Source organism: Bradyrhizobium sp. UFLA01-814, assembly GCF_046718885.1.
Taxonomy (GTDB): domain Bacteria; phylum Pseudomonadota; class Alphaproteobacteria; order Rhizobiales; family Xanthobacteraceae; genus Bradyrhizobium; species Bradyrhizobium elkanii.
Genome location: NZ_JAQOSR010000052.1, coordinates 1 through 48,666 on the forward strand (window position 1 = coordinate 1; position 48,666 = coordinate 48,666).

41 protein-coding genes are annotated in these 48,666 nt (G+C 64.4%); 28 read left to right on the top strand and 13 right to left on the bottom strand.

What is annotated here, in order from left to right:
• Positions 1–71: 71 nt before the first annotated feature.
• Together PMN64_RS17720 and PMN64_RS17725 are read left to right on the top strand one after the other, a co-directional pair.
• A complete protein-coding gene (locus tag PMN64_RS17720) occupies positions 72–689 on the top strand; it encodes a LysE family translocator (protein WP_411781546.1) in 618 nt (205 codons plus the stop codon).
• 105 nt (positions 690–794) lie between these two features.
• Positions 795–2,624 carry an adenylate/guanylate cyclase domain-containing protein gene (locus PMN64_RS17725; RefSeq protein WP_411781547.1) on the top strand — a complete coding sequence of 610 codons (1,830 nt, stop codon included), beginning with the start codon at positions 795–797 and terminating at the stop codon, positions 2,622–2,624.
• Positions 2,625–2,688: 64 nt separating this feature from the next.
• Here the strand turns inward: PMN64_RS17725 and PMN64_RS17730 are convergent, their stop codons facing one another.
• The 3 genes from PMN64_RS17730 to PMN64_RS17740 are packed head-to-tail and all read right to left on the bottom strand — an operon-like array spanning position 2,689 to position 6,961.
• Positions 2,689–3,612 (bottom strand): FAD binding domain-containing protein, encoded by a 924-nt coding sequence (locus PMN64_RS17730; protein WP_411781548.1) that lies wholly within the window; start codon positions 3,610–3,612, stop codon positions 2,689–2,691.
• Positions 3,609–6,290 carry a molybdopterin-dependent oxidoreductase gene (locus tag PMN64_RS17735; protein WP_411781549.1) on the bottom strand — a complete coding sequence of 894 codons (2,682 nt, stop codon included), beginning with the start codon at positions 6,288–6,290 and terminating at the stop codon, positions 3,609–3,611. Before PMN64_RS17735 ends, PMN64_RS17730 begins: the two co-directional genes overlap by 4 nt.
• Positions 6,287–6,961 (bottom strand): TetR/AcrR family transcriptional regulator, encoded by a 675-nt coding sequence (locus PMN64_RS17740; RefSeq protein ID WP_411781550.1) that lies wholly within the window; start codon positions 6,959–6,961, stop codon positions 6,287–6,289. The genes PMN64_RS17735 and PMN64_RS17740 overlap by 4 nt, the downstream gene beginning before the upstream one ends.
• 193 nt (positions 6,962–7,154) lie before the next feature.
• On the opposite strand from PMN64_RS17740, the gene PMN64_RS17745 reads away from it, so the two are divergent.
• Together PMN64_RS17745 and PMN64_RS17750 are read left to right on the top strand one after the other, a co-directional pair.
• Entirely contained in the window at positions 7,155–7,400 is a 246-nt protein-coding gene (locus PMN64_RS17745) for a DUF6894 family protein (RefSeq protein WP_411781551.1), read from the top strand.
• A gap of 9 nt (positions 7,401–7,409) precedes the next feature.
• Entirely contained in the window at positions 7,410–7,589 is a 180-nt protein-coding gene (locus PMN64_RS17750) for a hypothetical protein (RefSeq protein WP_411781552.1), read from the top strand.
• 12 nt (positions 7,590–7,601) lie between these two features.
• Here the strand turns inward: PMN64_RS17750 and PMN64_RS17755 are convergent, their stop codons facing one another.
• The gene (locus PMN64_RS17755) at positions 7,602–8,534 is read right to left on the bottom strand and encodes a helix-turn-helix domain-containing protein (RefSeq protein WP_411781553.1); all 933 of its coding nucleotides are present in this window, start codon (positions 8,532–8,534) and stop codon (positions 7,602–7,604) included.
• Positions 8,535–8,902: 368 nt separating this feature from the next.
• Here PMN64_RS17755 and PMN64_RS17760 point away from each other — a divergent pair, with 368 nt between their 5' ends.
• From PMN64_RS17760 to PMN64_RS17785, 6 genes are all read left to right on the top strand, one after another.
• Positions 8,903–9,853 carry a helix-turn-helix transcriptional regulator gene (locus tag PMN64_RS17760; protein ID WP_411781579.1) on the top strand — a complete coding sequence of 317 codons (951 nt, stop codon included), beginning with the start codon at positions 8,903–8,905 and terminating at the stop codon, positions 9,851–9,853.
• A gap of 201 nt (positions 9,854–10,054) precedes the next feature.
• Positions 10,055–10,318: a hypothetical protein gene (locus PMN64_RS17765; protein ID WP_411781554.1), complete on the top strand. Its 264-nt coding sequence runs from the start codon at positions 10,055–10,057 to the stop codon at positions 10,316–10,318.
• 104 nt (positions 10,319–10,422) lie between these two features.
• The gene (locus PMN64_RS17770) at positions 10,423–11,628 is read left to right on the top strand and encodes an NAD(P)/FAD-dependent oxidoreductase (protein ID WP_411781555.1); all 1,206 of its coding nucleotides are present in this window, start codon (positions 10,423–10,425) and stop codon (positions 11,626–11,628) included.
• Positions 11,629–11,931: 303 nt separating this feature from the next.
• Positions 11,932–14,232 (top strand): TonB-dependent siderophore receptor, encoded by a 2,301-nt coding sequence (locus PMN64_RS17775; RefSeq protein WP_411781556.1) that lies wholly within the window; start codon positions 11,932–11,934, stop codon positions 14,230–14,232.
• 131 nt (positions 14,233–14,363) lie between these two features.
• Positions 14,364–15,506 carry a PepSY-associated TM helix domain-containing protein gene (locus PMN64_RS17780; protein ID WP_411781580.1) on the top strand — a complete coding sequence of 381 codons (1,143 nt, stop codon included), beginning with the start codon at positions 14,364–14,366 and terminating at the stop codon, positions 15,504–15,506.
• 7 nt (positions 15,507–15,513) lie between these two features.
• Positions 15,514–15,696, top strand: a complete 183-nt coding sequence (locus PMN64_RS17785; protein WP_028343408.1) for a hypothetical protein — start codon at positions 15,514–15,516, stop codon at positions 15,694–15,696.
• Between the two features lie 196 nt (positions 15,697–15,892).
• Here the strand turns inward: PMN64_RS17785 and PMN64_RS17790 are convergent, their stop codons facing one another.
• Together PMN64_RS17790 and PMN64_RS17795 are read right to left on the bottom strand one after the other, a co-directional pair.
• Positions 15,893–17,632 carry an adenylate/guanylate cyclase domain-containing protein gene (locus PMN64_RS17790; RefSeq protein ID WP_411781557.1) on the bottom strand — a complete coding sequence of 580 codons (1,740 nt, stop codon included), beginning with the start codon at positions 17,630–17,632 and terminating at the stop codon, positions 15,893–15,895.
• Between the two features lie 289 nt (positions 17,633–17,921).
• Positions 17,922–18,719, bottom strand: a complete 798-nt coding sequence (locus PMN64_RS17795) for an N-formylglutamate amidohydrolase (protein WP_411781558.1) — start codon at positions 18,717–18,719, stop codon at positions 17,922–17,924.
• A gap of 104 nt (positions 18,720–18,823) precedes the next feature.
• On the opposite strand from PMN64_RS17795, the gene PMN64_RS17800 reads away from it, so the two are divergent.
• The 3 genes from PMN64_RS17800 to PMN64_RS17810 all read left to right on the top strand — a co-directional run bounded on the left by PMN64_RS17800 (position 18,824) and on the right by PMN64_RS17810 (position 21,045).
• Positions 18,824–19,723: a transglutaminase family protein gene (locus PMN64_RS17800; protein ID WP_411781559.1), complete on the top strand. Its 900-nt coding sequence runs from the start codon at positions 18,824–18,826 to the stop codon at positions 19,721–19,723.
• A 2-nt stretch (positions 19,724–19,725) separates the two neighbouring features.
• On the top strand, positions 19,726–20,538 hold the full coding sequence (locus PMN64_RS17805) for a transglutaminase-like domain-containing protein (RefSeq protein ID WP_411781560.1): 813 nt from the start codon (positions 19,726–19,728) through the stop codon (positions 20,536–20,538).
• A gap of 108 nt (positions 20,539–20,646) precedes the next feature.
• Positions 20,647–21,045, top strand: coding sequence for a gamma-glutamylcyclotransferase (locus PMN64_RS17810; protein WP_411781581.1), 399 nt, complete (start codon positions 20,647–20,649; stop codon positions 21,043–21,045).
• A 5-nt stretch (positions 21,046–21,050) separates the two neighbouring features.
• On the opposite strand, the gene PMN64_RS17815 is transcribed toward PMN64_RS17810, so the two are convergent.
• Positions 21,051–21,605, bottom strand: coding sequence for a chlorite dismutase family protein (locus tag PMN64_RS17815; protein WP_411781561.1), 555 nt, complete (start codon positions 21,603–21,605; stop codon positions 21,051–21,053).
• A gap of 210 nt (positions 21,606–21,815) precedes the next feature.
• On the opposite strand from PMN64_RS17815, the gene dnaG reads away from it, so the two are divergent.
• The 3 genes from dnaG (at position 21,816) to PMN64_RS17830 (ending at position 26,856) form a co-directional block, all read left to right on the top strand.
• Positions 21,816–23,846, top strand: a complete 2,031-nt coding sequence (dnaG, locus tag PMN64_RS17820) for a DNA primase (protein ID WP_411781562.1) — start codon at positions 21,816–21,818, stop codon at positions 23,844–23,846.
• Positions 23,847–24,212: 366 nt separating this feature from the next.
• Positions 24,213–26,345, top strand: a complete 2,133-nt coding sequence (gene rpoD, locus PMN64_RS17825; protein ID WP_038386840.1) for an RNA polymerase sigma factor RpoD — start codon at positions 24,213–24,215, stop codon at positions 26,343–26,345.
• Between the two features lie 133 nt (positions 26,346–26,478).
• Entirely contained in the window at positions 26,479–26,856 is a 378-nt protein-coding gene (locus PMN64_RS17830) for a VOC family protein (RefSeq protein ID WP_411781563.1), read from the top strand.
• 332 nt (positions 26,857–27,188) lie between these two features.
• Here PMN64_RS17830 and PMN64_RS17835 read toward each other — a convergent pair whose 3' ends face one another.
• A complete protein-coding gene (locus PMN64_RS17835; RefSeq protein WP_411781564.1) occupies positions 27,189–27,425 on the bottom strand; it encodes a hypothetical protein in 237 nt (78 codons plus the stop codon).
• A gap of 170 nt (positions 27,426–27,595) precedes the next feature.
• Positions 27,596–30,400, bottom strand: coding sequence for a CHAT domain-containing protein (locus PMN64_RS17840; protein WP_411781565.1), 2,805 nt, complete (start codon positions 30,398–30,400; stop codon positions 27,596–27,598).
• A 506-nt stretch (positions 30,401–30,906) separates the two neighbouring features.
• On the opposite strand from PMN64_RS17840, the gene PMN64_RS17845 reads away from it, so the two are divergent.
• The 3 genes from PMN64_RS17845 (at position 30,907) to PMN64_RS17855 (ending at position 33,366) form a co-directional block, all read left to right on the top strand.
• Positions 30,907–31,317, top strand: a complete 411-nt coding sequence (locus PMN64_RS17845; protein ID WP_411781566.1) for an ester cyclase — start codon at positions 30,907–30,909, stop codon at positions 31,315–31,317.
• A 167-nt stretch (positions 31,318–31,484) separates the two neighbouring features.
• The gene (locus PMN64_RS17850; RefSeq protein ID WP_028343420.1) at positions 31,485–32,291 is read left to right on the top strand and encodes a lytic transglycosylase domain-containing protein; all 807 of its coding nucleotides are present in this window, start codon (positions 31,485–31,487) and stop codon (positions 32,289–32,291) included.
• Between the two features lie 226 nt (positions 32,292–32,517).
• Complete coding sequence (locus PMN64_RS17855) at positions 32,518–33,366, top strand: FRG domain-containing protein (RefSeq protein ID WP_411781567.1); 849 nt, start codon at positions 32,518–32,520, stop codon at positions 33,364–33,366.
• 433 nt (positions 33,367–33,799) lie between these two features.
• On the opposite strand, the gene PMN64_RS17860 is transcribed toward PMN64_RS17855, so the two are convergent.
• Positions 33,800–34,669: an SDR family NAD(P)-dependent oxidoreductase gene (locus tag PMN64_RS17860; RefSeq protein ID WP_411781568.1), complete on the bottom strand. Its 870-nt coding sequence runs from the start codon at positions 34,667–34,669 to the stop codon at positions 33,800–33,802.
• A 159-nt stretch (positions 34,670–34,828) separates the two neighbouring features.
• On the opposite strand from PMN64_RS17860, the gene PMN64_RS17865 reads away from it, so the two are divergent.
• From PMN64_RS17865 to PMN64_RS17875, 3 genes are all read left to right on the top strand, one after another.
• A complete protein-coding gene (locus PMN64_RS17865) occupies positions 34,829–35,233 on the top strand; it encodes a response regulator (RefSeq protein WP_304498844.1) in 405 nt (134 codons plus the stop codon).
• Positions 35,234–35,377: 144 nt separating this feature from the next.
• Positions 35,378–35,989 (top strand): LysE family translocator, encoded by a 612-nt coding sequence (locus PMN64_RS17870; RefSeq protein ID WP_411781569.1) that lies wholly within the window; start codon positions 35,378–35,380, stop codon positions 35,987–35,989.
• A 679-nt stretch (positions 35,990–36,668) separates the two neighbouring features.
• The gene (locus tag PMN64_RS17875; RefSeq protein ID WP_411781570.1) at positions 36,669–37,880 is read left to right on the top strand and encodes a GGDEF domain-containing protein; all 1,212 of its coding nucleotides are present in this window, start codon (positions 36,669–36,671) and stop codon (positions 37,878–37,880) included.
• A 46-nt stretch (positions 37,881–37,926) separates the two neighbouring features.
• On the opposite strand, the gene PMN64_RS17880 is transcribed toward PMN64_RS17875, so the two are convergent.
• Complete coding sequence (locus PMN64_RS17880) at positions 37,927–41,130, bottom strand: adenylate/guanylate cyclase domain-containing protein (RefSeq protein ID WP_411781571.1); 3,204 nt, start codon at positions 41,128–41,130, stop codon at positions 37,927–37,929.
• Between the two features lie 202 nt (positions 41,131–41,332).
• Here PMN64_RS17880 and PMN64_RS17885 point away from each other — a divergent pair, with 202 nt between their 5' ends.
• Positions 41,333–41,953 carry an N-acetylmuramoyl-L-alanine amidase gene (locus tag PMN64_RS17885; RefSeq protein ID WP_411781572.1) on the top strand — a complete coding sequence of 207 codons (621 nt, stop codon included), beginning with the start codon at positions 41,333–41,335 and terminating at the stop codon, positions 41,951–41,953.
• A gap of 132 nt (positions 41,954–42,085) precedes the next feature.
• Here PMN64_RS17885 and PMN64_RS17890 read toward each other — a convergent pair whose 3' ends face one another.
• On the bottom strand, positions 42,086–42,337 hold the full coding sequence (locus PMN64_RS17890; protein WP_411781573.1) for a DUF1127 domain-containing protein: 252 nt from the start codon (positions 42,335–42,337) through the stop codon (positions 42,086–42,088).
• 235 nt (positions 42,338–42,572) lie between these two features.
• Between PMN64_RS17890 and PMN64_RS17895 the strand changes: the two genes are divergently transcribed.
• The 5 genes from PMN64_RS17895 (at position 42,573) to PMN64_RS17915 (ending at position 48,050) form a co-directional block, all read left to right on the top strand.
• Positions 42,573–44,126, top strand: coding sequence for a winged helix-turn-helix domain-containing tetratricopeptide repeat protein (locus tag PMN64_RS17895; RefSeq protein ID WP_411781574.1), 1,554 nt, complete (start codon positions 42,573–42,575; stop codon positions 44,124–44,126).
• Positions 44,127–44,267: 141 nt separating this feature from the next.
• Positions 44,268–45,149 (top strand): L,D-transpeptidase, encoded by an 882-nt coding sequence (locus tag PMN64_RS17900; protein ID WP_411781575.1) that lies wholly within the window; start codon positions 44,268–44,270, stop codon positions 45,147–45,149.
• A gap of 714 nt (positions 45,150–45,863) precedes the next feature.
• Positions 45,864–46,034, top strand: a complete 171-nt coding sequence (locus tag PMN64_RS17905) for a hypothetical protein (protein ID WP_304498851.1) — start codon at positions 45,864–45,866, stop codon at positions 46,032–46,034.
• A 265-nt stretch (positions 46,035–46,299) separates the two neighbouring features.
• Positions 46,300–46,479, top strand: a complete 180-nt coding sequence (locus PMN64_RS17910; RefSeq protein ID WP_411781576.1) for a hypothetical protein — start codon at positions 46,300–46,302, stop codon at positions 46,477–46,479.
• A 1,148-nt stretch (positions 46,480–47,627) separates the two neighbouring features.
• The gene (locus tag PMN64_RS17915; protein ID WP_411781577.1) at positions 47,628–48,050 is read left to right on the top strand and encodes a GFA family protein; all 423 of its coding nucleotides are present in this window, start codon (positions 47,628–47,630) and stop codon (positions 48,048–48,050) included.
• A gap of 318 nt (positions 48,051–48,368) precedes the next feature.
• On the opposite strand, the gene PMN64_RS17920 is transcribed toward PMN64_RS17915, so the two are convergent.
• On the bottom strand, positions 48,369–48,666 hold a 298-nt coding region (locus tag PMN64_RS17920), incomplete at its 5' end, for a hypothetical protein (RefSeq protein WP_411781578.1).

Here is a 48,666-nt window from a genome sequence, read left to right on the forward strand (position 1 = left end):
GATGAGCAGGAGCCGCTTCCTCTTCGCCCGTCCTATGTGCATAATTCAGCTTCACCGTCAGTGAGCTCCCCATGTCCCTGCAAGCCTATTTCGCCTTCGTCGCCGCCTGCATCGCGCTGGCGCTGCTGCCCGGTCCGATCGTCACGATGGTGATCGCCAACGGGCTGCGCTACGGCACGCGCGCCGCGCTCACCAACGTGCTGGGCGCGCAGGTCGGACTTGCGATCGTGATCGGCACCGTCGCGGTCGGGCTGACGTCGCTGATGGCGACGATGGGCTACTGGTTCGACTGGGTGCGCTTTGCCGGTGCCGCCTATCTGGTCTGGCTCGGCTTCAAGCTGATCCGCTCGCCGGTCGAGGGCGTCAGCACCGACGACACGCCGCCGCCGCCGCGCGGCGGCTTCTTCCTGCAGGGCTTTCTGGTGCTGCTCTCGAATCCGAAGGTGCTGGTGTTCTTCGGCGCCTTCATCCCGCAGTTCATGGATATGGACAAGCCGCACGTCCCGCAGGTGGCGCTGCTCGGCCTTACCTTCATGGCGACCGCCGTGCTGACCGATGCCGCCTACGCCTTAGCGGCCGGCCGGGCCCGCAAGTTCTTCTCCAGGGAGCGGACCAAGTTGATGTCGCGCATATCAGGCGGCTTCATGATCGGCGGCGGCATCTGGCTGGCGCTGACCCGGGCGCGCTGAAGCCGCCGGGCGATAGGCTCAGAATCGTCGCCGACAAGGCCACGATTCCCGGCGTCGGCAAACTTCGCAGACGTTTGCTCTAGCCCGGAGGCCGTCGGCCATGCTTTGATCCGCGACGGAAGCTACCCCATCGTCTGGGAGCAGGCCTTGACTACCGTGAATCGGCGCCTGGCAGCGGTTCTGGCGGCGGATATCGCCGGCTACAGCCGGCTGATGGGAATCGACGAGGAAGGCACCTTGGCCAGGCTGAAATCGGTCAGGAGATTGTTGCTGGATCCGACGCTGGCTGCGCATCGCGGCCGCGTCGTCAAAACGACCGGCGACGGAATACTCGTTGAATTCGTTAGCGCCGTCGATGCGGTGCGCAGTGCGGTCGAAGTGCAGCGCCGAATGGCCGATCAGAATACTGCCGTGCCGCTGGAACAGCGTCTCGAATTCCGAATCGGAATCCACGTCGGCGACATCATTTTTGATGACAACGATATCTTTGGCGACGGCGTCAACATCGCAGCGCGGCTGGAGGGGATTGCCGAACCGGGTGGCGTTTGCATTTCCGACGACGTGCAACGGCAAGTTCGCGGCAAGGTCGATGCGACCTTCGAGGACATGGGGTCGCAGGTCTTGAAGAATATTGCTGAGCCAATTCGGACATGGAGGCTTCTCATCGGCGGCGCCTCGCCAGCGGCAGCGGCTAAGGTCGTGAACCATGCCTTCACCGCTCCGGCCTCCCCGCCCGCGCTTGCCGAGAAGGCCTCCATCGCGGTGCTGCCGTTCCAGAATATGAGCGGCGATCCGGAGCAGGAATACTTTGCCGACGGCGTCGTCGAGGACATCATCACGGCGCTATCGCGCTTCAGATCGTTGTTCGTGATCGCGCGCAATTCAAGCTTCACCTACAAGGGAAAGCCCGTCGACATCAAGCAGGTCGGGCGCGAACTCGGTGTGCGATACGTGCTCGAAGGTTCGGTGCGTAAGTCGAGCGGCCGCGTTCGGATCACCGCGCAACTGATCGAGGCCGGCAGCGGTGCGCATCTCTGGGCAGACAGGTTCGACGGTGAGCTGAAGGACGTGTTCGACCTGCAGGACCAGGTCACCGCAAATGTTGTCAGCGTTATAGCGCCAAAAATCCAGCAGAGCGAGATCGAACGAACCCGAACCAAGCCGACTGACCGTCTCGACAGCTACGATCTCTTTCTGAGGGGCATTGCGGCCTATGCAGACCGCTCCAAGTGGGGCGACGCCGAACTGGGCGAGTGGTTCAACAAGGCCTGCGCGCTTGATCCCAGCTATGCGGCCGCTCAGATCATGCTGGCCTATTCGTCACTGCTGAAGCAGACCACGCGCGGCACACCCCCCGGCGCGGAGGAGTTGGCAGAGGCGCTGCGGATCGCCGAACTCGCCTGCGCGCTGGCCAGCGACGATCCGTTCGTGCTGACGCGTGCGGCTCACATGTTTGCTTATCTCGGCCACGACTACGATCGCGCTGAGACGATGATCGAAGAGGCGATCTCGCTCAATTCGAACGATGCTGCGGCGTGGGGATATCGCGGCTGGATTTCGCTCATGTGCGTCCAGCCGGCACGCGCGATCGAGAGTTTTGAGCGTAGGCTGCAGCTCAGCCCGATCGATCCCGGGCGGGCGTCGATGTGGAACGGAATCAGCTTCGCGCATTTCATGCTCGGTCAGTATGAGCAGGGCCGCGCGGCCGCCGCCAAGGCGCTGGTGATCGGCGAAGACGCGCACACGCTCAGCGCGTTGATCATGAACGAAGTCGGCTCGGGGCGCCTCGACGAGGCGCGCGTCGTCGCCGGCCGCCTGCTCAAACTGCGGCCCGATTTCCGCGCTTCCTACGCGCGGCAGAATTTTCCGACCAGGAGCGTCGAATGGGGCGACCGCATGGTCGCCGTACTGTGTGAGGCCGGCATTCCGGCGTAGGAATTCCTGGATCTATGCATTCCAGACGCGACGTTGCCTCAAGGCCGCGAATGGGCGCTTGATCCTACGCCACGATCCGCTCGACGACGTCGCGCACCAGGCCCGTCAGCAGCTCGAGCTTGTATCCGGTCATCGGCAGCGGCCTGGCTCCCGAGGTCGCCAGTTCGGCGGCCTGCGCGATGGTCGCCGCGTTAATCTGCTTGCCCTGCAGCGCCGCTGCGGACGCGATAAGCCGCAGCGGGACCGGAGCGATGCCGCCGGCGGTGATGTGGACCTGCTGGAACGCGCCGCCTGAGATCACCGCCCGCACGCAGATCTCGACCAGCGGCCATTCCGCGTGCGTCCGGCTGATGGCGCGCTTGTACAGCGCGCTCTCGCCGGCCAGCGGGACGGGAAGCTCGATCCGCTCGATCCGTTCACCCGGTGCGAGCAGATTGTCCGCCGCGCCGTTGCTGCCGTCGCCGAGCAGGTCGGAGATCGACAAGCCGCTGCGCCGGTCGGTGGCGACCTTCGCATCATAGGCGAGCAGCGCCATCGCCATCGTCGACGGATGCGGCGCGACGCATGGGCCGAGATCGAATGCGACGTGATAGAGGTGATTGCCGGATCGCGCCGGACAGTCGGCGCCGCCCTTCTTGAGACAGGCGATCTGCGGATTGCGGAAATACCAGCAGCGCGAGCGCTGGGCGAGGTTGCCGCCGAGCGTCGCCATGTGCCGGATCTGCGGCGTGGCGAGGCCCTGCGCGGCGGCGGCGATGCCGGGGTAAGCCTCGGCGAGCCGCGGATCGGATGCGATCGCCGCGATCGTGGTCAGGGCGCCGATGCGGGCCGAGCCGTCCGCATTCCACGTAACACCGATCGTGTCGGGACTGGCGGCGAGATCGATGATCGCGCCGCACGACAGGCCGCTGCGGCGACGCTCCGACAGATCGGTGCCGGCGGCGCGGAATTCGGGCGCGGAGATGACGTCTGCAGTTGCGACACTCATGCGGCATCCCTCCCTTTCAGCGCGGCGACGATGCGATCGGGCCTGATCGGAATCTCGGTGAGGCGGACGCCGATCGCGTTGTGGATCGCGTTGGCGACAGCGGCCGAGGTCGGCACCGTCGACGCCTCGCCGATGCCGACGCTGTTGCCGAGCACATGGTCGAAGCCGGCTTCGTCGAAATGGACATCGATCTCCGGCGTGTCGGCGATCCCCGGGATGCGATAGTCCTCCATTCCCGCGGTCAGGACGTCGCCGCTGCTCGGATCAAGCTCGCGCGCCTCGTAGAGCGCGTAGCCGAGGCCCTGGATCACCGCGCCGCAGGCCTGGCTGCGCGCCAGCGCGGGCGCTGCGATCTTGCCGACCGCGATGCCGGTATGCACGTTGAGCACGCGGACATGGCCGAGCCAGGTGTCGACCTCCACCTCGATGACCTGCACCGAACTCGGCACGCCGGCGCCGACCGCGATGTTCGAGAAGCGGCGCATCATCCAGCCGAACACCATGCCCATCAGGCCGACTTCGCGCAGCGGCGAGCGGATGCCAGGCGCGGTGTTCTTGCCGTCCTCGCCGCGCGTCTCCACCACAGCGATGTCGGGCGAGCGTGCGATCAGCTCGCGCCAGGGCGCGTTCGAGCCGGGCGCCGGCTTTCGCGTGGCCTGTTCGAGCATCGCGGCCTTCAGCTTCCGCACTGCCTGCAGCGTCGGCGGCATCACCGAGGCGGTGACGCGGCTGCCGCCGGAGCCGGGGCCTTCGGGCAGCGACGAATCGCCGATCCGCACATCGATCTCGCCGGGTTCGAGATCGAACTCGCGCGCGATCGCGTCGGCAAGCACGCTGCGGGTGCCGGTGCCGATGTCCTGCGTCGCTGTGCTGGCGATGATGCGGCCGCCCTTGACCGCGACCTCGACCTTCACCTTGGGCTGCCAGAGATAGAGCCAGTAGCCGGTCGCGACCCCGATGCCGCGGCGATAGCGCCCGTTCTGCGCCGGTTTGCGGTTGCGCCAGATCTCGAGCCCGGATGCCCAATCGTAGAGTCGCTGCCGGTTGGGATCGGGATCCCACTTCTTGCGCAAGGCGATCGGATCGACGTTGAGCCGCAGCGCGGCCTCGTCGATCGATTGCTCCACGGCGAATGCCATCGGCGGACCGCCGGGGCCGCGGAAGGCGGCGCCGGGCGGCAGATTGCTGATGACGTCGAAATCCGAAAGATCCTTCGCCTCGGCCGGATAGATCAGCCGCGCCAGGCCCGCGATGGTCGAGTTGGTCGCGGCCCCGGTATCGGCATGCGCGGTGACCGAGAGCGCCTTCAGGCTGCCCTGGTCGGAGGGCAGCAGCGCGACCTTCAACTCCGCAGCCGGCCGATAGCCGGCGACCGAGAGTTCTTCCTGGCGATCATAGGCGACCCGCACCGGCGCTTTCGCCGCGCGGGCGAGCTCGATCGCGGCGATCGCCTCGGTGCCGAGGCTCGCCTTCGACCCGAAGCCGCCGCCGACGTGGTCGGCGATCACGCGGACCTTGTCGTGATCGAGCTTGTAGCGCTTGGCGATCTGCTCCTTCAGGTGAAACACCTGCTGGGTCGAGGCGTGCAGGGTCAGCCGGTCGCCGTCGAAGCGCGCCACTGCGGCGTGGGGCTCGAGACAAGCATGCTGCTGCGTGGCGGTGCGGAAGGTGGCTTCGACGAGTAGCTTGTTGCTGGCCTGGCGCGCCTCGTCCACCCAGTTGCGGGCCTTCTTGGCGCGGGTCGAGAACACCGCGGTCGGCCCGCGGATGTTCTGCTTCCAGGGCGCCGGCCCGCCGGCCGCTTCCGAGACGTTGCCGGCCCGCTTGCGGCTCGCCTTGTCGAACACCACGGGCGCATCATCCTTGCGTCCGGCGTCGAGCCCGACCACGGCGGGCAGGCGCTCGCTGGTCAGCTTGATCGCGGCCAGCGCGGCCAGCGCCGTCTTGCGGTCCGGAGCTGCAACCGCCGCAATCGGCTCGCCGACATAGCGCACGACACGGTCGTCGCCGAGCAGCGACACCGCACTAACGCCGGGGACCGCGCGCGCCGGCGCGAGATCGAGCGTGGTGATCCGCGCATGCGCCTCGCGCGAGCGCAGGATCAGGCCTTCGAGCTGGCCGTCATGATGGATGTCGACGGTGTATTTCGCCGCGCCCGTCACCTTGTCGCGCGCCTCGATGCGGGGCGCCGTGACATGATCGCCGTCGAAGCGGCCGGCGCAGGCGTCCGCCACCGCACGGAAAATCCCGTCATAGGCGCCGCAGCGGCAGAGATGGCCCGACAGCGCCGCGCCGATCTCCTCGCGCGACGGCACCGCCGTTCCCCTGGTGGCGCGCCAGCGGTCGCAGAATGCGGTCGCTTCCACGATGAAGCCGGGGGTGCAGAAGCCGCATTGCAACGCGTCATGCGCCATGAACGCCTTCTGCACCGGATGCAGCCCGGACGCGGCGATGGCTTCCACCGTTGTCACCGATTTGCCGGCGGCGGCGTGCGCCGGCATCAGGCAGCTTGCGACCGGCGCGCCGTCGACCAGCACGGTGCAGGCGCCGCAAACGCCGGCGCCGCAGACGAGCTTGGTGCCGGTGAGCTTGAGCTGGTCGCGCACGATGTCGATCAAGAGCGCATCGGGATCATCGGGCAGGGATTCGACGCGGCCATTAACGGTCGTCGTGCTCATGGATGTCCTCCGCTTGTCCTGCGTGTCGGCCTTTTGGGGATTGCCGCCTTCTTGACGGGCGGCTTCTGCGATTTCGGCATGGGTTTCGGTAGCGCGCCGGCGCAGAGCGTCCGCACCATGATCGCCATGTCCTTCAAAAACGCATCCGACGGCTGCATCGCCGGATATTGCGACTTCGCTGCGTACATCGCCATTTCGACTAGCCGCGCGAATTCGGCCGGCGAGAGGTCTTGCGGCAGCGCGAGCTGTTGCTTGCGCACGATCCGCGTGATCGTCGCGACCATGCGCTCCGCATAGCGCGCGGCGTAGGTCTGGTAGAGGTCGCGCGCGTGCACGAGGTGCTCGGAATACAATTCCTCGAGATGCGGCGAGCCGTCCAGCGAGCCGATCATGGTCGACATCCGCGCGGTCATGCCCGCGGCGAGGATGTCGCCGAGATCGCCGCCCGCGGTCTCCGCCGCGGCAACGGCGGTCTCCTCGGCCGCGATCGCGGATTCATGCACGCGCTCGATCACGGCGCGGAACAGCGCTTCCTTGGATTCGAAATGGTGATAGAGCGCCTGCCGCGTCAGGCCGGCCGCCTCGGCGACCTGCTCGATCGAGGAGCGGCGAAAGCCGTGCCGGCGGAACACCAGCATGGTGGCATCGAGAATGCGGGTTTTCGGTCCCATTTGACGATTTTGACAAATATAGAAAAACTGTCAAATCGCGATTTGGTGAGGAGGCGGTGCTGGGGCTTGATCACCATTGCGCGAGGTCGCCGCGCGGCCCGCGCCGGTGTGAACCGCCTTCCGAATGGTCGCGTCGAAGAAACGTGGAGCTCCAAAGATGACCTTCTCGTCCGGAGCTTGCGAGGATACGCACATGACCCAGGTCACGACTCAGGTCTTTTTCCATTGCTCGACCACGCACGGGGTACTGATGGATCGCCGCGGCACCTCGGTGACCAGCCTCTCGGAGGCCTGCGAGGCGGCGACGTGCATGATGCGATCGCTGGTCGCAACGGTCAGCCTGGAAGACTGGCGCGACTGGGTCGTGCATGTCAGCGACGAGTCCGGCGACGAGATCGTGATCCTGTCCTTCGCATCCGTGCTCGGGAAGCCGCACTGAGAGGGCGCCATGCTGTCACCGCACGCATCATTGCTCCCTCTGCGCGACGGCTGGAACGCGATCACGACAGGCTTGCTGAATCTGATCGCGCGAATTCGCGATCCCTACCGGCCCGAGCTGCACTACATGCGCGGACCGGGCCCCAAATGGCATGCCAAGCATGCCGTGCGAGCCGCGGCGCCCGGTTGAACGCGGCCCTGTTCAGCTCTCGCTTTTCGCAGGGCGATGCATCTCGCGCCGCCACGCCGCCGGGCTGACGCCGACCACGGCGGAAAACACCCGCGTGAAGTGGCTTTGATTGGCGAAGCCGGCCGAAATCGCGATCTCGGACAGCGACAGGTCGCGCGCCGCCATCAGCTGCTTGGCCACCTTCAGGCGCTGCTGAAGCAGCCATTGGTGCGGCGGCAGGCCGGTGGAGATGCGGAAGGCGCGCGAAAAATGGCCGACCGACAGATCGAGCTCGGCCGCGATCTGCTTCAGCGAAATCTTCCCGCTGAGGTCGGACTCGAGCTTTTCGCAGGCGCGGTTGATCTGCCAGGCGGCGAGGCCGCCGCGGGTCGGTCCGGTCGGGTGTTGTATTACGCCATAGGTGCGGGTGACGTGTGCGGTCAGCGCCAGCATCATGTGATCGATGAACAGCTGGTTGGTCTCGTCCGGCCGGCGCAATCCCTCGCGCAGCAGCGCCCCGACATGGCGAATGACGCCGTCGTCGTGACCGTTGCCGATTTCGCAGGCCAGTTCGCCGATGCGCGGCGAGCCGGTCTGTTCGGCGAAATCAGTGAGCGCCGAGCGCGGCAGATAGAAGAACAGCGAGTGGAACGGCTTGTCGATCACGTAGCGCGGATCGCGTTTGAGATCGTAGAGATAGGTCGCGCCCGCCGGGATATCCCGCTTCATGAGGCACTTGCCGCCCTCCCACAATTCGCAGTCCGGATAATCGTGCAGCTTCAGGCTGACGAGAAAGGCATCCTCGGCGGTGAGCGATCCGGACAGCCCGGGCACCGGGTTGTCGTCCCGGGTTTCGGTGACCGCGAGTTCGGCGCTGCGCAGCGTGCGCGTGATCAGCGCCGGCGGCGTATCCTTCAGGCGCAGGAATTGCCCGAGCCGCTGCCCGTAGGCGCCCGCCTGTGTCATGTGCGTTGAGTCCATCATTGATGTGCAGCCGGGCAGGGACCTGTCAGTCATCTTGCGAAGCCGTCACTCATTATCCGGGATTGCTACGGCGCAGTCCAGTTTGCTCACGCAATCATGAACGACCTGCCGGCCGATCACGGCCCAGCGATTCCAGAACGATTTCAATTGCCTTGGTTCGATCGGGCGTACCCGACGCAGAAATGTCGCAGCGCTGCGCTTGGCGCAGAATTGGGCAAAGCATGGCCGTTTCAGGAAAGACAGCTGAACTGCACGGCGCTTAGGTCCGGCGGGCAGTTCCGCGCCTCACCGATCCCACAGACCGGCCCGTAAGGAGGGAGCGCATGAGCCTTCAAACGCGAGCACAGGTGATGAGTAAGCCGATCCTGCACGATCCTTTGCGGGATTCGTCCGGCGCATCCGATGCGCGGCCGGCCGAGGCGTCGGCCGGCCCGCGCTGCCCGGCCGGCCAGGAGATGGCCCGCGTGCTCAAGACGCAGCCGCTTCGCATGGCGGCCGACCCCTCGAGCGGCGCGATCGCCTATTGGAAGCATGACGCCCTGCACGACGTGGTCAGGCCGATGGTCGACCATGTCGTCATGAGCTATCCCGCCGGCTCGCAGCGGCCGGAGCGGCGCACCGGCAGGGTGGCTTCGATAGGAACGGCGCGGTCCGGGGTCGTGACGATCATTCCTGCCGGCTCGAGCTCGCGCTGGGATATTCACCAGTCGGTGCATGTCGTTCAGCTCTACCTTCCGCATGCGACGCTGGCGCGCGTCGCCGGCGAGGCCGACACCGCCGCTCCCGGCGATCTGCTGGAGCGCACCGGGCACCCCGATCCGATTACATCGCGGTTGCTGCTGAGCGCCGCTGATGCGCTCGAGGGCAGCGCGGCGCTGGATGCGCTGTTCCGGCAGCAACTGACGGATCTCTTGGCCACGCGCCTGCTGTCGGCGCATGCCGGCGTGCCTGCCACGGTTCAGGCGACCGTGGGCGGTCTGGCGCCGACAGCGCTGCGCCGCGCCATTGAGCGATTGCGCTCGGACAGTGATGCGGACGTCTCGCTCGCGGCGCTGGCGGCGGAGGCCGGCCTGTCGCGCTTTCACTTCTGCCGCGCCTTCAAGGAAAGCACCGGGCTCTCGCCGCATGCCTGGCTGCGCCAGCACCGGCTCGAGCAGGCCATGAACATGCTGCGCGACACCGGCGCTTCCGTGGTCTCGATCGCGGCGGCGCTCGGCTACAGTTCGCAGACCGCGTTCGCGGCCGCGTTCAGGAAGCTGACCGGCGAAACCCCGAGCGATTGGCGGCGGCGCCTGCGGTAGAAGCGTTTTCGAGCGCAGAACCGAAAATGCTCCAGCCGCAATCGCTCTTCAGGTCGGGCAATCGCTCTGGGGCACTCATCCGGCCAATTCGCTAGATCACCGTGGCGCCCATGCCAACAACGGAGACAAGCGATGGCCTGGAAGGATTTCGGTAGCTCCCTTGCAGTCACGCGACGACGCCGGGTCCTCGCGACTGCACTGATGTACGGACTTACGCTCACCGTCCGCTTCACGTCGGCAACAGGTGAGGATGCCGATCCGCCGGCGCAGGCCGTTCAGGGCGCCGATGCCATGACGTCGGTGACGATCAGCGACGCCGCCCAAGCGCTGTACCGCGACTGGCTCCCGGGGGCCGCGCTGCCGATCGGCCTCCAGCATGGACCGCTCTCGGGCGCGAGAGGCTGCCGCGCAGCGTGCATGCCTGCGGCGCGCACGCCGTTCCTGTCGAGCTGCGCCCGGCAATAGGCGCTCGCCCTTTCACCTCTTCGCGTCGCCGATCGCGACAGGCTTCGCCGCACGCGGCGGCAACGCGCGGACATCAGAGACTGTCAACCCAGAGGAGTCATAACATGCGAATTGTCATCATTGGCGCCGGCTTTGCCGGCATGTACGCCGCGCTCTCCGCAGCCCGCCTGCGCGACATCAAGGGCGTCTCGCCCGAGGAACTCGAGATCGCGCTGGTCGCGCCGGAGCCGACCCTTGTGGTGCGCCCGCGGCTCTACGAGCCGAAGCCGGAGACGCTGACCGCGCCCCTGCTCGACGTCTTCAACGCGATCGATGTCGTCTATGTGCAGGGCAGCGCCGAAGCCATCGACACCAGGGCCCGCACCGTGCGGATCGTCACCGCCAAGGACGCGCGCAAGACGCTACCCTATGATCGCCTTGTGGTGGCGACCGGCAGCCGGCTGTTCCGTCCGAACGTGCCTGGCCTCGCCGAGCATGGCTTCAGCGTCGACAACCTTGCGGACGCGATCGCGCTCGACCGCCATCTGCATGGCCTCGCCAGGCAGTCGGCATCAGTGGCGCGCGACACTGTCGTTGTTGCCGGCGGCGGCTTCACCGGCATCGAGGCCGCGACCGAGATGCCGGCGCGGCTGCGCGAGATCCTCGGCAAGGACGCCAGGCCGCGCGTCGTCATCGTCGATCGCAATGCCGCGATCGCGCCGGACATGGGCGAAGGCCCGCGTCCGATCATCGAGGACGCGATGCGCAAGCTCGGCGTCGAGGGCCGCTTCGGCGCCGGCGTCGCCGAGGTCAGCAAGTCCGGCGTCACGCTGTCCAGCGGCGAGCATATCGAGGCTGCGACCGTGGTCTGGGCGGCGGGCATTCGCGCCGCGCCGCTGACCACGCAGATCCCGGCGGAACGCGACAATTTCGGCCGGCTGCTGGTCGATCGCGATCTGCGCGTGCCGTCGGTGGCGGGTGTGTTCGCCACCGGCGATGCGGCGCGCGCCGCATGCGACGATGTCGGCAATTACGCGCTGATGTCGTGCCAGCACGCGACGCGGATGGGCGCGTTTGCCGGCAACAACGCCGCGGCCGAGCTGCTTGGCGTCCCGACCAAGCCGTATCACCAGAAGGCCTATGTCACCTGCCTCGACCTCGGCGAGGTCGGTGCGCTGTTTACCCGCGGCTGGGAGCGCAAGGTCGAGATGGTCGGCGACGTGGCCAAGAAGACCAAGCGGGAGATCAACACCGTCTGGATCTATCCGCCGCGCGCCGAACGTGCCGCGGCGCTCGCATCCGCCGATCCGGAGCACGTCACCGAAGTCTGACGCTGAGCTAGGCGAGAGTACCGCAACTGCGATCATCGCTTCCGCGCACGGCATCGTTCGATCGCTGTGCGCGGAACTGACTCGAAGTATCGCGGAGCGAAACGCAATTTAGAATCGTCCTTAGAAGCGCTCGAAAAATCTGAGGCGCATTGACGCAGTTTCGCTGCGTTCGCGTTGCGAGCTCGCAACACCATCGGCGATAAGCCCGACACTGGACGTGTTCTAATCACCGATCAGCTGCATACGTCTTTCATCGTGTTAGTGACGGCGAAGATGAAGGCGATGTGAGTTGACGGGGGTCGGATGTTTCGTCGCACTGCGCTGGCGGCCGGGTACGTGGCCGGCAGCGGTTTGTTCGTGCTGAGTGTGGTGATGCCGCGTGAAAGCGTTGCGCAATCGGCGCTGCCGCCGGTGACGGTCGAAGCGCCGAAACATCAGCAGCAGGCGCGGCGAACGCAGCCGGCGCGACGCGCGGCGCGTCCTGCGCGCACGACGCCGCGATCGATCGCGAACCGGGCGCCCGCGCAAGCGCAGAACGTTCCAGCACCGGGGTCGGGTGGCGGCGGAGAGCGCGGCAACGGGCCGGTCACCGGCTATCTCGCCAGCCAGAGCGTCACCGCAACCAAGACCGACACCCCGGTGCTCACGACGCCGCAGTCGATCTCGATCGTCACCCAGGATCAGATCCAGGCACAGGGTGCGCAGAACATCACCGAAGCGCTGCGCTACACGCCCGGCGTGACGATCGAAAGTTTTGGCGCCAACGCGTTCTTCGACGAGTTCAAGCTGCGGGGCTTCACCGCGCCGCGTTATCTCGACGGGCTGCGGCTGCCGACCGACACCACGACCTTCGCGGTCCCGCGCATCGAGACCTACGGTCTCGAGCGCATCGAGGTCCTGAAGGGGCCGTCATCCGGCCTGTATGGACAATCCGATCCGGGCGGCCTGTTGAACCTGGTCAGCAAGCGGCCCACCGAGACGCCGCACTACGAGATCGAGGGGTCGTTCGGCTCATTCGATCGCTTCCAGGGCGCCTTCGATATCGGCGGTCCCGCCGACAAGGACGGCCGGTTCCTTTACCGCATCGTCGGCCTTGGCCGCGACAGCAACAGCCAGACCGACTTCGTTCAGGACAACAAGCTGTTCATCGCGCCGAGCTTCACCTGGCGCCCGACCTACGACACCAGCTTCACCGTGCTCTCGCAGTACCAGAAGGTCGACAACAAGGGTTACCAGCAATACGTCCCGGGACAGGTGTCCTTCCTGCCAAACCCCAACGGACATATTCCCTACAGTCGTTACCTCGGCGAGCCCGGGCTGGACGGCTATCATCTCGAGCAGTTCGCGGTCGGCTACGCGTTCGAGCATCGCTTCGACAACATCTTCCAGTTCCGGCAAAACCTCCGCTACACCCAGGTCAGCAACGACCTCGCATCGGTGCGGACCGAGGGTATGGTGACGGATCGTCTGGTCGCGCGCACTTACAACTACGTCAAGGCCAATGCCGCCAATGTCGCGCTCGACAATCAGCTGCAGGCGGATTTCGCGACCGGGCCGCTGGTCCACAAGGTGCTGGCCGGCGTCGACTACTTCGATCTGTGGGCGAACACGGATTATCGCACGACGCCGATCGCGCCGATCGATGCCTATAGTCCGGTCTACGGCACCGCCGTTCCGTCAGCCAGCTCGCTGGCGCCGTTCATTCTGCGCGACGACAGGCAGTCGCAGCTCGGCGCCTATCTGCAGGATCAGATCAAGCTCGATCGCTGGACGCTGACCATGAGCGGTCGCCAGGACTGGGTCAGCTCCGGCTTCACCAGCATGGCGTTCTATCCGCCGGCCGGCCATTATTCGCGCGACGACTCGGCGCAAACCGGGCGCATCGGCCTGAGCTACCTGTTCGATATCGGCCTGGCGCCCTATGTCAGCTACGCGACCTCGTTCACGCCGAACCTCGGCGCCGACAGCGCCGGCCGGTCGTTCAGGCCGACGACGGGCGAGGGCGCGGAGGTCGGCGTCAAGTTCAAGCCAAACGGCTCGAACTTCATGGTGACGGCGGCGGCGTTCGATATCCGTCAGCAGGACGTGCTGACCGCCGATCCCATCAATCCGCTCTTCAACGTGCAGACCGATGCCGTGCGCGTCCGCGGCCTCGAGCTCGAGCTGAAGGGCAATCTGACGCGCGAGTTCGAGATCACGGCGGGATACACCCACCTCGATCCGCGGGTGACGACGAGCATCGCCGGCTATGCCGGCAAGTACATGATGAACACGGCGCAGGACCAGGGCGCGGTCTGGGGCAAGTATACCTGGTATGACGGCGCGCTCGCGGGCCTTGGGCTCGGCCTCGGCGTGCGCTATGTCGGCGACACCTACGGCGACAACTTCAATACCTTTGTCATTCCCTCCTATGCCTTGCTCGATGCGTCGGTCAGCTACGACTTCGCCTATCTGCGGCCGGACCTGAAGGGATGGAAGGCACAGGTCAACGTGACCAATCTGACCGACCACTTCTACGTTGCATCCTGCCTGACCGGGCTTCCCTATTGCGGCCTCGGCAATGGCCGCACGGTGCTGGGCACGATGAAGTACACCTGGAACTAAAGCATGATCCGGAAAAGTGCGAAGCGGTTTTCGGAAAGGATCATGCTTCAACAAGAGGCTAAAGCTCGACGACGATCCAACCGGATCTCATCGCGCTTTAGGTAACGACATTGACTGCGACGACCAGATCCCTGCGGCGATGGGGCGCTGTCCATAAATGGACCAGCCTCATCTGCACGTTGTTCATGCTGCTGCTCTGCATCACCGGCCTGCCGCTGATCTTCCACGAGCAGATCGATGATCTCCTGCACAGTCAGGTCAAGCCGGCCGACGTGCCGCCAGGCACGCCGCCGGCCAATCTGGACCGCCTGCTCGGCAACGCGCTGGGGCAGGCGCCGGGAAAGGTGCCTCACTTCCTGATCTGGGATCGCGATGATCCGAGCGCGATGTTCGTCAGCGTCGGCCCGACCATCGATGCCGATCCGACCAACAACCTCTTGATCCGGATGGACACCCACACCGGCGCCTATCTCGATGCGCCCGACGTGACCGGCCGCTTCACCTACATCATGCTGAAGCTGCACACCGACATGTTCGCGGGCCTGCCCGGCAAGCTGTTCCTCGGATTGATGGGGATCCTGTTCTGCGTCGCGATCATCTCCGGCATTGTGGTCTATGCGCCGTCGATGCGGAAGCTGCGCTTCGGCGCCTACCGCGCGCAACGGACCCGCGTCGTGCGCTGGCTCGACGTCCATAATCTCGCGGGCATCCTGCTCGTCGCCTGGACGCTGGTCGTCGGCTTCACCGGGGTGATCAACACCTGGGCCGATCTCGTGCTCAAGATGTGGCAGTTCGGCCAGCTCGCCGAAATGACCGCGCAGTACAAGGACCGGCCGGTGCCCTCGAAGCTGACCTCGCTGAATGCGGCGGTCGAAGTGGCCACCCATGCGGTGCCCGGCATGACACCGAGCTTCGTCGCGTTCCCGGGAACCCTGTTCAGTAGCAAGAGCCACTACGCCGTGTTCCTGCACGGCGATACGCCGCTGACCTCGCGGCTGCTGAAGCCGGCGCTGATCGACGCGGAAACCGGCAAGCTGACCGATACAAGGGATATGCCCTGGTATGTGACGACCCTGTTCGTCTCGCAGCCGCTGCATTTCGGCGACTATGGCGGCATGCCGCTCAAGATCGTCTGGGCGCTGCTCGACATCTTGACCATCTTCATTCTCGTGACCGGCGTGTATCTGTGGATGCGCCGCCGCAAGGCCGGTGTGAGCCAGGAACGCGCGATCGCCAACGCCGCCTCCATCGACAACCCCGCATTATCGTCGTGACGTCAGCATGGTCTCGCATCGTTCATTGACCCAGATCTTCGGCGCCCCGCTCGTCATCGCGGTCGTGAGCACGGTCGGATTGATCAGCGCGCTGGTCGGCGACGGCTGGTGGGATGCGGTCTCGTGGGCCGGACTCGGCCTGCCTGTGCTGCTCTACCTGGTGTTCATCTGGCGGCGCCAGCCGAATTGATCGGGTTGACCTGATCGCGCCTCGAACCGGTCGCGCAATCAGCAAAGCCGGTCCAATCGGAATATGCCGATCCCTGTGGTGTCTCATCCGCGGAGATGCGCAAGAAGCCGAACCGGCAATCGAACAAGCAGTCGCGGCCGCGCAGGTACCTGGCGTGCGGCATCGCGCTCTCGACGGCATTGTAAGATGACAGGTTTCACTCCGGGAGCCCCGCCAAGCGTAGCGGGTTGACCAATGCATCCAGGTCGCCTTGTCGACGATACGGCAGCAGCCTGGCCCAGCGGGCCAGGCTGAAATTGGGGTGGCCCGCCAGCAAGTCGCTTGCGATCATGCGCGCGTCATCTTGCCGGCCGAGATTCCAAAGCGCCGCTATGAGTGTCGACTGCGCGGTCAGCCAGAGCGGCCGCTGCCTCAGTACGCGGGAGGCTATATCGTGCGCCGCCGCGAAATCTCCGAGATGAAATCTTGCGCGCGCTTCGTCCACCATGGATTCGTTGCGCTCAATCGGACTGAGCCGTTGGGCGTGCTCCTCGTAGAGGACGGCTTTTCGAAAGTTACCGGCATAGCCGTGATACATGCCCGCCATGTGATGGGCGTCAGAGCTGCTGGGAGCGAGGCTGATCGCCGTTTCTCCTGCTGCCACAGCCTCATCATGACGGCGTTGATAGGTACGAACATAGCCGATCACCAGGTATGCTTCGCCGAAGCTCGGGTCGGCGGCGAGAGCCCGATCAGCGCAGCCCAGTGCGGCTTGATACGCTTCATTTTCATCCTTGATCCAACCGAAGCGCGCCTGGTCTGTCAGGGTAAGACCCAACAAGTAGAGCGCCGGCATAAACGAGGCATTGATCTCCAGCGCTTGTTCAAAAAGCTTCCGGGCCTGTGCGTGGGTTTGCCTTGCGAAATTAACGTACAGGGCGCGTCCCTTTAAGACATACTCATAAGCCAGCGGACTGCCCGAGCGTTTTCTCCACACTCTTGCGCGTTCGCCGACGGTCAACTGGACTTCAAGCGCTTCGACGATCTCTTGCGTAATTCGGTCCTGGAGATCGAACACGTCGTCCAGGTCTCCGTCAAAGCGATCCGCCCAGAGATGACCGCCGTCTCGACCATCAATCAACTGCGCCGTCAACCTGATGCGATTGCCGATCTTTCGAACGCTCCCCTCCAGTAGATAACGAGCACCCAGGATCTGACCGATTTCGCGAATGTCCCGGTTCTGTCCCTTGAACGCGAAGCTCGAGTTGCGCGCTATCACCATCAATTCCTGAATCTTTGACAGGGTCGTAAGGACGTCTTCCGCGATCCCGTCCGCGAAATACTCCTGCTCGCTGTCGCCGCTCATGTTCTGGAACGGCAGCACCGCGATGGAGGGCTTTCCCGAAAACGGGCGCACGTGATGCGATTCGGCCGGAGTTGGATGGCGCTGAGGTGAAGTTCTGGCGCCGATTTTCATTCGCCAGGCGCGGATCGGTTCAGTGATGTTTTTCAGATTCTGTTGGCCCATGTCTTCGAAGGCTGCATCGACCTTGCTCCGGATCTGCCGGTAGGCGTCGTCAGACAGGCATATGCCGCCGGGGTCCGCGATGTTCTCCAGCCGCGCGGCGATGTTGACGCCGTCGCCGAAGATGTCGTCGTTGTCGATGATGATGTCGCCGACGTGAATGCCGATGCGAAATTCGATCCGCTGCTGTTGCGGGGCGGATGCATTAAGCTCCGCCATCCTGCTCTGAACCTCTACAGAGCTGCGCACGGCATCGACGGCGCTGCCGAACTCGACAAGCACGCCGTCGCCGGTTGTTTTGACGATGCGGCCGCGATGAGCGGCGATCGTTGGATCAATGAGATTCTTTCTGGCCGCCTTAAGCCGCGCGAGCGTGCCTTCCTCGTCCGTTCCCATCAGGCGACTGTAGCCGGCGACATCTGCCGCCAGCACTGCTGCCAGTCGCCTTTCCACTCGCTCGGGCGCCACGGACTACCCTAACTTGGAAGTTCAACCCAGCCAATTAAAGCACGTCGAGCTGGCTTCGGGCTAGAGGCCAGGCCCTGGCTGACCGCTAGTCGCTAGTGTCCCGAATCCGAAGTTCGCATCATTCGCCGCACCTTCGGGACGAACTTCGGATTCGATAAGGACACTAGCAAACTTGTGATTCTAGTGTGCTTTATGAATGCGAAGTTCGTGAAGGTGGTTGCCGCGAAATCGCACGAACTTCGCATTCAGCACACTAGATCAGCGCTTCCGTGCGCAGCGTCGCCTCGATCTCGCCGAGGACGCGCGCCAGCCGTTCGGCCCATGCCGTCTCGCCGGCCTGGTCGGAGATCAGGTCCTGGCGGATCTCGATGCCCGAGTTCATCAGGCCGCGCGTCTCCCCATGCACGGGGATCGTGTAGTCGGTCTCGTCGCTGACCGCATAGGGCTCGTTGTCGCCGACCACGAGATCGCCCTCGGCGCGCAGACGCTTCAGCAGCAGCGGCGGTAACGCCTTGTCGCGGTGATAGAGCGTGCCGATGTGCCAGGGTCGTGCGATGCCGGCGTAGATCGGCGTGAAGCTGTGCAGCGACACCAGCACCGTCGGCAGACCCTGACGCGCACGCGCGTCGATGATCTCGTCGATGCGTTTGTGATAGGGATCGAAGATCTGCGCGCGGCGCATCTCGGCGGCCTCGCGCGACAGGCCTTCATTGCCCGGCACCGTGGTGGCCTCGCTGATCAGCGGGATCGAGCTTGCGACATGCGGCGGACGGTTGCAGTCGATCACGAGCCGCGAATAGTGCTGCGCGATCAAATGCGCGTCGAGCCGCTCCGAGAGCCGGGTTGCGACGCCGGCGATGCCGATGTCCCAGGCGATGTGCCGCACCAGCTCATCTTCGGGCAGGCCGAGGTCGCCGAGCGGAGAGGGGATCAGCCTGCCGTAGTGGTCGCAGGTGAACAGGAACGGTGAGCGGCCGCCGGCATTGTGTTCAAGAACCGGTGAAGCGTCGGTGCTCGCGAGCAGGAACGATGGACCGCCTCCGTAATTCAAGGGCTTTTTTCCTCAACTTTGCCTATTCAGGCGGCATGCTGATCTGGAATCGGGCAGCTTTCTCTATAGATTATGCGGTCCGAAATCACGATGATTGTTTGAAGATGCCGCTGCTGACTATTCATCACAAGACCGTTTATCGCTACGCGCGCCCGGTGGCGTTCGGCGAACACCGCATCATGCTGCGCCCCTGTGACGGCCACGATCTGCGCGTGCTCGATAGCGCACTTGTGATCGATCCACAGCCGATGTCGCTGCGCTGGATCCACGACGTGTTCGGCAACAGTATGGCGATCGCAGCCTTCGACGAGCGCGCCGACACGCTGTCCTTCGTCTCGACCGCGACGGTGGAGCACAATCCGGCAGATAGGTTCGCGCTGACGCCGGACGATCCCGCCTATTTCTATCCGTTTCTCTACGACGATGAGGAATTCCCCGATCTGCAGCAGTTCATCACGCCGCAATATGGCGACCCGAGCGGCGAGCTGTCGGCCTGGGCGCGGCGCTTCCTCGATGTCGAGGCGCCGACGCCGACTTTCAAGATCCTCAGCGGCATGACGCACGGCATCCGGGAGGCGTTCAGCTATCGCAAGCGCTATGAGCAGGGCACCCAGCATCCGCTCGATACGCTGCGCACGCAGTCCGGCACCTGCCGCGACTATGCGCTGTTCATGATCGAGGCGCTGCGCCGGCTCGGCATCGCCGCGCGCTTCGTCTCCGGCTATCTCGCCATGCCGCCCGGCAGCGCGCACGGCTATGTCGGCGGCGGCTCGACCCATGCCTGGGTGCAGGTCTATCTGCCGAGCGCGGGCTGGATCGAGTTCGATCCGACCAACGGCATCGTCGGCACGCGCGATCTGATCCGCGTCGCGGTGGCGCGCGATCCGCGCCAGGCGATCCCGCTGCACGGCGTCTATCTCGGCGCGGCGGATGCCTTTCTCGGCATGGATGTCGACATCAAGGTGGTCTCGGTCGGCGAGAATGCGGAGCAGGAGACGGCCTGACGATGCAGATCAAGGTCGGCTTCGAGATCACCTACACGGCGGCGCAACCGACCCCGATGGTGATCATGCTGTCGATCCATCCGTCGCGCTACGCCGACATCGTCGGCACCGAGCATCTTTCGACCGAACCGGACGTGCCGATCGGCCTCTATCGCGACGGCTTTGGCAATGTTTGTGGGCGCCTGGTCGCCCCAGGCGGTGACGTCACCTTCCGCGGCAGCGCGGTGGTGCGGGATTCCGGACTGCCTGACATCGTCAATCCGGCTGCGCAGCAGCTGCCGATCGAGCAATTGCCCGACGATATGCTGCTCTATCTGATGCCGAGCCGCTATTGCGAGACCGACAAGCTGACCGACATCGCCTGGTCGCTGTTCGGCAACACACAGCAGGGCTGGGCGCGGGTGCAGGCGATCACCGATTTCGTGCACAACCACGTGACGTTCGGCTACGAGCACGCCCATCACATGAAGTCGGCGCACGACGTCTATGAAAGCCGCGCCGGCGTCTGCCGCGACTTCGCGCATCTGGCGCTCACCTTCTGCCGCTGCATGGGCATTCCGGCGCGCTACTGCACCGGCTATCTCGGCGACATCGGCGTGCCGACGGACCCCGCGCCGATGGATTTCTCCGGCTGGTTCGAGGTCTATCTGTCGGGCCAGTGGTACACCTTCGATGCCCGCCACAACACGCCGCGGATCGGCCGCATCCTGATGGCGACCGGCCGCGACGCCGCCGACGTCGCCCTCACCACGAGCTTCGGCCGCATGACGCTGACGAAGTTCGTCGTGGTGACCGACGAGGTGGCGGCGGCCTAGCCTCTTCAGCCATTTTCTGTCATTCCGGGGCGATGCGCAGCATCGAACCCGGAATCTCGAGATTCCGGGTCTGGTCCTTCGGACCATCCCGGAATGACAACTGAACCCATGATCTCCGATCTTCTCTTCGTCTACGGCACGCTGATGCGCGGCTTCGACCATCCGATGGCGAAGCTGCTCGCGGGCAATGCCGAATTCCTCGGGCCGGCGCAGTGCCGCGGCCGGCTCTATCTGGTGAAGCATTATCCGGGCCTGGTGGTGTCGGACGATCCGGCCGACATCGTGCATGGCGAACTGTTCCGCTTGCGTGAGCGCGAGGCGATGCTGCGCGAATTCGACATGTACGAGGCCTGCGGCGAAGGCTTTCCGCCGCCGACCGAATATATCCGCGAGATGCTCGAGGTCACGCTCGCCGACGGCAGCGCGCGTGAGGCGTGGACCTATCTCTACAACTGGCCGGTCACCGAGCTGCCGCGAATCGCGTCAGGAAAATTCCTGGAGCATTAGCTGCTTCAGTTCTCCCGCATCACGCGGATATCGACCTCGCGCTCGACAAAATTCCATTCCTCGGTCGCGCGCAGCATGCCGACCAGTTCGTCGAACAGGGTGATGTGGTCGGGCGCGAACTCGAACCAGGTCAGGAAGTCGAAGGGCATGCCGAGGTCGCGCGAATGAAACAGCTGGCGGGCGATTGCGGGGAGGAATTTCAGGGTGCCGGCGATGTGATGCGACTTGTCCTCGAAGATCTGGCGGCGCTCCTCCTGGGTGAGCTCCCACCACGCCGCGGATTTCCTGATCGGGATCAGCGCCGCGTGGGTTGCCTCGCTGCGGCCGAGCCCGGCCTGCACGGCTAAGAGCTTCTCCCGCTCCTCCTTCTCGGTGTAGCGCAGATGGCTGGTGACGCCGGCGAGCCGCCATGCGTTCTGCGACGGCAGCAGCGGCAGCGCGATCGACTCGCTCGCAACGATTGACAGCGCCGCGACCTTCGGCAACGTCTCGCCCTTCACCCGCGTGATGGAGGTGACCTGCCAGCCGCCGCTCTGTCCGCCTCTGAATGTCGTGAACATGGCCTATCCAATCCCGGAAGCGGGAAGGGGGCAAGCTCGCCACACAGGCTCTCCACCGTGGATTTGGGGGTAGCCCGCTCGACGGAGCCGTGACAGGCCAGACCTGTGAATAGCCCGGAAAAGCCCCACATTGTTCGGCATGGCGGGTCATGCCGCTATATGGCTAACCGGTTGTCCGCGATTCGCCGCCCGAGCCCAAAATCCTGACTGATGCGTTTCACGCCCGAATTCCTCGAAGAGCTGCGCGCCCGGCTTCCGGTCTCGGAAGTCGTGGGCAGGCGCGTCAAGCTCAAGAAGGCCGGGCGGGAGTGGAAGGGGCTGTCGCCGTTCCAGCAGGAGAAGACGCCGTCCTTCTTCGTCAATGACCAGAAGCAGGCTTGGTTCGACTTCTCGTCCGGGCTGAACGGCAACATCTTCGACTTCCTGATGAAGACGGAGGGCGTGACCTTCCCCGAGGCGGTGGAACGCCTCGCCGCGATGGCGGGAGTTCCGCTGCCGGCCGTAACGCCCGATGCGGCGCGGCACGAGCAGCACCGCCGTACCCTGCACGACGTGATGGAACTGGCGACCAAATTCTTCGCCGACACGCTGGCTTCGCGGGGCGGCGCAAAGGCGCGCGGCTATCTCGCCGACCGCGCCATCTCGCCGGCGACCCAGCTCCAGTTCCGGATGGGCTATGCGCCGCCGGATCGCTTCGCGCTGAAGGAGCACCTCGGCGGGCAGGGCATCTCCACTGACGACATGGTGGAGGCGGGGCTTCTGATCGGCGGCGAAGATATCCCGGTGCCGTATGATCGCTTCCGCGACCGCGTGATGTTCCCGATCACGGATGCCCGCGGCCGCGTCATCGCGTTCGGCGGGCGTGCGCTGGAGAAGGACGTTCCGGCAAAGTACCTGAACTCGCCGGAAACCACGCTGTTTCACAAGGGCGACAATCTCTACAATCTGTTCACCGCGCGGCAGGCCGCGCATGACGGCGCGCAGCTGATCGTCGTCGAGGGCTATGTCGACGTCATCGCCATGGTCACGTCGGGCTTTCCCGGCGCCGTCGCACCGCTCGGCACCGCGCTGACCGAGAACCAGCTCGGCCTGCTCTGGAAGATGGTCGACGAGCCGATCCTCTGCTTCGACGGCGACCGCGCCGGACAGAAGGCGGCGTACCGTGCGGCCGACATCGCCTTGCCGCAGCTCAAGCCCGGCAAGAGCCTGCGGATTGCGCTGCTGCCGGAAGGGCAGGACCCTGACGATCTCGCCCGCTCCGGCGGCCGTGGTGCGATCGAGGACGTGATCTCGGCCGCGCGTCCGCTCGCCGACATGATCTGGTCGCGCGAGATCGAGGGCGGCAATTTCGATACGCCCGAGCGCCGCGCCGCGCTGGAGGCGCGGATCGGCGAGCTCACCAATGGCATCCGCGACGAGGTGGTGCGCCGCTATTACCGGCAGGACCTGCAGGAGCGGCTGCAGCGCAATTTTGCGCCCGAGGGCGGCCGAGGCGGTTATGGCCGCGGCGGCTACGGTCGGGGCAATTTCGGCGGCGGCCGCGGCGGCGAATCACCCCGCCAGTTTGCCCCCCGGGGACCTGCCCAAAACGGCCGACAGGGAGGCCTGCAAGGCGGCCGGTTCGGTGCCAAGGGCGCCACCCCCGGGATTTCACGGGGGCCCTACCAGGCCGCGAGCCCCCAATTGGCCAACAGCCCGATCATGCGCGGCCAGCGCAGCGCGATCTCCCGCCGCGAGGCCCTGATCCTGCAATCGCTGATCAACCACCCCTGGCTGCTGCACGACCATCTCGAGGAGGTGGCGGCGCTGGAGCTCGCCCATCCCGAGGCCCACAAGCTCAGGGCCGCTATCATCGCCGCCTTTGCCCACGACCATCACCACTCCCCGGACGCCGAGGAGCAGGCCGAGAAGATGCGGGCCGACCTGGAAGCAAGCGGATTATCCCCTATTCTTCAAAGGGTTGAGCGGGCGATCACAACCCAGGCGGTGTGGGGTGCGCAGATCGGCGCGGCGCGCGAGGATGTTTTATCAACCTGGCGTCAACTCGTTGCCTTGCATCAGAAAACCCACGCCTTACTTAGGGAAAGAAAAGATGCGGAAGCGGCTTTGGCTGAAGACTCCAGCGAGGCCAATCTGGCATGGTTGCAGGATATCCAGGCCCGGATGGCAGAAGCCGACGGGACCGAAGCCCTGATTGAAGGGTTCGGCGAATTATCGGGCCGGTTCCAGCGTAATGTCTGATAACAAAAATGCTGCGGACGGCGCTGGCCGCACCCGCAAAAAGACTCGCCAAATCCATGGTTTGGCTGCAAAAACAGGGTTAAGCGAAACTTAATAGCTACCGTAGCATTTTCAGGCGAAGTGGTTCCCGGTTCGCCGTCAGAAAATGCGTCAGATCTAGATCTGTCGCGTCTTCCGATCGTAAAACCGGTGTCCACTTTTACGGAAGACGCGACGGGCTATTTCAAGATGGAAACCGTCGAGACGGATCACAGGGGTGGCGAGATATTGCGCCGCCCTTTGTGCGTCGAGAGAGTAAATCTAGATTTCGTGCGGATGCGCGTGCGTGGCGCCATTTTGCATGACCGCGTTTCGGGAGCTTAGTGAATGGCCACCAAGGCAAAGACGCTGCAGGTTAAGGACAAGGAAAAAGACGACAAGGCAGCGGATGCTCCTGAGAAGGATGCCGCTGACGCGCCGTCGCCGTTGCTCGACCTGTCGGATGCCGCGGTGAAGAAGATGATCAAGCAGGCCAAGAAGCGCGGCTTCGTGACCTTCGATCAGCTCAACGAAGTGCTGCCTTCCGACACGACCTCGCCCGAACAGATCGAAGATATCATGTCGATGCTGTCTGACATGGGCATCAACGTCACCGAGGCCGACGATAGCGAAGGCGAGGACGAGAAGGACGACGGCGACGACGAGACCGACAACGAGCTCGTCGAGGTCACGCAGAAGGCCGTCACCGAGGTCAAGAAGTCGGAGCCCGGCGAGCGCACCGACGATCCCGTGCGCATGTATCTGCGCGAGATGGGCACCGTCGAGCTGCTGTCGCGCGAGGGCGAAATCGCCATTGCCAAGCGCATCGAGGCCGGCCGCGAGGCGATGATCGCGGGCCTCTGCGAAAGCCCGCTGACCTTCCAGGCCATCATCATCTGGCGCGACGAGCTCAACGAAGGAAAGATCTTCCTTCGCGACATCATCGATCTCGAAGCCACCTATGCCGGCCCCGAGTCGAAGGGCGGCATCAATCCGAACCTGATCGGCAACAACGGCGCCGAGGGCGCCGCCGCTGAAGGCAATGGCGGCGATGCGCAAGGCGCAGCGCCGGCCCATGTTGCGCCGCCGGCCGCGCCGCCGTCGCCGACCCCGTTCCGCGCCGCGCCCGCCGGCGGCGAAGCCGCCACCGAGGAGAAGGATCCCGCCGAGGCCGCCGCCGAAGGCGACATGGACGACGACGAGTTCGAGAACCAGATGTCGCTCGCCGCCATCGAGGCCGAGCTGAAGCCGAAGGTGGTCGAGACCTTCGACAAGATCGCGTCCGAGTACAAGAAGCTGCGCCGCCTGCAGGAGCAGGACATCGCCAACCAGCTGCAGAGCGAGTCGCTGTCGCCCTCGCAGGAGCGCAAGTACAAGAAGCTGAAGGACGAGATCATCGTCGAGGTGAAGTCGCTGCGCCTCAACCAGGCCCGCATCGATTCGCTGGTCGAGCAGCTCTACGACATCAACAAGAAGCTGGTCTCGTTCGAGGGCCGTCTGCTGCGCCTCGGCGACAGCCACGGCGTCGCGCGCGAGGACTTCCTGCGCAACTACCAGGGCTCCGAGCTCGACCCGCGCTGGCTCAACCGCGTTTCCAAGCTGTCGGCCAAGGGCTGGAAGAACTTCGTCCATCACGAGAAGGACCGCATCAAGGACCTGCGCCACGAGATCCAGTCGCTGGCGGCGCTCACCGGGCTCGAGATCGGCGAATTCCGCAAGATCGTGCACGGCGTGCAGAAGGGCGAGCGCGAGGCCCGTCAGGCCAAGAAGGAGATGGTGGAAGCCAACCTCCGTCTCGTGATCTCGATCGCCAAGAAGTACACCAACCGCGGCCTGCAGTTCCTCGACCTGATCCAGGAAGGCAATATCGGCCTAATGAAGGCGGTCGATAAGTTCGAATATCGCCGCGGCTACAAGTTCTCGACCTACGCCACCTGGTGGATCCGGCAGGCGATCACCCGCTCGATCGCCGACCAGGCCCGCACCATCCGCATCCCCGTGCACATGATCGAGACGATCAACAAGATCGTCCGCACCTCGCGCCAGATGCTGAACGAGATCGGCCGCGAGCCGACCCCGGAAGAGCTCGCCGAGAAGCTCGGCATGCCCCTCGAGAAGGTCCGCAAGGTCCTCAAGATCGCCAAGGAGCCGCTGTCGCTCGAAACGCCTGTGGGCGATGAAGAGGATTCGCATCTCGGCGATTTCATCGAGGACAAGAACGCGATCCTGCCGATTGATGCTGCGATCCAGTCCAACCTGCGCGAGACCACCACGCGCGTCCTGGCTTCGCTCACTCCGCGCGAGGAGCGCGTGCTGCGCATGCGCTTCGGCATCGGCATGAATACCGACCACACGCTGGAAGAAGTCGGCCAGCAGTTCTCGGTCACCAGAGAGCGCATCCGCCAGATCGAAGCCAAGGCGCTGCGCAAGCTGAAGCACCCGTCGCGGTCGCGGAAGCTGCGGAGCTTCCTGGATAACTAATTCTATCGGTATCCATCGAAACGAGAACGGCGGGCCTGAGCCCGCCGTTTTCATTTTCCCACCTTAAAGGCGACAAATTTTCAGACATTGAGAAGAGCGGACGAAATTTGTTGCATGACGTTGGAGTGCACGAATGAGCCCTTCCGGAGCTTTGATCGCGATCCTGCCGTGTAATGACCTTGATGCATCGGAGCGGTTCTACAATCGGCTGGGCTTTGCGCGCCCGGACAGCGAAAGGCCTGCTCCTGGAGAGCCCGACACCTATCGCATGCTGTCGAACGGGAAGGGCGGATATCTCCATCTGACGGACGCGGTCGAGGGGTGGCTCACGCCGGGCAGAAACCCTTTTGGGCTTTATCTCTACCTCGAGAGCGTTGACGCCGCAGCGCGCGAATTTCAGCAATCACCCGAAGACAAGCCGTGGGGGATGTACGAATTTGCGATCTCTGACCCGGATGAAACGTTGGTCCGTGTCGGTTGGCCAACCCGTCTCCGCGCCGGGGCGCAATAATTCGTCTGCACAAAATTCACGCGCCAACGCCCGCGGCCACCCCTCTCCCCAACCCTCCCCCGCAAGGGGGGAGGGAGCCTGAATAATGTGCGCGCCTGACTTTGCTTGTGGCCTTTGTACGTCGTGCCACAACGCGTGCTGCACGCTGCTGCGCGCCGCACGGTGGTTGCAAACGTGAGGGACGCACTGGCGGAAGGGCTCCCTCCCCCCTTGCGGGGGAGGGGCGGGGAGAGGGGTACCGCTTGCTCCGATGCTGATCGAGTGCCGAGACAGCACGTTCAGCGGATACGCCTGTCTGACGCAGCTCTGACGCAGCGACCAGGTCGCGCGCGCTACTTCTTCTTCGCGCCGACGCGCTCGATGGACTTGATCTCGAGCGCGGCGCGGCCGCCCTTTTCGGCGATCTCGCGGTCCTGCTCGCGCAGGAAGGCGCGCACCGGCTCGTCGCCGTCGAGCCCGCCAATGAGCTCCGACGGCACGCGGCGGTTGGAGCGCTGCGAGCCGTCTTCATAGAAGACGTTGAAGAAGGCGAATTCGCCTTTGGGATTGGTCCCGGGTTTTTTCGGCATGGGCGGCTTGTCCTCGATCGGGCCGCCGCTGTCAAAGCAAATCGCCCGCGCCCGCGCGCCGGTCTGCCCTGCGCGATGGGGTTGCGTGCGGGCCTTGCGCAACGTCGGGCGCAGTTCGGCCCGGCATGCGCTCGCGGCGCCCGTCCGGTCACATCAACGACATATATGCCTCAGCCCTCGAACAGCACGAACGCCGCCCACACGCTCGCGTCGCCCGCGCCCGCGACCTTGCCGTCACGCGCATCGCGCCTGGTCTGGCGCAGCGCATCCGAATAGGTCAGCCCCTCCGCGAGGTGCTGGTAGAACCGCACGGTGAAGTTCGCGGTGCCCTCGTCGGCGACCGGCCACAGCGTCAGCAGCGCGCGCCGCGCGCCGGCGATGCCGAGCGCGGTCGGCAGGCCGCGCAGGCCGCTGACGAAGCTCTCGTCGCCGCGGCCGGTCTCGCAGGCCGACAGCACCAAAAGATCGAGCCCGGACAGGTCCCAGTCCATCAATTCGAAAGCATAGAGATAGCCGTCGTTCTCGTCGCGCAGCGGAAATCGGCTGTCGCCGGCGCCCGACAGCACGATGCCGCTCTGCCACAGCGTATCGAGGCCGGATGCCGTGCCGTCGCGATAGAAGCCGTGCGTCGCCAGATGCGCGATGCGCGCCTTGCCGATCGCCGCGCGCAGCGTGCCTTCGCTGACGCCGCGCCCGGTCAGCATCTCGACCGGCGCGCCGCGGGTGCGGGCGAGTTTTGCGATCGCCTCGATCTCGGTCCGGGTCGCGGGCAGCGGCATCGGCCCCGGCTCGCCATATTCGATGCCGCCGGCGAGCAGCATCGCACCCCGCTGGTCGAGCGTCTCGCGCGCATGGATCGCGATCAGCGCGTCGGGGCTGATCAGCATCCGGATCGTGAACTTGTCCTCCAGCAGGCCGCCGCCACTGCCGGGCAGCAGCGCGAACGGCACGGCAAACAGGAAGCCGTCAGGCACGACATAGAGCGTGGTCTTGTCCTTCAGCAGTGGCTCGAGCGGCGCGAACAGCCGCGCCCGGAGGTTCTGGAAGCGGCCCTTGACGTCGGGCGCGTGCGCATCGGGATCAGGCGCGGTGGCTCGCGTCGCGCGCAGCCGGGTGATCTCGGTGCGCACGCCGGTGTCGATCATCCGGCCGGGATCGCCGAGATCGACCACGCGCGGCTCGCTCGTTGCGGTCTCGACGATCGCGTAGAGCACGGTCGCCGCCAGCGGCGCCTTCGCCTGGCGATCCGCCTTCCATTGCCGCGTGATGAAATAGTTGACGGCGGCTTCCTGCGCCGCGAGCACCTGTGACGGACGGATCGGGTCTTGCGGCAGCTTGACCCCGATCGCATCGAGCCGCTTCTGCAGCGCCTTCTCGGCCGCGTCCTGCCGCCCCCACACCGACCTCGCCCAGTCGTCGATATTGCCCGACGAGAACAGCTCCTGCTTCTCGCCGTTGAGCCGGAGCGCGGTGCGCAGCAGCGTCGCGGTCTCCTCGTCCTTGCCGGCGACCTCTGTCTCGAGCTGGCGCAGCGCCGTGGCGTCGGCGCCGCCGAGCGTCTTCCAGCGCAGCACGGCGGCGGCAAAGGCCGGCTGCGCCACGGCGGAGCCGGCGCCGGTGGCGAAGCGGCCGAACGCGAACAAGAGATGATCGGCATGGGCACGGATCGCTTCGGCGACGGCGCGATCGCCCGATGTGCCGACCTCGCGCTTCATCCAGTCGAACATCTCGCGGTCGAGCGCGGCGAAGGCCTGCACCGCGCGGGTCGGATCATCAGCGATCAGCGCGGTCGCGATGCCGAGCTTGATCTCGAAGCTGATCGGATGCTGCGCGGTGAAGGCGCGGGTCGAGATCGCCAGCGCGGTCTCGCGCAGCCGCATCCCCTTGTCCCGCTCGCCGCGCTGCTCGCGCTGGCCGGCAGCCAGCACCGCGGATTTGATGCGCAGGAAATCCGCAAAATTCGCCTCATTGGCGACGATCGCCTCCAGCCGCCCCAGATCGGCCGGCGCGATCGCGGCGTCGCCGGCCGCGAGCATGTCGGTGTAGAACAGCCAGGCGTCCGCCTGTCCGGCAAAGCTCGGATCCTTCGGCGCCATCGCGGCCGCGATCGCGCGGTGGCGGCGGAAGTAGCGGCGGGCGTCGTCGAAGCGGCCAAGATTGAGGAAATCCTGGCCGGCGTTGTTGACCGTTACCAGCGTGTTGCGATGGTTCTCGCCATAATGTTTGGCGCGCTTCTCGATCGCGAACAGATCGAGCTCGAGCGCCTTCGCCGGTGCGCCGATCTCGCGCAGCATGTCGGCATAATTGTTGGCGAGCTTCCAGGTGGTGCGGTGGTCGGGCCCCAGCGCCTTCTCCGCGCGCTCGAAATTGTGCCGGCCCAGATTCGTCGCCGACGCCGCCGAGCCGTTGGCGGACAGCGCGACCGCGAGCTTGTCGTTCGCGATCAGCGATTCCTCGGAGCCTTCGCCCCAATAGGCGTTGAACGCCGCGATCGCCTTCATGTAGAGCGGAACGGCTTCGGCGATCCTGGCGTGGTCGGACAGCAGGATCGCGTACATCAGCAGCACGTCGGCATTGCCGGGCGGCCTCTGCGCCGCCGCCTTGCTCTGGAACGCGCGCGCGAACAGCTTTTCGGCGAGGTCGTCGCGCTTGACCGCGCGCAGCGTCGTGGTCGCGTCGAAATACTGCTCCATGACGAACTGAGCGTCGTCGAGCTTGTCTGCGGCATCCAGTGCTGCAAGCAGCTGCGCATGGCCGGCGTCGATCTTGCCGCCGCGCGTCAGCGCGATGGCGTTCTTGATCTGCGCGGTGATCGCCTGCGTGCTGCCGCCACCTTGCGCCGGCGCACGCTTGGCGAAGACGCCCTGCGCGGCGGCGGTGTTGAACGTCGCGGTCAAAACAGCGCCGAGCGCGAGCACGACACCGAGCGATGCGGCGGCCCTGCGCGCGCGTGCGAAACCCCCGGCGATCGTCATCTGCAGCACATCCTCATCCCCAAACGCGTCATCGGATGGCGTCCCCAAATGACGGCGGCGTTGCAGCCGGCGTGCCTGGCTTTAGCGGCGCGGCTTTGCATGAACAAGACAGCGCGGCCAGCCGCGTGGCGGAAGCGGCTTGCCCAGCCCGTGCTTCTTGGTCGCGGCCGGCGGCTTCGGCGTTCATGTATCGCGTCCTCGAATGCTGCCGTGCGGTGGGTCGCTGGCCGCCGCTTGCAGGCCACCGGCAGTCAAGCTATCGGATGATGTTACCGCCGGTTGCGCCGGCCCGCCTGCCGTTCGCGCCGAGCCGAGGGAATGGCTGGCGGCGGAGCCGCGCACGGCGGCGCACTTTCCCGGCAGCCGTCTTTCGCATCGGTGTGCAAACGAGCGACGGCCGAAAGCTGAGCTTTTTCTGACCATCGTCACTTGCGCCATGCCGTCCGATTCGCGTATGAGGCGCATCCTTCTCTTTCTACAACCATTCCTTCGAGAGCCGATCGCCGATGTCCAACGCCACAATCGACGCCAACAAGGCGCTCGTGCTCGCGCATTACGACGCCGTGACCAACCGCCACGATCCCGATGCGATCCGCGCGCAGCTGGCGCCCGACTTCTTCGACCACGCGGCGGGCAAGCGGCTGAGCGCCGAGGACGTGATCGCGCATTCGGCCGCGATGCACGAGACCTTCGCCGACCTGTCGGCGGTGGCGGAATGCCTGGTGGCCGAGCGCGACATCGTCGCCGGCCGCTTCGTCTGGCGCGGCCGGCACCGCAGCCCATGGCGCGGCATCCAGCCAACCGGCCGCCACGTCGAATTCCGCGGCATGACGTTCTGGCGGATTCAGGACGGCAAAATTTCCGAGCGCTGGGCCGAGATCGATTTTGTGGGGTTGGAGCGGCAGCTCAGGGATTGAGGGACAGCTACGTGTTGATCGGTTGATGGATGCGCCGTGGTCATTCGCCGTGCGAACATGAATTGAGGCGCGGAGCTGCCCGCCGAGAATGGAGTGTCGTGCCGACACTTTGACTGCCTCGTTTCCTCCATGGCATGATCGGTCATTCGAAGCAGGGGGATTTTTGCATGCTCAGGTGTCGTTTGGCGGTTGTGTTCGGCGCCTTGCTGCTTGCCACCCCCTCATACGCCGCCCGTTGCGGCGGCAGTTTTCCCGGCTTCGTCCAGTCGTTCTCGCAGGAGGCGGCGAGCGCCGGCATCCAGCAGGATGTGATCTCGGCGGCGCTCGGCGGGGTGCAGCAGGATGGCGGGGTGCTCGCCTTCGACCGGCGGCAGCGTTACACCTTCAACAAGACCTTTGAGCAGTATGTCGCAACCCGAGTCGGGCCCGGGCGCATCAATGGCGGCCGCGCGATGCTGCAGCGGCACGCCGCGCTGCTCTCGAAGATCGAGCAGCAGTATGGTGTGCCGCGCCAGATCCTGGTCGCGATCTGGGGGCTGGAGACCGATTTCGGCAAGGGCGACATGGGCAAGCTGCCGGTGTTCCGCGTGCTCGCCACGCTGGCGCATGATTGCCGCCGCACCGACCTGTTCCAGGGCGAACTGCTCGCCGCGCTCAAGATCGTGCAGCGCGGCGATCTCCGTCTGAATGACATGATCGGCGCCTATGCCGGCGAGATCGGCCAGACGCAGTTCCTGCCGTCGTCCTACATCAAGTACGGCGTCGATTTCGACGGCGACGGCCATGTCGATTTGCGCCACTCGGTCGCCGACGTGCTGGCCTCGACCGCGAACCTTCTGCACACCAGCGGCTTCAAGATGGGCGCGCCCTATGGCGAGGGCACCGCGAATTTCGAGGCGATGCGCGAGTGGAACAGGGCGGTGATCTATCGCAAGACCATCGGGTATTTTGCCGATCAGCTCGTGGGGCGGTGAGGGCGCGGCGGCCTTGTCCGTCATTGCGAGCGGAGCGAAGCAATCCATCTTTCGGCACATGCGGGACGATGGATTGCTTCGTCGCTTCAGCGCAAAATTGCTTCGCAATTTTGTCGCCGAGCTCCTCGCAATGACGATTATTTCCATCGGGCCGCATCACGCATCGAGAAATGGATTCCGGGCCCTCGCTTCGCGAGCCCCGGAGCGACGGAATGAGTGACGTCCCATGGAAACCATCGGCAGCCAAAAGATCTGGTCGTTCTTCGACCGCCGCGGATGCCAGGTCGCGAAGAACGCGGCGGTGCGGGAGGGGCCGGGCCATCGCGTCGGCTCCTATCTCGAGCTCGCCACCAAGATCGCCGAGCTGCAATTCCTCAACCGAGATCATGTGCTGCTGTTTCGCGGCCAGGGCGCCGACTACAGGAACATCAAGCGCAACTCGTCGCTGAAGCCGACGCTGTTTCGCGGCGGCCGCGGCAATCCCGATCAGGCGACGCTGCTCGGGCGGTTCGACGCGCTGCAACGCGCCGAGCGGATCCTGATCGCCGAATACGCCGGGGAAAAGCTGCTCGGACTGGAACGGCTGAAGCGGCATCGCATCCTGCGCTGGTCGATCCTGCAGCATTACGAGGTCTGCACCACGCCGCTGCTCGACGTCACCCATTCGATCCGGATCGCCGCCTCCTTTGCCTCGCTGGCGGAGACCGGCATCGCCTTCCTCTATGTGCTCGGTGTGCCGAATCTGAGCGGCGCGATCACGGCGAGCGCCGAGGCCAGCCTGCAGATCGTGCGGCTCGCCAGCGTCTGCCCGCCGTCGGCGGTGCGCCCGCATATCCAGGAGGGCTATCTGCTCGGCGAGTATCCGGAGATGTCCGGCACCGAGCAGAAGGAAAACTACTTTCCCTACGAGATGGATTTCGGCCGGCGGCTGGTCGCCAAATTCTCGTTCGCGCCGGCGTCGTTCTGGAAGAGCGACAATTTTCCGCAGGTGGCGAAGAGTGCGCTCTATCCGTCGGAGAAAAGCGATCCGCTGTTCCGGCTGGCGCTCGGGGTGAAGAGGCAGCTGGGCGGGTAATCTCGTGTCGCGATGACGCGCAGGTGTGACTCGCAGGCATATGTATGACCCGCGGGCCGTGCAACATCCTCGGTGTCGTCCCGGGCTTGACCCGGGACCCATAACCACAAATGTCCGTGTTGCACGACGCTGCGGCCCCAGCGTGCTCAACAACCCGATCCTGTGGTTATGGGTCCCGGCCTTCGCCGGGACGACGGGTGTATGCGCGTTTGCGCCACAAGGCCTCACGTCGCGGCATCGTGCATTCGCTCACTGCGCGTGCAACATCCTCGGTGTCGTCCCGGGCTTGACCCGGGACCCGTAACCACAAATGTCGGTCGTTGCACGACGCTGCGGCCCCGGCGTGCTCAACAACCCAATCCTGTGATGATGGGTCCCGGCTTGCGCCGGGACGACGCCGGTCGAGGTGCGCGGGTTACTCCGCGCCATCGCGCTACTGGCTCGCTCTCGCGGCATCGCGGGCCATCCGCCTGGCCGCCGTCTTCTCCATCATCCGTTGCATCGTCTTCCAGTATGTCGCCGGGCGGAAGCGTTGCAGCAAATCCATGAAGTATGCGTCCTTGCCGATCAGGATGCGCGGCTGGTTTTTCTCGATGCCGGCGATGATGCGCTGCGCGGCCGCGGTCGGCGTGGTCCTGGCCAGCGCGTCGAAGCGCTCGATCGATTGGGCGCGGCGGGCATTGTCGGTGACGCCGGTGCCGGCGCGCGAGCTGCGCGCGATGTTGGTGGCGACGCCGCCGGGATGCACGACGGACAGACGCACCGGGCTGTTCGCCACCGCAAGCTCGTGGCGCAGGCTTTCCGAGAAGCCGCGCACCGCGAACTTGGCCGCGCAATAGGCGCTCTGGCCGGGCGGGGCGATGATGCCGAAGATCGAGGAGATGTTGACGATATGCGCCTCGCGCTGCCGCGAAAGCTGCGGCAGGAAGGCGCGGGTGCCGTGCACCACGCCCCAGAAATTGATGTTGAACAGCCACTCCATCTGCGCCTGATCGAACTCGCCGAACTCGCCGAGCAGCGCGACGCCGGCATTGTTGACGACGATGTTGAGCGAGGGATGCGCTGTAACGGCGGCCTCCGCGAACGCCGTGATCTGGTCCGGCTCGCTGACGTCGAGGCGGTGCACGGTGACCTTGCGCGGGCTCGCTTTCGCGATCTCCGCGGCGGCGGCCTGCAGGCCGGCCTCGTCGCGGTCGGCGATCGCCAGATCGCAGCCGCGCAGCGCCAGTTCATGCGCGAGCGCGCGGCCGATGCCGCTGGCGGCTCCGGTCACGGCAGCGGCGGATCCAGAGATCGCGGTCATGTCAGGTGAGCTCCATCTCAACGGGGGGTGGTGGTTGCCAAGCGGGGAACACGGCGTTTCCACACTTTTCTCAAATTGGAACTGAACCATCCAGTGATTTTAGGCATTTAACCTATGTTACGTGCTCGAACCGAAGCATTCAAACCAAGGGAGCCACCCATGGGACAGTCAAAGCCCTATCGTGCGAAGGCCCTGGTGGTTGAGGACGACCCGATGCAGCGCGAGATGATCGGGCTGCTGCTGGAGGAAAGCGAGTTCGACGTCATCGCCTGCGAGAGCGCCGAGGCCGCCGAACTGGTGTTGCAGGGCAACGGCGAGAACGTCGTGCTGATGATGACCGACGTCGAATTGGCCGGACACATGACCGGCGTCGAGCTCGCCCATGCCGCGAAGAAATACAGACCCGATCTCGACGTGATCGTCACCTCGGGCAAACCGCTGCGGCAGCGCCTGCCGGACGGGGCGTTGTTCTGGGCCAAGCCTTGGGCGCCGCTGGACGTGATCCGGGTCGCCGAGATGAAGGCGTCGGAGCTTTCGCATCGCGGATGGCGCAGGTCGTCATAACAGGGTGTCGGCGCGGGCGCCGGGCGGAGGCCCGGCAGCCGCTTCCGCCGTCCCCGTCGCCGTGATATTGGCGGACGATGTCCCGCCCGCCGAGGATGTGAAGTGACGGATTTGAAGTGACGGATTTGAAGTGACGGATTTGAAGTGACCTGGTCGTTCCTGCTGACGACGCTGATCGTGGTGGCCTCGCCCGGCACCGGCGTGCTCTATACGCTGGCGGTGGCGCTGACCCGGGGAGCGCGGGCGAGCGTGGCGGCGGCGTTCGGCTGCACGCTCGGGATCGTGCCGCAGATGATCGCGGCGATGCTCGGGCTTGCCGCCATCCTGCACACCAGCGCCGTGGCGTTCGCGGCGCTGAAATGGGGCGGCGTCGTCTATCTGCTCTACATGGCCTGGCAGGCGCTGCGCGAGCGCGGCGCGCTCGCCGTCGACACCGAGATCAAGCCGCGCTCGCGCCGGCGGGTGATCGTGACCGCCATCCTGATCAACATCCTCAACCCGAAGCTGTCGATCTTCTTCCTGGCCTTCCTGCCGCAGTTCATCGCGGTCGACGAGCCGCACCCGCTGGCGCGGATGGCCGAGCTCAGCTGTGTGTTCATGGCGATGACCTTTGCGGTGTTCGCGGTCTACGGGCTGTTCGCCGCCTCGGTGCGCGACCGCGTCATCACCCGGCCGAAGGTGATGGCCTGGCTGCGACGGAGCTTTGCCGCCGGCTTTGCCCTGCTCGGCGCCAGGCTCGCCTTGGCGGAGCGCTGACGTCGCGCCCTGACGCAGGCAATAAAAAAGCAGGCGTTGCGCCTGCTGCCTTGCGCCCCGTCGGTTCGGGGCTATCGATGTAGGGCCGGTGAATTTCAGGTTGCTGTCGCTGCGACCGGTTGTCCCGGTCCGGGTGCCCGGGCAGGGCAAGAGCCGCTACCCGGGCTGGAATTCGTTACTTCTTGGCGGCCTTCTTCTTGGTGGCCTTTTTCGCCTTCGCCTTCTTCGCCTTCTTCGCTTTCTTAGCCATAGTATCCTCTCAGGGTTTCATGGATTGAACGCGACTCCGAGGCATGCTTGGCGGAGGGCCAGCCTCGCAACATCCTCGATATCAAACTCAGCAGATTCGGAGGCTGCTGCCGCGTGCTGTCACGGCGCCGTCATCGTGTTATCCACAGCTGTTACGTGTTTTCGCCAGTTTTTTCGCAAAGCGCGGGCATGTCGCGCGCCGAGTCGTCGTCGCGTCCGTCATGCTTAACGATGCGCAAACGGCGGATGCGCAGATCTTCATCAATTCAAAACCACAGCACGGATTGCCACGTCGCGGGTGACGCTCCGTTAAGTGGCGCGGCCGCATGCTCTTCCGTAAGACAACGGGGATTGTCATTGGAGGAAACGCCCGGGGGGCGGACGGTCATTTCAGGAGAGGCGAGGCCGATACGGGTCTCGAACAGGGGCGATGTTGAGCGTTCCGACGCTTTGGACGGTATTCATTATCAATTTTCTCGCGCTCGGGCTGATCTGGGCCTATGTCGCGCGCAGCTATCCTGCTTTCGGCGCGGCGCGGTTATGGACCGCATCGGCGCTCGTCGCCTCCGCCGGCGCCACCTGCGCGATGCTTCGCGTGATGCTGACGGACTCGCTGCTGCCGCTGCTCGCGGCGGGGACCTTGATGGTGTTCGCCGCCGGCCTTGCCGCGATGGGCATCGAGCGGTTCTACGACAAGCCCGCGACCTGGCGCGCCACCCTGCTGACCACGGCGCTGGCCTTCGCCGGTCTCGGCACCTTCATCTTCGCCTACGACAGCATGCCAATGCGCATCCTGGTCTACACCGTCGCGCAGGTCACGCCGTTCGCGCTGACGCTGAAGCTGTTGCTGTCGCCCGAGAACGGCCGCGTCAGCCCCGGTGCGCGGCTCGCCGGCATCGTCGCCTCCGTGCTGATCGGCATCTATGCGCTGCGCGCCGTCGGCGCGCTGCTGCAGCCCGGCGAGTTCTCCTTCGTCCGCTTCTCCGCGGGTCAATCGCTGGTGATCCTGCTGATGGTGTTCCTGTCGATGGCGCTCAATTTCGGCTTCCTGCTGATGGCGATCGACCGGCTGCGCAACGAGGTCGCCGACCTCGCGCTGCTCGACGATCTCACCGGCGTCGGCAACCGCCGCCATCTCTTGCAGCGGCTGACCGAGGAATGCGCGCGCTCCGACCGCAACGGCGAGGCGTTCGCGCTGCTGGTGATCGATCTCGACGGCTTCAAGGGCATCAACGACACCCACGGCCACGCCGCCGGCGACGCCTGCCTGCAGCATTTCACGCTGATGGCGCAGACGCGGCTCCGCCCGGGCGACATGCTGGCCCGCACCGGCGGCGACGAGTTCTGCATCGTGCTGCCGTCCTCGACACTGCGCGAGGGCGCGATGATCGCGCGCCGCGTGCTCGAGGTCTGCCGCGCCGATGCCGAGCAGTGCACCGGCAAGGACATCCCGATCGCGGTCTCGATCGGCGTCGCGCAATGGACCCGTGAGATCGGCCTGCATCCCGATCGCCTGGTCGCCGCCGCCGACCACGCGCTCTACGACGCCAAGAAGGGCGGCAAGAACGGCTACGCGACCTACGAGCCGAAGGCGCCGGAGATGGCCGATCCGCTGGAGGCGACCCTGCGCAAGCGCGCCTGAGCGTGCCAGGGCCCGTACTCATTCCGCGGTCGCAATCCAACGATCGCTATTGCGCCAACTCGGACAATGAAGCCTGCGCGCGGCGCTCGAAGATGACCGCACACTGGCGCTTGGCGATATCGGCAGCGGTTGCGAAGGCCGATCGTGCCTCCGTCTTGTTGCCGCGGTCGAGCGCCAGCAGGCACGCGCCGCGCAAGCGGTAGATTTCGGGTAGGTAGATGCCGATGCCGGCCTCGTCGATACCTGCGATCGCGCGGTCGAGATGACCGAGCGCGTCCGCGGGGCGGCCTGCGGAAAGCAGAACTTCAGCTGCGAGGCCGAGATAATATTGCGGCAGCGGACCGGCTGCGGTGGCGTTGGCGATCTCGGCATCGATCAGCCGCACCGCGTCGGCGGCGCCTGCACCACTTGCGGTGGCCCACCCGGCCAGGATGAGGCTGCTGGCGCGCCATGGCGGCAGGGCGAACTTCTCGGCCAGCGCTGCCGCGCGATGTGCCACAGCGTAAGTCGCTTCGCGGTCTCCCCCGAGCTGATAGCCTATACCGACATTGTGCAGCCCGTGCGCGAGACTGTTCGGGTGATCGAGCATTTCGGCCAGCGCAATGCCTTGTGCGAAATGCGGCTTTGCCTGTTGTTCGTCTCCCGATAGCCGCCATGAATTGCCGCACTGGATATGAGCGCAGACGGCGGGATCGTGACCTCCAAACGCGTGCGCAAGATGGCGATGCTGGGTCATGTCGTAAAGCGCGATGACGTGCTGGCAGCCCTCTAGCGCGCCGCCGACGTCGCCACGAAAATATGCCGTTGAAAACTGGCAATGATAGGCTTCCAGCAACAACTCGCGATCGCCTGACTGTTGCGCGAGCGACACCAGCTCGCCGGCGCGGTCGCGCGCGAGGGCCGTTTTGCGCCTGAGGTTGGCGTTGATCCAGAGGCCCCATTTGGCCTGGAAGGAAGCGGTGCTGTCGCCGATCTGCTCGCCGATCTCGCCAGCCTTGGTATAGGCTGCTTCGGCCTCGGCGCTTTGCATGCCGTGGGCGACCACCGACGCCGCGCCGAGCTTGAGCCAGAACTCCACTTGCCGGCGCAGGCCGTCTTGCGCCGGCATGGTTTCGGCGAGCTTGAGACCCGCCGTGAAATGCGCGATCGCCTCCACATAGGCCGAGCGGCTCACGGCCTGGTTGCCGGCGCGCATGCGGTAATCGCAAGCGAGAGCGAGCTGCTCCGCTTCGCCGAAATGATAGGCCAGCAACTCCGGTTCCTTGGCAGCGACATCGCCAAAACGCTCCAGCGCGAAACCGACGCGCCCGTGCCATTCTCGGCGGCGCATCAGCAACAGGCTTTCGTAGGCGGCGTCGCGCACCAGCGCGTGCTTGAAGTTGAAGCTCCGCTCGAGGCCACGCTCCTCAGGAAACACAATTCCCGCGGCAACCAGCTTTGCCAGCATGTCTTCCAGTTCGTCGTTGTCCTTGCCTGCTACCGCTTCCAGCAAGGCAAAGGTAAATTGCCGGCCGATCACCGCGGCAATTTGGGCCACCTCGCGGGCGCCGCCGAGACGGTCGAGGCGGGCCATTAGGGAGTCCTTCAGCGTCGCCGGCACCGAATCCTCGCCCGCCGATTCCATCACGCTTCGGGTCAGCTCTTCGACGAACAGCGGCACGCCATCAGTCTTGGCGATGATCGCGGCGATCGTGTCCGCCGTCAGTCCATGCGCGGCGGCGACGCTTGCGACCACCTGCACGCATTCGGGGCGGCCAAGGCGTCCGAGCGTGATCAGCGTGGCGTGTGGCCTTGACAGCCAGGGCGGCGTGAAATCCGGTCGCGCCGACACAACGACAAGAAGCCGCGCGCGGGCGATGCTGTCGGCCAATCGCGTCATCAGTTCGATCGTGGTCGCATCGATCCAGTGCGCATCTTCCAGCACGGTCAGCACCGGATCGCTGTCGCTGGTCCGCGTCATGATCTCGACGATCAGCGCCAGCGTCGCGGCCTTGCGCTGCGCCGGCGACGCGGCGGGAGCCGCCTCAGCCAGCGGGATCGACAACAGCTCGGTCAACAGCGGCAGCGCGGCCGGATCGGCGATGTGCCGCGCGCCAAGAAGCACGCGGAGTTTCTCGGTGCGCACATCCGACGGGTCGGCAGGCGCGAGGCCCGCGACCCGGTTGAGATACTGGATCACCGGGTAGAGCGCGCTATCGCTGTGATAGGGAGAGCATTGCAGATTGATGCGCGCATGAGCGTCGGCCGCAAGCTCTTGCTGTAGCGCCTCGATCACGCGCGATTTGCCGATTCCGGCTTCGCCGGTCACGGTCACGATCTGGCCGTCGCCTTGCCGCGCCAGATGCCAGCGTTCGCGCAGCAGGCCCATTTCATGCGCTCGGCCGACCAGCGGCAGGCGTCTCGCGCGGATCGCGGCAAATCGGCTTTCGACCGAGGCCTCGCCGCACACGCGCCAAGCTGGCACCGCTCGGGAGAAGCCCTTGAGCTCGTGCTCGCCGGTATGGGTGAGTTCGAATAGGCCGCCCAACAATTTCTGGGTGGACTCGCTGATAAGGATGCAGTCTGCACCGGCCAGCGCCTGCAGCCTCGCCGCGAGGTTGGGTGTTTCACCGACGATGGTCCGCTCCTGCGCCGAGCCGGTGCCGATGATTTCGCCGACCACGACAAGACCAGTGGCGATGCCGATCCGGGTCTGCACGCGTGTGCCGTCGGGCAGTTCGATTGCGCCGACTTCCGACAGAATTCCAATCGCGGCGCGAACGGCACGTTCCGCCGCATCCTCGAAGGCGCGGGGGAAACCGAAATAGGCCAACACACCATCGCCCATGAACTTGGCGACAAATCCACCGTAACGGCCGATCGCACCGGCCACCGCGTCCTGGTATCGCCGGATCAGGCCGCCGAGCAGCTCCGGATCAATCTTCGCTGAGAGTGCCGTGGAGCCGACCATATCGGCGAACATCACCGATACCTGCCGCCGCTCGGCGTCGCCAGAGCCGGGCGCCCCAGCCGCGGACGAAGCTTTGCCGGGCGAAGGAGCCTTGTCCTGGCCGGAAATCGGGCTTGCTGCGATATTACGGCCCGCGATCGCCTTCAAAAGCCGGCGGCGATTGCCCAGTGAGAGGCCCAATTTCTCGAGATCATGGTCATCGAGGTCGGGCAGGATGTCGAGGTCGATGTCATTCGCCTCAAACGCGTCGGCATATTGCTCGAGATTCTGCCCACGCAACCATTCGCGCAGATCGCTCATGCCGTCGATTCCCCCACCCGGCGCTACTAAAGGTAGATTGGCACATCTACCTGACCGTGGGATACAGGACTTTGGGCGCGGGATTTCGAGCAGCAGAGGGAAGCTCCGCCCGGGGTCATTTTCGACAGATGCGGCGGCGGATTTGGGCTAGACGCGCTAACGAGGCCACGCTCTAACGAGGAACGACGCCGGATCTTCCGCAATGACGCCTCGCCTGCCCGCCGCGCTCCTTGCGCTGGTCCTGTCCTCCGCCGCATCAGCCCAAACGCCCGATCTCGCGGCCATCGCGCGATCGCAAGGCACACCCGAGATTCCCGGCTTGAAGATGGTCTGGCTGTCGCCCTGGGGCGACGTCGCCAAATCGCATCCCTGGCGCAACATCATCGTGCACCAGACCGAGGGGCCGCAGGGCTCGGCGCGATACGGCGCCGAGGCGCAGCACAAGAACCCGACCCGGCGCGGCGTCATGGTCTGGGTCGAAACCGACGGCACGGTTTACTGGTCGGTCGCCGACAATCTCGTTCCGACCCACACCGACGGCGCCGATCGCAACGACAACAAATACATCGACAACAGCAAGACCTATCGCCAGGTGAACAAGGACACGTCGATCGGCGTCGAGTTCGCCGGCAATTACCCCGACGTCACGACCGGCCCGACCGACGCGCAGGTCGCGGCCTGGCGGGTGCTGGTGAAGGTGCTGCGCGCGCGTTACGGCATTCCGGCGGAGCGCGTCTACGCGCACAACTGGATCGACTTCAAGGACGCCCGCTACTGCGAGGGCTGCGCGCTCGCGACCATGGCGCGGCAGTGGGGCGAGTAGGGCGCGTACTCTATTAAAATCCGGGACACCCGCTTGCGCGGACGAAGCGGAAACCCGATCCGGCCTCAGGGATATCGCCTCCTGACCTTTTCGGAAGTCGGTGGGCCCAACCCGGCCGTCTACCGCTGACAGTTATCGGAGCCATTCGCCGGATCGGATGCCTCGCGGGTCAATGTCTCGGTGCGAGGCGACGTAATCGATCTCTCCGCGCGTGGTACCGATGTCCATCAGCTCCGCGTCGCTTAGGTTGGACAAGGTGGCGCGCAATTCCTGGCGTTCGCGGCGCTCCCGAAGGGCATCCCAATATTTCCAGAAGAAGCTGGAGACATGCCGGGTCGATACGGATGTCCGTTCCAGCCATGTTGTGCCGTGCGTCGAGCTCATCGCGCAGTCTCCATGGGATGGTGTTTCTTCCACGGCTTTAGCGCTCCCCTGTTGCCACCATGGTGTCAGGAGCCGTCATGGCCGGCACGAGGATGCCGCGAGAGCTGCGGGTATGCTTGACCGGCGGCTTACATTTTCCTCACCTGCAGCTTATTCTTGCGATTTCCAGCCAGCCCAAAGCGCTACCCGGTTATCGGGGGCTCTCATCCAAGGGGATTCCAGGGGGATTGGCATCTTGCGCTATCTCTTCGAGGATTACGCATTCGACCCTGACCGGCGCGAATTGTATCGCGGGGCGGACGTCGTCCGCATCGCCCCGCAGGTGTTCGATCTGCTCGATTATCTGATCCGCAACAGGGAGCGCGTCGTCAGCAAGGACGACCTCATCAATGCCGTTTGGAATGGGCGCAGCGTTTCGGATGCGGCACTGACGACCCGGCTGAATGTCGCCCGAAGCGCAATCGGCGATTCCGGGGAGGAACAGCGACTGATCAAGACGTTACCACGCAAGGGATTCCGTTTCGTCGGACAGGTGCAGGAGGCGCGAGAGGTTGCAGGTCCGGATCCGGGCGATACGCCCGAGAGCGCCCCTGCGGTACCCGACAAGCCCTCCATCGCCGTGCTGCCGTTCGCGAACATGTCTGACGATCCTGAGCAGGAGTACTTCGCGGACGGGATGGTTGAGGAGATCACGACTGCGCTTTCGCGGTTCAAATGGCTGTTCGTGATCGCTCGCAATTCGAGTTTCACCTTCAAGGGCAAAGCCGTCGACATCAAGGACGTCGGGCGCAGGCTTGGGGTCCGCTATGTCCTTGAGGGAGCCGTGCGCAAGGCGTCGGGGAAAGTCCGCATCACGTGCCAGTTGATTGAAGCGGCCACGAGCGCACATATCTGGGCGGATAGGTTCGAGCGCGACCTGACGGACGTTTTCGCGCTGCAGGACGACATCACGCTGGCTGTTGTCTCGGCCGTTCAGCCAGAGTTGTTTCAAGCCGAAATCGCGATGGCGTCGCGGCGGCGACCGGAAGACCTCACCGCATATGATCTTTATCTTCGGGCAACACAGCAAGCCGTCCGATCGACCCGCGAAAGCTTGGCCGAGGCACTCCGACTGGTGCAGCGCGCCCTGGAGCTTGACCCTGGGTTTGCTGCTGCGGCAGCTTTGGCAGGTGCCTGTCATTTGGAAAACGTGCTCAGGAGCTATGCGATCGACCAACAATTCGAACGCGAGGCAGCCCTCCGGCTTATGCGCCTGGCATTGAGCCTCGACGATCATGATCCAGGCACGTTGGCAACTGCCGCATTGATCTCGGCTCTTTTGGTCGGCGATTGTGAAGCTGAGATTGAGATGGCCGATCGGGCGGTCGCGCTCAACCCGAATTCATATAACACATGGAACCGCAGAGGCTGGGTCTATAAGATTGCGGGGCAGCCGGAGGAAGCGATCCGGAGCCTCGAACGCGCCATGCGAATGAGCCCGGTGGACCCGCTCCAATTCACAGCGTTAACCGGGATGGGATTTGCCCTTATCGAGCTTCGTCGCTTCGACGAGGCCGTCGTTGCAGGGAGGAAAGCCCTGCGTCAGAACCCTTCCTATCCAGGCGCATACCGCTGCCTCGCGTCCGCTTTCGCCCATCTCGGACGGGACGCTGAGGCCCGTGAAGCGGCAGCCGGTGTGCTTGAGCTCGACCCCACTTTCACAATATCGGCGTGGATCGCTCGGAGCCGGCTATCAATCAATGCGAAGCTGATGATCGAGGGTTTTCGGAAAGCGGGATTGCCCGAATGAGCCGCGCTCGTCCGCATCGACAGGCTGAGGACAAGGGCCGGCGTTAACGACGCTTGGCGATTTCCACCCTGAGCGAAATCGCTTCGAGGCTTGTTAAAATTTGCCGGGTACCTCTTCCGGGCTTGGGATCAGGGGAGAGGTATGGGCAAGCGGGCCAAACGTGGAAAGATCGAAACGCTCACCCTGCCGGTCGCCGGGAGAGTTGTAGTTGGCGTCGTGGCCGCTGCCGCATTGGGGTACAACTTGCTGTGGCGGCCGGCGAGCGTTCAGCCGATACGGAAGCAAGCCGCGCACCAGGTGCCGGCGCCATCCAGTCCGACGCCGTCGACTCCCATTCACGTAGCAGCGCCGGTTCAGGCTCCAGCGCCAGCGCCAGCTCCGGTTCCAATCCCGGTCCCCGCGCCCCGGATCGAAACACCAAAAGCCGCTGATGCTCCCGGACGTCTTGTTCGGCAGGTGGTTGACTACGTCAGTCACCAGCCGCCGGGCACCGTCGTCATCGATACCGGCAACACATTCCTCTATCTCGTTCTGAACGGCGGGCAGGCGATGCGCTACGGCATCGGTGTCGGCCGCGAAGGCTTCACATGGTCCGGTGAACAGGTCGTGGCCCGCAAGACGGAATGGCCGGATTGGCGTCCGCCCGCAGAGATGCTTTCGCGCCAGCCTTATCTGCCGAGGTTCATGGCGGGCGGTCCCGGCAATCCGCTCGGCGCCCGGGCGATGTATCTCGGCGATACCGAATATAGAATTCACGGCACCAACAAGCCCGATACGATCGGAAAGCGGGTTTCGTCCGGCTGCATCCGGCTGACCAATGACGACGTCGCGGACCTTTATGATCGGGTGAAAGTCGGAGCGAAAGTGATCGTGCTTCCGGCACAAGCTGCCCATCGACCATCCCAGGGCGCGCCGCCCGATGCTGGCGTCTCATCGCAGGAACCGGCGTCGCCGTCGAGCCGGCCCTCGGCAGTCAACGCGCAACCGCAGTCGTCCCGACCGAAGATGGCCGACGCCCAGTAGCTCAAGGGAGGACTTGCGTGGGCCTTGTTCGATGATCGCTTTCAAGTCTGAGCCGTAAGCTTCGAGGTCGATAATGCGGACGCGACAGTTGCGGCACTAATATACGAGTTTCTATTGCCGCCCGGTTTAGCCACCATAGGCGGCTTTTGACCCGAAGCGGACTCCCGGCCAACTGCCATGTTCCCGGATTGGTCTGGTATCACCATCCGTTCTGACAGGACGGTAGAGTGCTGTCCGTCTTAGGCACCGGCGCAGGGCGCAACTCACATAAAATAGGGGCCGCCAACGCAAGCGACCCCTGCCGGATAATCAAAAAAATGATCTTTATGAAATAGCCCGGTATTAGGACCCTAGGCCTCTTCTGCTTCAAAGCAGATTCCGTAGAAGCACGGTGGCAAGAAACGGCCCAGCGCGTTGGAACGAACACTGGCGCCGCCTCACCGCGCCGTCTCTGGAGAATTGCAGATTATGACAGGCCTGTCTCTCCGGTGTTTCACCCTCCGTCCTAATTTTGTCGGAGCTTGGTTCGAATTTCCGAGTGGCCTGTTCTGAATTAACCCATAGCAAATGATGTCGTCCGCCAACTTGTTCTCTCAATCCGCAGCGCAGGGGTGTTACCGCGGGTCTCCATGGGTGAACCGAGTTTCCCTAATTAAGTCCGGAACGGACTTAACTCCGGTCTGTTGGGTCAGCATGATCGGTGGAGATCATGCGATGCTCAAAGCAGAAGAAGCTATCCGTCGCTGCAAGTGCGGCCGAGAGCTGACCAACCTCCGCAGCTTTCCCGACACGCAGACTGGAACGCGCTTCCTGACGCAACGCTGCGAGGCGTGCGGAGAGGTCAGCATTATTCTGTTTGAGGAAAAGGGAGCGGCGTCGCAATGAACCTCGTCGGCTGCCTCAGTTGGCGGGCCCGAGGAACGTTGCGCGGCTTCCCGACTTGAGTCCCTCGTTCCGGGCAGGAACCCAATGAGGAAATTCGCGTGGGACCAATTAGACGCCGGAGCATTCAAACTGAGACGCTGGAACAGCGGCTTGCCGGACAGGCCGAAGAGATGCGCGAACGGGCCAAGTCGATGCCGTCAGGTGTTGAGAAGGAGGCGCTGTTGAAGCGCGCCAGGCAAGCCGAGACCGGCGCGCACGTGAGCGAGTGGCTACGCTCTCCCGGGCCGACGTGAATCGAGAGGAGGCGAAGCAAGAACTCGAACAGAAGCTGCGCGGCTATCGTGGGCTTTCGGAGCGTTTCGCCGATGACGCTCTGCGGTTTTTGCTCATGGACATAATCAAGGACATCGAAGAGCAAATAGCGGAGCTGGACCGCCGACCTTAGCAACCTTCCGCTCGCTCAGCCGTATCTCTCCTGCTGGAGGATTGCATTTTCCAGTTTGAGTGCCAGCGCCGCCAAGTCTTATACAGCTTGGTCGCGCTGTGCGCTTGAATGTCAGAGTCTAATAAGGGCACCTCACACCTTGGCTTTCTTACCTATGTGAATGGATTATCGACCGATCCTGCGATCCTATGGCATGGCCGGTCCCGAACAAGCGTTGCGCACTCAAATGCGCTTTCACTTAGAGGTAGCTTCGGCGTACGCCGAAGAGTTGCATGACACACGCACTCAAGCCGTTGTTGATAGAGTGCTGCAAGAGGTTGAGCAGGACGAAAAGCCGGCCCTAAAGAGCAAGCCGCTAGCCCAATCCGTAGGAACCACCCCCAAGTACAGATATTGAGAGTAGGGTCTGTGGTGCGACGCTTGAAACACCGAGCCCGTGCCATCCACCCGGAACGGCCCATCGTCGATCGCGCGGTTGGCGGTGGGCCGGTTCTTGTTTAGGGCTGCTTTAACTGGTGGCGTCTTTCATTCAGCCGAACCAGCAGTAACTCAGGCCCATGGTTGAGCCAGTGCTCGCGCACTTGAGCACGCTGCATGGCCCGATGGATATCGAACGCATCATTTCGGTCGTCCAGTCAAAGCGGCCTTATCCGCTTCTGGCCCTTAGCCGACCTTGAAGGCAGAAATATCCGCTTTCGGGAGGCAAGCCGACCGGGGCCAAGCGGGCCGCCATGGTCGGCTTGTGACCCGCAAGAGACATTGGCCCTCACCCATAATAGGCAGCCCAGCTTTGATGACCTGGGTTGAATGCACCATCTCAGGGCCTGTTGCGCAGCTTCCGATCCGCGCCGATTACAACCTTGCGAGCCTAAACTCGTGTTGTCGAAGATTCGTCAGATTCTGGACGCAACCATAAGTTTAAGTATACTCGAAGGGCGCATCGAATTGTCGCAGCCACAGCCGGAGGAATAATGAATGATTGGCTATGTGACGCTGGGGACTAACGATTTGCCGAGAGCTGCGGCCTTCTATTTCCGCGATTTGGACGGCAACAAACTGAACGCGTTCGCAATGGAATCGACGCAATAGTAATCTAAGGTTGTGTCAGATGAAATGTCGTATCATCTCTAATCGCAGAGGGGGACAACATGACGCGTATAGCCAGCTGCCAGTGCGGACAGCTAAGTCTCACGGTTGAAGGCGAACCCGCCTTGGTTTCAGCCTGTAACTGCACGCGATGTCAGAAGCGTTCGGGATCTGCATTCGCACTTTCATCCCGATGGAACTCTAACCAGGTGAGGGATCGTTCGGGCAAGGGCCTAACTTATAGTCGCAAGGGTGCGTCAGGCGGGAACGTCCTATTCGAGTTTTGTCCCGTATGTGGTTCGACAGTGAGCACAAGTCTTGAACTTTTGCCCGACGTCATCGGCATTCCGGTTGGATGCTTCGCCGATCCCGCTTTCCCTGCGCCCAAGGTAGCTGCTTGGTGCGAGTCAAAGCTTGAATGGGTTCGTTTTCCTGATGGACTTCTCCTGCTGAGGGATCAGACCCAACCAATGGATACACGCTAGGTGTCGTGGCACTTTCGGATCGGCTGCTACCGCTCGTGGCCCTTAGCCGACATGGCTAAGTACGCCTCGTTTGTCCGCACCCGAGGCTGATGCGGACATTCGTAGGCAGCCGGATCTATGGGCATCCGCCCGAGATCGAGGTGCGTGCGGAAGCATCGTGCCAAGAACCAGCCGCGTAGGATGGGTGGAGCGAAAGCGATACCCATCATTCTTGTGCTGCGCGCGCGTTACGCCTTCTGACCCAAAGCGGTCCTGCACGCGGATGGCGCGTCGTCGCGTGCGCCATCCGCTCCTAGATCTCTTGCGAAGAAAAAAGCCTTAGGCCTTCAGGTCCGTGATCCGCATGATCGCGACCACACTCCCGTCGTTGTACGCCTGTTCTTTTGTTTCCTTGTTACAAGTCCAGACAAAATTCTTCTTGCCGGTGAAGGTCTTTCCCTCCTGATCAAGCCGAAGCTCCCCTTCGGTGATATGGCAGATCATGGCATTCATCATCGGGGGACCCATGGTCTTCGATCCCGGCTGCATAATGACATCGCGCATTGAGACCGTCTTGAATCCTGGGATCAGGGATGGTGTCTCGCCTTCATATTCACGCACCACGACACCTGGCCAG

Coding starts and splice junctions, on each gene's coding strand:
- PMN64_RS17720 (WP_411781546.1), top strand. CDS start 72: ATGTCCCTGCAAGCCTATTTCGCCTTCGTCGCCGCCTGCATCGCGCTG.
- PMN64_RS17730 (WP_411781548.1), bottom strand. CDS start 3,612: ATGAGTGTCGCAACTGCAGACGTCATCTCCGCGCCCGAATTCCGCGCC.
- PMN64_RS17735 (WP_411781549.1), bottom strand. CDS start 6,290: ATGAGCACGACGACCGTTAATGGCCGCGTCGAATCCCTGCCCGATGAT.
- PMN64_RS17740 (WP_411781550.1), bottom strand. CDS start 6,961: ATGGGACCGAAAACCCGCATTCTCGATGCCACCATGCTGGTGTTCCGC.
- PMN64_RS17745 (WP_411781551.1), top strand. CDS start 7,155: ATGACCCAGGTCACGACTCAGGTCTTTTTCCATTGCTCGACCACGCAC.
- PMN64_RS17750 (WP_411781552.1), top strand. CDS start 7,410: ATGCTGTCACCGCACGCATCATTGCTCCCTCTGCGCGACGGCTGGAAC.
- PMN64_RS17755 (WP_411781553.1), bottom strand. CDS start 8,534: ATGACACAGGCGGGCGCCTACGGGCAGCGGCTCGGGCAATTCCTGCGC.
- PMN64_RS17760 (WP_411781579.1), top strand. CDS start 8,903: ATGAGTAAGCCGATCCTGCACGATCCTTTGCGGGATTCGTCCGGCGCA.
- PMN64_RS17765 (WP_411781554.1), top strand. CDS start 10,055: ATGTACGGACTTACGCTCACCGTCCGCTTCACGTCGGCAACAGGTGAG.
- PMN64_RS17770 (WP_411781555.1), top strand. CDS start 10,423: ATGCGAATTGTCATCATTGGCGCCGGCTTTGCCGGCATGTACGCCGCG.
- PMN64_RS17775 (WP_411781556.1), top strand. CDS start 11,932: ATGTTTCGTCGCACTGCGCTGGCGGCCGGGTACGTGGCCGGCAGCGGT.
- PMN64_RS17785 (WP_028343408.1), top strand. CDS start 15,514: ATGGTCTCGCATCGTTCATTGACCCAGATCTTCGGCGCCCCGCTCGTC.
- PMN64_RS17800 (WP_411781559.1), top strand. CDS start 18,824: ATGCCGCTGCTGACTATTCATCACAAGACCGTTTATCGCTACGCGCGC.
- PMN64_RS17805 (WP_411781560.1), top strand. CDS start 19,726: ATGCAGATCAAGGTCGGCTTCGAGATCACCTACACGGCGGCGCAACCG.
- PMN64_RS17810 (WP_411781581.1), top strand. CDS start 20,647: ATGATCTCCGATCTTCTCTTCGTCTACGGCACGCTGATGCGCGGCTTC.
- PMN64_RS17815 (WP_411781561.1), bottom strand. CDS start 21,605: ATGTTCACGACATTCAGAGGCGGACAGAGCGGCGGCTGGCAGGTCACC.
- dnaG (WP_411781562.1), top strand. CDS start 21,816: ATGCGTTTCACGCCCGAATTCCTCGAAGAGCTGCGCGCCCGGCTTCCG.
- rpoD (WP_038386840.1), top strand. CDS start 24,213: ATGGCCACCAAGGCAAAGACGCTGCAGGTTAAGGACAAGGAAAAAGAC.
- PMN64_RS17830 (WP_411781563.1), top strand. CDS start 26,479: ATGAGCCCTTCCGGAGCTTTGATCGCGATCCTGCCGTGTAATGACCTT.
- PMN64_RS17835 (WP_411781564.1), bottom strand. CDS start 27,425: ATGCCGAAAAAACCCGGGACCAATCCCAAAGGCGAATTCGCCTTCTTC.
- PMN64_RS17840 (WP_411781565.1), bottom strand. CDS start 30,400: ATGACGATCGCCGGGGGTTTCGCACGCGCGCGCAGGGCCGCCGCATCG.
- PMN64_RS17845 (WP_411781566.1), top strand. CDS start 30,907: ATGTCCAACGCCACAATCGACGCCAACAAGGCGCTCGTGCTCGCGCAT.
- PMN64_RS17850 (WP_028343420.1), top strand. CDS start 31,485: ATGCTCAGGTGTCGTTTGGCGGTTGTGTTCGGCGCCTTGCTGCTTGCC.
- PMN64_RS17855 (WP_411781567.1), top strand. CDS start 32,518: ATGGAAACCATCGGCAGCCAAAAGATCTGGTCGTTCTTCGACCGCCGC.
- PMN64_RS17860 (WP_411781568.1), bottom strand. CDS start 34,669: ATGACCGCGATCTCTGGATCCGCCGCTGCCGTGACCGGAGCCGCCAGC.
- PMN64_RS17865 (WP_304498844.1), top strand. CDS start 34,829: ATGGGACAGTCAAAGCCCTATCGTGCGAAGGCCCTGGTGGTTGAGGAC.
- PMN64_RS17875 (WP_411781570.1), top strand. CDS start 36,669: ATGTTGAGCGTTCCGACGCTTTGGACGGTATTCATTATCAATTTTCTC.
- PMN64_RS17880 (WP_411781571.1), bottom strand. CDS start 41,130: ATGAGCGATCTGCGCGAATGGTTGCGTGGGCAGAATCTCGAGCAATAT.
- PMN64_RS17885 (WP_411781572.1), top strand. CDS start 41,333: ATGACGCCTCGCCTGCCCGCCGCGCTCCTTGCGCTGGTCCTGTCCTCC.
- PMN64_RS17890 (WP_411781573.1), bottom strand. CDS start 42,337: ATGAGCTCGACGCACGGCACAACATGGCTGGAACGGACATCCGTATCG.
- PMN64_RS17900 (WP_411781575.1), top strand. CDS start 44,268: ATGGGCAAGCGGGCCAAACGTGGAAAGATCGAAACGCTCACCCTGCCG.
- PMN64_RS17905 (WP_304498851.1), top strand. CDS start 45,864: ATGCTCAAAGCAGAAGAAGCTATCCGTCGCTGCAAGTGCGGCCGAGAG.
- PMN64_RS17915 (WP_411781577.1), top strand. CDS start 47,628: ATGACGCGTATAGCCAGCTGCCAGTGCGGACAGCTAAGTCTCACGGTT.